The organism is Rhizobium sp. AG207R (assembly GCF_027109195.1).
Lineage (GTDB): Bacteria > Pseudomonadota > Alphaproteobacteria > Rhizobiales > Rhizobiaceae > Rhizobium > Rhizobium dioscoreae.
In genome coordinates, this window is sequence record NZ_JAEPVT010000008.1 from 1 (window position 1) to 49,811 (window position 49,811).

47 protein-coding genes and 9 pseudogenes are annotated in these 49,811 nt (G+C 57.7%); 26 read left to right on the forward strand and 30 right to left on the reverse strand.

Going from position 1 to position 49,811, the window contains the following annotated elements; translation table 11 throughout:
• Positions 1 to 213 precede the first annotated feature (213 nt).
• From JJQ51_RS19540 to JJQ51_RS19555, 4 genes are all read right to left on the reverse strand, one after another.
• The gene (locus tag JJQ51_RS19540; RefSeq protein ID WP_152096527.1) at positions 214 to 1,044 is read right to left on the reverse strand and encodes an oxidoreductase; all 831 of its coding nucleotides are present in this window, start codon (positions 1,042 to 1,044) and stop codon (positions 214 to 216) included.
• Positions 1,045 to 1,161: 117 nt separating this feature from the next.
• A complete protein-coding gene (locus JJQ51_RS19545; protein WP_269245137.1) occupies positions 1,162 to 1,767 on the reverse strand; it encodes a DedA family protein in 606 nt (201 codons plus the stop codon).
• Positions 1,768 to 1,920: 153 nt separating this feature from the next.
• Positions 1,921 to 2,394: a DUF2147 domain-containing protein gene (locus JJQ51_RS19550; protein ID WP_152096525.1), complete on the reverse strand. Its 474-nt coding sequence runs from the start codon at positions 2,392 to 2,394 to the stop codon at positions 1,921 to 1,923.
• A gap of 243 nt (positions 2,395 to 2,637) precedes the next feature.
• Positions 2,638 to 3,201: a class I SAM-dependent methyltransferase gene (locus JJQ51_RS19555; protein WP_152096524.1), complete on the reverse strand. Its 564-nt coding sequence runs from the start codon at positions 3,199 to 3,201 to the stop codon at positions 2,638 to 2,640.
• A 340-nt stretch (positions 3,202 to 3,541) separates the two neighbouring features.
• Between JJQ51_RS19555 and JJQ51_RS19560 the strand changes: the two genes are divergently transcribed.
• On the forward strand, positions 3,542 to 3,670 hold the full coding sequence (locus JJQ51_RS19560; RefSeq protein WP_267904025.1) for a hypothetical protein: 129 nt from the start codon (positions 3,542 to 3,544) through the stop codon (positions 3,668 to 3,670).
• Positions 3,671 to 3,871: 201 nt separating this feature from the next.
• Here JJQ51_RS19560 and JJQ51_RS19565 read toward each other — a convergent pair.
• Positions 3,872 to 4,120, reverse strand: a pseudogene (locus JJQ51_RS19565) (IS3 family transposase); the annotation flags it as partial.
• Positions 4,121 to 4,369: 249 nt separating this feature from the next.
• Between JJQ51_RS19565 and JJQ51_RS19570 the strand changes: the two are divergent.
• The 6 genes from JJQ51_RS19570 to JJQ51_RS19595 all read left to right on the forward strand — a co-directional run bounded on the left by JJQ51_RS19570 (position 4,370) and on the right by JJQ51_RS19595 (position 10,507).
• Entirely contained in the window at positions 4,370 to 5,872 is a 1,503-nt protein-coding gene (locus tag JJQ51_RS19570) for a sugar ABC transporter ATP-binding protein (protein WP_269245138.1), read from the forward strand.
• Between the two features lie 124 nt (positions 5,873 to 5,996).
• Complete coding sequence (locus tag JJQ51_RS19575; protein WP_269245139.1) at positions 5,997 to 7,028, forward strand: ABC transporter permease; 1,032 nt, start codon at positions 5,997 to 5,999, stop codon at positions 7,026 to 7,028.
• A gap of 81 nt (positions 7,029 to 7,109) precedes the next feature.
• Positions 7,110 to 8,075: a sugar ABC transporter substrate-binding protein gene (locus JJQ51_RS19580; protein ID WP_269245140.1), complete on the forward strand. Its 966-nt coding sequence runs from the start codon at positions 7,110 to 7,112 to the stop codon at positions 8,073 to 8,075.
• Between the two features lie 67 nt (positions 8,076 to 8,142).
• Entirely contained in the window at positions 8,143 to 9,183 is a 1,041-nt protein-coding gene (locus JJQ51_RS19585; RefSeq protein WP_269245304.1) for an NAD(P)-dependent alcohol dehydrogenase, read from the forward strand.
• A 70-nt stretch (positions 9,184 to 9,253) separates the two neighbouring features.
• A complete protein-coding gene (gene rpe, locus JJQ51_RS19590; protein ID WP_269245141.1) occupies positions 9,254 to 9,913 on the forward strand; it encodes a ribulose-phosphate 3-epimerase in 660 nt (219 codons plus the stop codon).
• 27 nt (positions 9,914 to 9,940) lie between these two features.
• The gene (locus JJQ51_RS19595; RefSeq protein WP_269245142.1) at positions 9,941 to 10,507 is read left to right on the forward strand and encodes an SIS domain-containing protein; all 567 of its coding nucleotides are present in this window, start codon (positions 9,941 to 9,943) and stop codon (positions 10,505 to 10,507) included.
• A 100-nt stretch (positions 10,508 to 10,607) separates the two neighbouring features.
• Here JJQ51_RS19595 and JJQ51_RS19600 read toward each other — a convergent pair whose 3' ends face one another.
• The 10 genes and pseudogenes from JJQ51_RS19600 to JJQ51_RS19645 form a co-directional block, all read right to left on the reverse strand.
• The gene (locus JJQ51_RS19600; protein WP_269245143.1) at positions 10,608 to 11,249 is read right to left on the reverse strand and encodes a hypothetical protein; all 642 of its coding nucleotides are present in this window, start codon (positions 11,247 to 11,249) and stop codon (positions 10,608 to 10,610) included.
• Complete coding sequence (locus JJQ51_RS19605) at positions 11,246 to 12,745, reverse strand: sugar ABC transporter ATP-binding protein (RefSeq protein WP_269245144.1); 1,500 nt, start codon at positions 12,743 to 12,745, stop codon at positions 11,246 to 11,248. Before JJQ51_RS19605 ends, JJQ51_RS19600 begins: the two co-directional genes overlap by 4 nt.
• A 60-nt stretch (positions 12,746 to 12,805) precedes the next feature.
• Positions 12,806 to 13,762: a substrate-binding domain-containing protein gene (locus JJQ51_RS19610; protein WP_269245145.1), complete on the reverse strand. Its 957-nt coding sequence runs from the start codon at positions 13,760 to 13,762 to the stop codon at positions 12,806 to 12,808.
• 64 nt (positions 13,763 to 13,826) lie between these two features.
• Positions 13,827 to 14,855, reverse strand: coding sequence for an ABC transporter permease (locus JJQ51_RS19615; RefSeq protein WP_269245146.1), 1,029 nt, complete (start codon positions 14,853 to 14,855; stop codon positions 13,827 to 13,829).
• Positions 14,852 to 16,315 (reverse strand): xylulokinase, encoded by a 1,464-nt coding sequence (locus JJQ51_RS19620; RefSeq protein WP_269245147.1) that lies wholly within the window; start codon positions 16,313 to 16,315, stop codon positions 14,852 to 14,854. Before JJQ51_RS19620 ends, JJQ51_RS19615 begins: the two co-directional genes overlap by 4 nt.
• A 3-nt stretch (positions 16,316 to 16,318) precedes the next feature.
• A complete protein-coding gene (locus JJQ51_RS19625; RefSeq protein ID WP_269245148.1) occupies positions 16,319 to 16,948 on the reverse strand; it encodes an SIS domain-containing protein in 630 nt (209 codons plus the stop codon).
• A gap of 78 nt (positions 16,949 to 17,026) precedes the next feature.
• On the reverse strand, positions 17,027 to 17,968 hold the full coding sequence (locus JJQ51_RS19630; protein WP_269245149.1) for a sugar-binding transcriptional regulator: 942 nt from the start codon (positions 17,966 to 17,968) through the stop codon (positions 17,027 to 17,029).
• Between the two features lie 472 nt (positions 17,969 to 18,440).
• A pseudogene (locus tag JJQ51_RS19635) lies at positions 18,441 to 21,566 on the reverse strand (efflux RND transporter permease subunit).
• Positions 21,563 to 22,606, reverse strand: coding sequence for an efflux RND transporter periplasmic adaptor subunit (locus tag JJQ51_RS19640; RefSeq protein ID WP_269245150.1), 1,044 nt, complete (start codon positions 22,604 to 22,606; stop codon positions 21,563 to 21,565). Before JJQ51_RS19640 ends, JJQ51_RS19635 begins: the two are co-directional and overlap by 4 nt.
• A gap of 89 nt (positions 22,607 to 22,695) precedes the next feature.
• Positions 22,696 to 24,159: an efflux transporter outer membrane subunit gene (locus JJQ51_RS19645; RefSeq protein ID WP_269245151.1), complete on the reverse strand. Its 1,464-nt coding sequence runs from the start codon at positions 24,157 to 24,159 to the stop codon at positions 22,696 to 22,698.
• Between the two features lie 294 nt (positions 24,160 to 24,453).
• Here JJQ51_RS19645 and JJQ51_RS19650 point away from each other — a divergent pair, with 294 nt between their 5' ends.
• The 5 genes and pseudogenes from JJQ51_RS19650 to JJQ51_RS19670 all read left to right on the forward strand — a co-directional run bounded on the left by JJQ51_RS19650 (position 24,454) and on the right by JJQ51_RS19670 (position 28,859).
• Positions 24,454 to 25,137, forward strand: coding sequence for a response regulator transcription factor (locus tag JJQ51_RS19650; RefSeq protein WP_269245152.1), 684 nt, complete (start codon positions 24,454 to 24,456; stop codon positions 25,135 to 25,137).
• Positions 25,137 to 26,402, forward strand: a complete 1,266-nt coding sequence (locus tag JJQ51_RS19655; RefSeq protein ID WP_269245305.1) for a HAMP domain-containing sensor histidine kinase — start codon at positions 25,137 to 25,139, stop codon at positions 26,400 to 26,402. Before JJQ51_RS19650 ends, JJQ51_RS19655 begins: the two co-directional genes overlap by 1 nt.
• 184 nt (positions 26,403 to 26,586) lie before the next feature.
• A pseudogene (locus tag JJQ51_RS19660) lies at positions 26,587 to 26,996 on the forward strand (tyrosine-type recombinase/integrase); the annotation flags it as partial.
• A gap of 76 nt (positions 26,997 to 27,072) precedes the next feature.
• Positions 27,073 to 28,239: an ATP-binding protein gene (locus JJQ51_RS19665; RefSeq protein ID WP_269245153.1), complete on the forward strand. Its 1,167-nt coding sequence runs from the start codon at positions 27,073 to 27,075 to the stop codon at positions 28,237 to 28,239.
• A 344-nt stretch (positions 28,240 to 28,583) separates the two neighbouring features.
• Positions 28,584 to 28,859: a hypothetical protein gene (locus JJQ51_RS19670; RefSeq protein WP_269245154.1), complete on the forward strand. Its 276-nt coding sequence runs from the start codon at positions 28,584 to 28,586 to the stop codon at positions 28,857 to 28,859.
• Between the two features lie 687 nt (positions 28,860 to 29,546).
• On the opposite strand, the pseudogene JJQ51_RS32845 reads toward JJQ51_RS19670, so the two are convergent.
• The 3 genes and pseudogenes from JJQ51_RS32845 to JJQ51_RS19685 form a co-directional block, all read right to left on the reverse strand.
• A pseudogene (locus tag JJQ51_RS32845) lies at positions 29,547 to 29,765 on the reverse strand (DNA polymerase Y family protein); the annotation flags it as partial.
• A gap of 6 nt (positions 29,766 to 29,771) precedes the next feature.
• Positions 29,772 to 30,204 (reverse strand): annotated as a pseudogene (locus JJQ51_RS19680) (ATP-binding cassette domain-containing protein); the annotation flags it as partial.
• Positions 30,205 to 30,444: 240 nt separating this feature from the next.
• Complete coding sequence (locus JJQ51_RS19685; protein ID WP_269245155.1) at positions 30,445 to 31,368, reverse strand: LysR family transcriptional regulator; 924 nt, start codon at positions 31,366 to 31,368, stop codon at positions 30,445 to 30,447.
• 143 nt (positions 31,369 to 31,511) lie between these two features.
• Here JJQ51_RS19685 and JJQ51_RS19690 point away from each other — a divergent pair, with 143 nt between their 5' ends.
• The 3 genes and pseudogenes from JJQ51_RS19690 to JJQ51_RS19700 form a co-directional block, all read left to right on the forward strand.
• Positions 31,512 to 32,651, forward strand: a complete 1,140-nt coding sequence (locus JJQ51_RS19690) for an epoxide hydrolase family protein (protein WP_269245156.1) — start codon at positions 31,512 to 31,514, stop codon at positions 32,649 to 32,651.
• Positions 32,648 to 33,556, forward strand: coding sequence for an alpha/beta fold hydrolase (locus JJQ51_RS19695; RefSeq protein ID WP_269245157.1), 909 nt, complete (start codon positions 32,648 to 32,650; stop codon positions 33,554 to 33,556). The genes JJQ51_RS19690 and JJQ51_RS19695 overlap by 4 nt, the downstream gene beginning before the upstream one ends.
• 18 nt (positions 33,557 to 33,574) lie before the next feature.
• Positions 33,575 to 33,850 (forward strand): annotated as a pseudogene (locus JJQ51_RS19700) (ester cyclase); the annotation flags it as partial.
• A 47-nt stretch (positions 33,851 to 33,897) separates the two neighbouring features.
• On the opposite strand, the pseudogene JJQ51_RS19705 reads toward JJQ51_RS19700, so the two are convergent.
• Positions 33,898 to 34,055: pseudogene (locus JJQ51_RS19705) on the reverse strand (LysR family transcriptional regulator); the annotation flags it as partial.
• Between the two features lie 298 nt (positions 34,056 to 34,353).
• Here JJQ51_RS19705 and JJQ51_RS19710 point away from each other — a divergent pair.
• The 3 genes from JJQ51_RS19710 (at position 34,354) to JJQ51_RS19720 (ending at position 35,969) form a co-directional block, all read left to right on the forward strand.
• A complete protein-coding gene (locus tag JJQ51_RS19710) occupies positions 34,354 to 34,992 on the forward strand; it encodes an outer membrane protein (protein ID WP_183813604.1) in 639 nt (212 codons plus the stop codon).
• Between the two features lie 106 nt (positions 34,993 to 35,098).
• On the forward strand, positions 35,099 to 35,314 hold the full coding sequence (locus JJQ51_RS19715) for a hypothetical protein (protein WP_269245158.1): 216 nt from the start codon (positions 35,099 to 35,101) through the stop codon (positions 35,312 to 35,314).
• A 175-nt stretch (positions 35,315 to 35,489) separates the two neighbouring features.
• On the forward strand, positions 35,490 to 35,969 hold the full coding sequence (locus JJQ51_RS19720; protein WP_113353613.1) for a Rid family hydrolase: 480 nt from the start codon (positions 35,490 to 35,492) through the stop codon (positions 35,967 to 35,969).
• 317 nt (positions 35,970 to 36,286) lie between these two features.
• Here the strand turns inward: JJQ51_RS19720 and JJQ51_RS19725 are convergent, their stop codons facing one another.
• Positions 36,287 to 37,732, reverse strand: coding sequence for an MFS transporter (locus JJQ51_RS19725; RefSeq protein ID WP_269245159.1), 1,446 nt, complete (start codon positions 37,730 to 37,732; stop codon positions 36,287 to 36,289).
• A gap of 99 nt (positions 37,733 to 37,831) precedes the next feature.
• On the opposite strand from JJQ51_RS19725, the gene JJQ51_RS19730 reads away from it, so the two are divergent.
• A complete protein-coding gene (locus JJQ51_RS19730) occupies positions 37,832 to 38,440 on the forward strand; it encodes a TetR/AcrR family transcriptional regulator (protein WP_113353612.1) in 609 nt (202 codons plus the stop codon).
• A 97-nt stretch (positions 38,441 to 38,537) separates the two neighbouring features.
• Here JJQ51_RS19730 and JJQ51_RS19735 read toward each other — a convergent pair whose 3' ends face one another.
• The 3 genes and pseudogenes from JJQ51_RS19735 to JJQ51_RS19740 form a co-directional block, all read right to left on the reverse strand.
• Positions 38,538 to 39,014, reverse strand: coding sequence for a zinc-binding dehydrogenase (locus JJQ51_RS19735; protein WP_331275829.1), 477 nt, complete (start codon positions 39,012 to 39,014; stop codon positions 38,538 to 38,540).
• A gap of 128 nt (positions 39,015 to 39,142) precedes the next feature.
• Positions 39,143 to 39,475, reverse strand: a pseudogene (locus tag JJQ51_RS32940) (alcohol dehydrogenase catalytic domain-containing protein); the annotation flags it as partial.
• Positions 39,476 to 39,495: 20 nt separating this feature from the next.
• Positions 39,496 to 40,416 (reverse strand): NmrA family NAD(P)-binding protein, encoded by a 921-nt coding sequence (locus JJQ51_RS19740; protein ID WP_269245160.1) that lies wholly within the window; start codon positions 40,414 to 40,416, stop codon positions 39,496 to 39,498.
• A gap of 96 nt (positions 40,417 to 40,512) precedes the next feature.
• On the opposite strand from JJQ51_RS19740, the gene JJQ51_RS19745 reads away from it, so the two are divergent.
• A complete protein-coding gene (locus tag JJQ51_RS19745; protein WP_162748847.1) occupies positions 40,513 to 41,400 on the forward strand; it encodes a LysR family transcriptional regulator in 888 nt (295 codons plus the stop codon).
• Positions 41,401 to 42,036: 636 nt separating this feature from the next.
• Here the strand turns inward: JJQ51_RS19745 and xth are convergent.
• The 5 genes from xth to JJQ51_RS19770 all read right to left on the reverse strand — a co-directional run bounded on the left by xth (position 42,037) and on the right by JJQ51_RS19770 (position 45,363).
• Positions 42,037 to 42,837, reverse strand: a complete 801-nt coding sequence (xth, locus tag JJQ51_RS19750; RefSeq protein WP_269245161.1) for an exodeoxyribonuclease III — start codon at positions 42,835 to 42,837, stop codon at positions 42,037 to 42,039.
• Between the two features lie 3 nt (positions 42,838 to 42,840).
• The gene (locus JJQ51_RS19755) at positions 42,841 to 43,017 is read right to left on the reverse strand and encodes a DUF3606 domain-containing protein (RefSeq protein WP_113353607.1); all 177 of its coding nucleotides are present in this window, start codon (positions 43,015 to 43,017) and stop codon (positions 42,841 to 42,843) included.
• Between the two features lie 194 nt (positions 43,018 to 43,211).
• Complete coding sequence (locus JJQ51_RS19760; RefSeq protein WP_269245162.1) at positions 43,212 to 43,616, reverse strand: GFA family protein; 405 nt, start codon at positions 43,614 to 43,616, stop codon at positions 43,212 to 43,214.
• A gap of 294 nt (positions 43,617 to 43,910) precedes the next feature.
• Positions 43,911 to 44,390 carry a GNAT family N-acetyltransferase gene (locus tag JJQ51_RS19765; protein WP_113420325.1) on the reverse strand — a complete coding sequence of 160 codons (480 nt, stop codon included), beginning with the start codon at positions 44,388 to 44,390 and terminating at the stop codon, positions 43,911 to 43,913.
• A gap of 28 nt (positions 44,391 to 44,418) precedes the next feature.
• A complete protein-coding gene (locus tag JJQ51_RS19770) occupies positions 44,419 to 45,363 on the reverse strand; it encodes a DMT family transporter (RefSeq protein WP_269245163.1) in 945 nt (314 codons plus the stop codon).
• Positions 45,364 to 45,451: 88 nt separating this feature from the next.
• Here JJQ51_RS19770 and JJQ51_RS19775 point away from each other — a divergent pair, with 88 nt between their 5' ends.
• The 4 genes from JJQ51_RS19775 to JJQ51_RS19785 all read left to right on the forward strand — a co-directional run bounded on the left by JJQ51_RS19775 (position 45,452) and on the right by JJQ51_RS19785 (position 47,507).
• On the forward strand, positions 45,452 to 46,072 hold the full coding sequence (locus tag JJQ51_RS19775) for a CGNR zinc finger domain-containing protein (protein WP_269245164.1): 621 nt from the start codon (positions 45,452 to 45,454) through the stop codon (positions 46,070 to 46,072).
• Between the two features lie 49 nt (positions 46,073 to 46,121).
• Positions 46,122 to 46,538 (forward strand): NAD(+)--rifampin ADP-ribosyltransferase, encoded by a 417-nt coding sequence (gene arr / locus JJQ51_RS19780; protein WP_113353603.1) that lies wholly within the window; start codon positions 46,122 to 46,124, stop codon positions 46,536 to 46,538.
• A gap of 78 nt (positions 46,539 to 46,616) precedes the next feature.
• On the forward strand, positions 46,617 to 46,937 hold the full coding sequence (locus JJQ51_RS32945) for a VOC family protein (protein WP_113353645.1): 321 nt from the start codon (positions 46,617 to 46,619) through the stop codon (positions 46,935 to 46,937).
• 102 nt (positions 46,938 to 47,039) lie between these two features.
• The gene (locus tag JJQ51_RS19785) at positions 47,040 to 47,507 is read left to right on the forward strand and encodes a hypothetical protein (RefSeq protein ID WP_269245165.1); all 468 of its coding nucleotides are present in this window, start codon (positions 47,040 to 47,042) and stop codon (positions 47,505 to 47,507) included.
• A gap of 29 nt (positions 47,508 to 47,536) precedes the next feature.
• Here JJQ51_RS19785 and JJQ51_RS19790 read toward each other — a convergent pair whose 3' ends face one another.
• Both JJQ51_RS19790 and JJQ51_RS19795 read right to left on the reverse strand, forming a co-directional pair.
• Positions 47,537 to 48,115: a response regulator gene (locus JJQ51_RS19790; RefSeq protein ID WP_145324678.1), complete on the reverse strand. Its 579-nt coding sequence runs from the start codon at positions 48,113 to 48,115 to the stop codon at positions 47,537 to 47,539.
• Between the two features lie 434 nt (positions 48,116 to 48,549).
• Positions 48,550 to 49,014, reverse strand: a complete 465-nt coding sequence (locus JJQ51_RS19795) for a hypothetical protein (protein WP_269245166.1) — start codon at positions 49,012 to 49,014, stop codon at positions 48,550 to 48,552.
• Positions 49,015 to 49,274: 260 nt separating this feature from the next.
• On the opposite strand from JJQ51_RS19795, the gene JJQ51_RS19800 reads away from it, so the two are divergent.
• Both JJQ51_RS19800 and JJQ51_RS19805 read left to right on the forward strand, forming a co-directional pair.
• Positions 49,275 to 49,490, forward strand: coding sequence for a hypothetical protein (locus JJQ51_RS19800; protein ID WP_113353600.1), 216 nt, complete (start codon positions 49,275 to 49,277; stop codon positions 49,488 to 49,490).
• A 111-nt stretch (positions 49,491 to 49,601) separates the two neighbouring features.
• Positions 49,602 to 49,811: pseudogene (locus JJQ51_RS19805) on the forward strand (3'-5' exonuclease); the annotation flags it as partial.

Sequence of the window (49,811 nt, forward strand, 5' to 3'; positions counted from 1 at the left end):
AGGTCGTCACCATGCCATTCTCGCCCAGATGCAAGGTGGCGGGCAAACGGGCCTGACGCAGAACCGCAGACGGTGGCAAGCCGATCCGCTCGACCGCACGCCAGAAGGCCTGCGGCACCTTGCATTTATCTGCTGGCATCACACTCATCTCAGTCGACCCTCTAAGCCCGATCTCGCAGAAGTACGCTCGTCTGTCATCCGCCTGCGGAAATGTTAGCGCATCTGGCTCATGATGATGCGATCAAACATCCGATCACCGAGCCATTTACGGATCGCAATCATCGGCTTGGCATATTTGCCTGCGATATAGCGCGTCCGCGGCCTTCTCGCATGGACGGCAGCCGAGACGACATCAGCGATCACCTTCGGATCCGTACCGCGCCCATGGCCATAGGTCGCCCTCGTGATCTTGGCGACGGCTTGCGAGACCTTGGCATAGGGACCTGCCCCGGAGCGTTTCACAAGACCGTCGGCGACCACGTCGCCAAATCCTGTCTCGATCAAGCCTGGTTCGATGACAACGACATCGATGCCGAACGGGGCCAGTTCCAGCCGCAAGCTATCCGACCAACCCTCGAGCGCATGCTTGGTGGCATGGTACCACGCGCCGAGCAACGTATAGATCTTGCCACCCATCGAGGTGATGTTGACGATGGTGCCTGAACCCCTCTGGCGCATCGCGGGCAAGAGAAGCTGAGTCAGGCGAGCCGGGCCGAAGACATTGACTTCGAACTGATATCTCGCCTCGTCCATGGCGATGTCTTCGACGGGTCCATACAGTCCGAAGCCTGCATTGTTGACAAGGACATCAACGCCGCCGCTTTCGGCGAGAATGATTCCCACGGCCGCCTTGATCTCGTCGTCGTCGGACACGTCCATCTGCAGGGCACGTGCTCCAAGGCGTTCAAGATCCAGCATCTTGTCGACGCTGCGCGCCGCTACATAGACCCTGAAGCCATCGCTGATGAGGCCTTTGGCGATTTCCTTGCCCATGCCGGAGGATGCGCCGGTCACGAGCGCTGTTTTCTTGCGTGTATTGCTCATATCTGCCTCTCTGTTCGCAAGATTACAGATAGAAGCTCGCTGGCGGCAGATCATTGGCGGAAGATGCCATCACTGTTGCGGATTACGCCAATTGATGTCGGCGACATTTCAGCAAGGCTATTTCCTGGGAGCACGGCGACGCGCATAGGTGATAATGAAAACCATCAGCAGCTCAAGACCCATCATCGATAGACCGACGGCAATACCTGCGGCGAGCGGATCCCAGCCGCTGTCGCGCAGCAGATAACCAATGGCAATGAGAGGTGTGTTCCAAGCCAGCGTCCCAATCAATGTTGCCAGCAGGAGCGACCCCATGGGCAATCCTAGGATACCCGCCGGCAGGGCCAGATATATGCGCACGGTCGGTATAGTCTGACCAATGACTGTTACCCAAAAATGGTTCCTCCGGTAGGCGGCGGCCAGCCGCCGATAGAGCTCAGGTCTCAGAAAGACAAATCTGCCGTAGCGGCCAATAATATCCTCACAGCGCGAGCCACCAAGAATATGGCCGATGGAATACCAGGCTGCGGCCCCTAAGGTGGAACCGAGACTGGCCACCAGAACCGTGCGAAACAGATCGAGCGCATTGTCGACCGTTGCCAGACCAATAGAGACAAACAGGATGTATGATGGCAACACGGGAAGGAATTTTTCGAGCAGGCTTATTGCTGCGACACCACTCAGCCCGAAATCAAGCAACCAGTTCAGGGGCAGGCTGTTCATGGCCAACGGTCTCCCTAATCGCTACGGGACAAATCGGGCGAGCACAGCCTCATGCCGCACCCGCCCGACGCCAAGCCACCTGACCAAGACCGACGCGGGGGTGTATCGGTTGGCGAAAGATGGTGGCTTGTCCAGGTAATCAATGATTGCGGGCTATGCGTCGACCCGATGGAAAGTCCTGGTCTGGCCGAGTGCGGAAATGCCGATATAGCCCCTCAGGTTCATTTTACCGCCCTGCATCGTGATCTGACAGTTATACGTGCGGCCCGAAGAGCCGTCGTAGAGTGAGCCACCCGTCCAACTCCCCGCATTCCATTTCAAACCAGTGATGAACACGACATTCTTCATCGACCGGGAGCGCAGGGCAGGATCGGGATTTTTCGTATCTTTCTTGAAGGTGACGTTGTCAGCCTCCACCAATTGATTGCCGTAAAGCAACCGTGCGCGGAATTCCGTTCCCGCCTTGAACATATCGAGCTTCACGCTGCCATCGTCCGCCTGCCACACGCCGACGATGGCGTCGGTTGGCGAGGTCTGTTGCGCATAAGCTGCCGGTACAGCAGCCAGTCCGACCGCTGCCAATGCCAGGAAAACGGCAGATCGCCTTGAAACTTTTGACATGTCCATAAAGTGAAACCTCCTGAATAAACCAATATTGACGCAATCCGCGAATGAAGGGCCACGGGCCGTAACGATCCGCGCTCTCACTCTCGCGCAACTGCGTTGCAGGCCAATTTGCATGAGCCTGGCGACAGGTCCGGTATGATTGCTATCCCCGAACGCAAGCAAGGCTATTGGCAGGGAGACAATTCTGCAGTGACAGAATACGCCAATCGCGCTGCACAATCCGCCAATGCAATTCTGTCCGCCTCAGCGAGCAGTAATCCGATAGACCGCGGCTGGCGGCAGATTGAGGAGGGTACGGCCCACCAACGTTGCCCTGAGGTTGAGTTTGTCGAGAATCCGCTGAGGCACTGGACATTTGCTCGTGTAAGTGAACTGGTAGAACGCGCTGCCCGACCGCATGTGGTAGAAAGCACCTTCGAGGATATCTACGACTTTGCGGGCCGGCATGGTCAGCAGCGGGATACCACTGACGACGGCACCTACCGACTTGTCTGATGGAAATTCGAGATGTTTTAGGCGGGCTGCATCCATCGAAAGCACGCGGGCAGTTGGGTAGCGCCGCTTGAGCCGCTCGGCAAATTCCTGACTGTATTCGACCAAGGTCATGTCTTCAGGCCTTACACCATGTTCGAGCATCTTGCTTGTGAATACGCCTGTGCCTGGCCCGAGCTCGATGACGTGCCCGGTTTGCGGCGTAATCTCCCGAGTGATGATCTCAGCGAGCGCGCGGCCGGAAGGTAGAATCGCGGCAATCTGGAATGGCCGGGCTACCCAAGCCCGAAAGAACACCAAGCTGTCGCTCTGCATCTCGTCTCCTGTGAATGCGGTGGAACCAGCGGCCAATTCAATAAGTGTCCACTTACCAAGCTGTCACCGCTTCCAGCCTTTCCTACAAAGTCTCGGTGGCGGTCGAGCAATCCAACGCCGATCGATAATCCTCCGATGTCGCGGAAAGGGTAATGTTTGGCTACAGGAGTTGCAGTGTCAGAAGACGCCAATCGAGTGGTATATTCTGCCAACTCACACTTCACGACGATCTTATCGAGAGCAAACGGGCAAAAAATTCTGAAGCCGCTTCCTGCGTGCCGACCTCGCTTCCTCGACTAAAGTCAACGAGCACTAACGCGGTAATGAATTCGGTGGTGCAATGAGCCGCAATATCGGCGCTGCAGTCATCGCTGCCGCAAGTCTAGCAAGTTCGAAGGTGACGCTGGCATTTTTGGCGGCGCGGCTGGAAACTCGCCGACAAGCGGCTTTTCTTATATTCAAGCGCTGATGGTTAGGAAGCTTGTGCAATGCTCTGGTCCAATGGCCCGATACACATCGTGTAGCCTGAAGCTCTTGATGGTAATCGAACCGCTATTCTCGTGTCGCATCCCACATTATCAATGACTTAGGCATCCGATCCGGCATAGTCGGATTTATGGAACCGGCGGTTCTGTACGCCACTAGTCTGAGCATTGGTCGGCCACTTTTTCCTGCCGGCTGGGATCTGGGACTCCGCGATCTCCGTGTGCCATTTCTCGTTCGGTGCTTTTGCATGGAAGTTGCGGTTGATCAGGTTCTTAGGCGAAGGATTGATTTCTCCCAAGTGCAGGCCAAAACGCCGTCGCCGTGGTCTAGCAACGATCAACGCTCCAGTTTCATCAATCGCTGCACAACCTTTTCCGAGATTGTAATGCTCTGCCTGGTCAGCGGCCTGCAGTCTGCGACAGCCGTGCCAGCGATGGTTGACACCTGCCATGTCGTCGGACCAATTTAGGGTGCTCAAATGAGCGTAATATTGGTCATAGGAAACGACATTCCGAAATCCAAAATCTATATTCTAGGTTCCTTGTTAATTTCAAATCGCTCAAATGAGCGTACATCTGCTCTCTTGACTGACAAGTAGACGAATGCTATCCATCCTGTCACGGCCAAAATGAATTTGGCTTTTTGTCGGGTGGAGGCCCGCAATTCTGGAGGAGTAACAGCGATGAACGACGCCCCGTTGCTGGAATTGCGCAGGATCGAGAAATCGTTTCCCGGCGTTCATGCCCTCAAGAATATGAGCTTCTCCGTCAGGCGCGGTTCAGTGCACGTCATCTGCGGCGAGAACGGCGCCGGCAAGTCCACGCTGATGAAGATCATCAACGGCATCTACCAGCCCGATTCCGGCTCGATCCTCTTCGAAGGCCAGGAAGTCGTCATCTCAAATCCCACCGTCGCGAAGACCTACAAGATCTACATGATCTCGCAGGAGCTGAACTACATTCCGGAAATGACAGTCGAAGAATCCCTGTTCCTGGGCCAGGAGCCACTCAACCGGTTCGGTGGCATCGACTGGAAGGAGATCCGCAAACGCACCATTACATTGCTGAAGCAGGAGAACCTGCCCTATCGCCCGGAGACGAAGCTCAAGGACCTGTCCGTCTCCGACATACAGATGCTGGAAATCATGAAGGCGGTTTCCCAGGACGCAAGTATCCTGATCATGGACGAGCCCACTTCAGCGATCACCACGAAGGAAGTCGACGTTCTCTTCCGCAAGATCGACCAGCTGAGGAGCAAGGGTGTCGGGATCGTCTACATCTCCCACCGCTTCGACGAGCTGTTCCGTATCGCCGACGACATCACTGTCATTCGCGACGGTGCCTGGGTTGATACCCGCCCCGCCAGCCAGCTCAACATCGAGACCATTATCCAGCTCATGGTCGGCCGAGTTCTGGACAACGTCTATCCGCCGCGACCGCAGAAGGCAGTCGGCGAAACGATCCTGTCAGTGGAAGGGCTGTCGGACGGCGACCGCTTCCACAACATCACCTTCAACCTCAAAGCTGGCGAAATCCTTGGTTTCTCGGGCCTCATGGGCGCCGGGCGGACGGAAGTGATGCGAGCGATCTTCGGCCTCGCCCCCTATCTCGCCGGAACGATCCGCATCCGCGGCAAGGAAGTGAAGATTTCGAGCGTGAAAGACGCGATCGCCCATAAGATAGCGATGCTTTCGGAAGATCGAAAGCGTTACGGCATCATCCAGTACCGGGACATCAAGGAGAACGCGGGACTTTCGAGCCTTGAGAAATTTATCAAAGGGGGCTTCAGGAATGCCAGGAAGGAGCGCGAGCTCATTTCTTCGGTCTGCGGCCGCATGCGAGTGAAAGCACCGACGCTGGAGACGTCCATCGACGCACTGAGTGGTGGCAACCAGCAGAAGGTGGTCTTTGCAAAGTGGATGCTGCGCGAGCCCGACATCCTGATCCTAGATGAACCCACGCGGGGCATCGACGTCGGTGCGAAATACGAAATCTACAAGATTATGATGGAGCTCGCGGCAGAAGGAAAGGCCGTGATCATGATCTCATCCGAACTACCTGAGATCATCGGCGTGTGCGATCGCGTCTACGTCATGGCGGACGGGCATATTACCGGCGAACTGCCCCATGAGCTGTTCACCCAAGAGCGCATCATGAAATACGCGACTATGGCCGAAATCGCATGAACGAGCGCTGACCCAACGGTCGGTTTCTCCGAAAACATCGAACAGCAAGAGGTCTGCGACCCGGAACCGCCTTCCGGGCGCATGGCCAACTATGGAGTGTGCAATGGCAAACCAGGTCAACACAATGAGGTCGTATTGGTCCACGGCGACCAACAGATACAGCATCTACATCATCTTGCTCGTGATGATCGTGATCAGCTCGTTCCTGAGTCCGGTTTTCTTCTCGGCCGCGAACTTCTCGAACATCTCTCGGCAGATTTCGATTACCACGATCCTGGCATTCGGCCAGACGCTGCTGATCATCTGCGGCCTCATTGACCTTTCCGCTGGTTCGGTCCTCGCGCTTTCTGGGCTTCTGGCCGTCATAGCGTTCAAGGCCGTTGGCAGTCCGATCATCGCGCTGTTCGTCGGCATAGCGGTCGGCGTCGCGTGCAACGCGGTCAACGGATATATCGTTACAAAATTCCGCACTCCGCCCTTCATTGCCACGCTTGCGATGATGACGTCAGCCCGCGGCGCAGCGCTCATGCTGACGGGCGGGCAGAATATCTACCAGCTGAGCGACTTCATTGTCTGGGGACAAGGCACCCTCCTCGGTGTTCCGACGCCTGTCATTTTCCTGCTCAGCGTGACGGCCTTCACCTGGTACCTGCTCAACCACTCTCGCCTCGGGCGCTATATCTTCGCGATCGGCGGCAACCAGGAGGCGGCTCGCGCCTCCGGCGTCGAAGTCAACAACATCAAGATCAAGGCATACTTGATCAACGGCGTCTTCGTCGGCATCGCCGGTGTCCTCTACATGTCGCGCGTCAATGCAGGCCTTCCGAACGCGGGGATCGGTTTCGAGTTCGACGCAATGACGGCAGCCATCATCGGCGGCACCAGCTTCTCCGGCGGTGTCGGCAGTGCCGTCGGCACGCTTGCAGGCGCCTTCATCATGGGCTTCCTCAGCAACATCATGAACCTGCTCGGCATCCAATCTTACATGCAGCAGGTCATCAAGGGCGGCATCATCGTCCTCGCTGTTGCCTACGACATCGCCTCCAAGAACCGCCGCACCCTGAAGATCCTCGGTTCTCTAGACGAGAAGAAGGAGGTTCCTTCGAATTCTTCCCCCCTTTCCACGGCCGAAGCGCCGGCGGACCAGAAGCTCTAGCGCACGGAGGTCGTCCACATATCGCACTTCTAATTCCTACGCAGGCAGTCAACCCAACTACTCAAACGGGAGGTTTTTGAAATGAAAGTTGGATTCAAGACGCTTATCGCCACCGCGGCAATCCTGACATCGGTCATCGCATTGCCGATGACCGGCGCGAACGCGGCGGACGCCAAATACCGCATCGCCTACATAGCCCGGGCCCAAAGCGACTCCTTTGCGGCATGGCTGGCAAACGAAATGCAGTCGGAAGCGAAGAAGTATCCGGACTTGTCGCTCACCGTCTTCGACGGCCAAAGCCAGAACGACCTGATGCAGACTCACATCGAAAATGCAGTGCAGAACAAGTTCGACCTGACGATTGTTCAGCCCTTCGACCCAGCGGTGCAGATTGATCCGGTGAAGCAGGCGATGGCGCAGGGCATGAAGGTGATCGCTACGAACCCGCGCTTCTCCGATGACTCCATTCCGTCGGTCGACGCCAACCCATACCAGCAGGGTGCTGAAAACGCCAAGCTTGCGCTGAAGCAGGTTCCGCAGAACGCCAGGGTCGTCATCCTTGACGGTCCGGCAGGCAATCCGCATTCGATGGGCCGCCGCGAAGCCTGGCAGAAGGAGTTCTTCGACAAGCGTCCTGATGTCAAGATCCTCGATGAGCAGATCGCCAACTGGAACAAGGACGAAGGCATGCGCCTTATGGAGGACTGGATCCAGTCCCACGGCCAGATCGACGCCATCATTTCTATGAATGACAACATGGCTGCCGGCGCGCTCGAAGCTGTCAAGGGTTCGGGAGCCACGAAGTACCCACTTGCCTACGGCGTCGATGGCACGGCCGAAGCGGTCCTGCTCATCAAGGATGGCAAGATGACGTCTACCACGCTTCAGAACGCCCATGCGCTGGCTGAAAAAACGATCAAACTCGCCCACGACATGGTTACCGGCGTCAAGGCCGATACTAACCAGAAAATCGAAGCCGAGCTGATCGACAAGGACGATGTCGATAAATACGTCGAGCTCCAGAAGAAGCTCGGCAACATCCAATAAACCAAGACCGGGCCCTACGCCCCAACGGGCGTAGGCCATCGAACCGACGAACGACAGGAGATTCCGGATTATGAGAGCGCTTGTACTTGAAGAGAAGGATCGGATTCAGATCCGGGACATCAAAGTAAACGAAACCGTCGGCCCCGACGACGTGAAGATCAAGATCGCCGCCGTCGGTATCTGCGGCAGCGACGTCCACTACTACAAGCACGGCAAGATCGGCGACTTCGTTGTCCGCGAGCCAATGATCCTCGGTCACGAAGCCAGCGGCATCATCTCCGAGGTCGGCAAGAACGTCACCCATCTCAAGGCTGGTGACCGGGTCTGCATGGAACCTGGCATCCCGAACTGGCTCAGCCGCGAATCCATGCTCGGCATGTACAACATCGACCCTTCAGTCAGGTTCTGGGCGACGCCGCCGGTCCATGGCTGCCTGTGTGACACGGTCGTGCATCCCGCAAACCTGACCTTCAAGATCCCGGACCACATGACCTATGACGAGGCGGTCATGGTTGAGCCGCTGACCCTTGGCGTGCATGTGGCGCGCAAGGTCGGGGTTGTCCCCGGCGACACCGCCATCGTCACCGGCGCAGGCCCGATCGGCGTCATCATCGCGCTTGCCGCGCTCGCATCGGGCTGCAGCCAGGTCATCATCACCGACGTTGTCCAGGCCAAGCTCGATCTTGTTGACAAAGCTTATGGCGACCGGATCACGACGTTCAACGTCGGCGACGGCGATCTCAAGACGTTCGTCCACGAGAAATATCCCTACGGCGCAGACATCCTCTTTGAAGCCAGCGGCTCTCCCAAGGCAATCTCGTCGGCGGCCGAATACATTGCGCCCGGCGGCAAGATGGTTCTGATTGGCATGCCCCAGGCTGCCGTCCCCATCGACATCGTCGCGCTGCAGGTCAAGGAGATTATCCTGTACTCGATCTTCCGCTACGCGAACGACTATCAGCGGGCGATCAACTTCATCGCGTCCGGTCAGATTGACGTGAAGCCGCTGATCCACGCCCACTACGATTTCGAACAGAGCGTCGAAGCCTTTGATTTCGCCGCCTCCGCCCCTCCTGGCGTCATCAAGACCATCATCAACATGATTTGAGTTGAGACGTCTCCTTGTTCCGGCAGGAATCTCCTTCTCCTGCCGGAACGGCAACAGGGATTTGGCGACCATGATCCAGCAGCCCACGACCATCATTGCACCGTCGCTCCTGGGAGCCGACCTCTCCGACACCAGGGCCGGGCTATCCGATATCGAGAAGTCGGGCGCCTCGTGGATCCATATCGACATCATGGACGGCCATTTCGTTCCAAGTCTGGGTTTCAGCCCGCAGGTGGTCAGAGACATCCGTCCCAAGACAAATCTGTTTCTCGACATTCACCTGATGACGCAAAACCCTCAGAACTATGTCGACGTCCTCTCCGAGGGCGGTGCTGACTGCATTACATTCCATATCGAAGCCTGCACCCACGCCCATCGGCTGGCCAAGCAGATCAGGAAGAGTGGTCGCGAGGTCGGGATCGCCCTTGTGCCATCGACACCTATCGCGGCGATCGAGGAAATGCTTCCGGAGGTGGACCAAGTACTGGTGATGAGCGTGAACCCGGGATTCGCTAATGAGGACTTCCTCGACAGCAGCCCCAAACGCATCGCCGCTCTCGCCCGCCGCAGGGCCGAGGGTGGACACCGCTTTCGCATAGCCATCGACGGCGGCATTGCTCGAACGAATGCACGCTCGGTTATCAAGGCCGGGGCCGACGTCGTCGTTGTCGGCCGCTCGTTTTTCGCCGCGCCGGACAAGATCGATGAAGTCGCGGGACTGCTCGCTTAAATAATGCTCTAACTATCGGAATAACCCATGATACAGGACTTGTTCGCCCGGACACGAACGGCAATTTTGCAGGAGATCGGCGCGACGCTCGATACGGTACTGTCTCGCGACGTGGAGGTTTTGATCGACGAGCTTGTGAAAGCTCGCCAGATTTTCTGCGTTGGCGCAGGACGATCCGGGATTCTCCTCAGCACATTCTGTATGCGGCTGAACCACCTCGGTCGCAGCGCCTACATGGCGGGGGGCTTGCCGTGTCCTCCTGCGGGTCGGGGCGACCTGATTGTGGCCGCCTCCGGGTCCGGCAAGTCCGGCAGTGTCAACTCGGTTCTGAAGACCGCGCGCGCGGCGGGAGCCCACGTCGTCATGTTCACCGCATCCAACGCGGATCCCAGCTCCCTGGAAGCGGATTGCATCATTCGCGTCTCTGCGCCTACAGGACTTGTGAACAAGGACGAGACACGCTCCCTGCAGCCGATGCGAAGCCTGTTCGAGCAGTCGGTTTTCATCGCATGCGAAGCGATCGTCTCCATCCTCAAGGACAAGATGGGGATGCAGGAGGAGACCATGGCCAACCGTCACGCAAATCTCGAATAGCGATGACGGCACTCTTCATGGAAGGGCGGCCAGAGCCCTTCCGATATAGATTTCCACCGGACGGCTATACACCGAGCGGTATCGACGGAAGAGCAGGCGCTTATCGAACCGAGGCGGCTCTTTCCAGAGATGCGAGGAGCTCCCTGGAACGCGGGGCTGTAGGGCCAGCAGAGAACATCGCTGCCCCGACGACCGCGAGACTGACGTCGAGGCTTTTGAGCCTGCCGAAGTGTTCCGGTCCGATTTTTCCATCGACGACCGTGTAAAGCGACCGCGGACGGGTTGCGAGCCGCTCGAACGCATTGACATCAAAGGATCCACCGCCCGCTGGCGCCGTCAGTAAGAGGCACCCGTCGATATGATCGAGCATCGAATCCAGGACCATTGTGGAAGTCGTGTGCCGCAATGCCGCGTAGACCTTCACGCCATGGCTTCTGACGATGTTGGCCGTCTGTGCGAACTCGACGTCGGACTCGACATGAATTGCAATCGAGCGGATCCTCATCTCTGCGAACATGACGGCAGAAGCGGCCGGATTGTCGACCATCAGGTGAACGTCCAGCGGCAACGATGTCAATTCCCGAAGCTCACGAACAAGACGCGTCGTCAAGCCATATTCGGGGGCAAACCGGCCATCCATGACGTCGAGATGGAAGGATTCGACGCTTCCGGTAACCGCATCGATCTCCTCCGCGAGGCGGAACGGATCGGCGGCATAGAGAGATGCGGAAAGAAGCGTCATACGGCAGCGGCCCATGCGGCTTCGCGCAACTTGGCAAGCGACCACTCGGCCACAGGCTTGCTCTCCGTTGTGCAGTAGCCGTGCTGGAAGATCGTGATCGTGTCGCAGACCTCCATCAGTTCCTCTTCCTCGCTCGAGACGACGATGATGCACCGCCCCTCGTCGGCCAGACGCTGGATGATATCGTAGATATCGGACTTTGCCCCAATATCGACGCCTTTGGTGGGCTCATCGAGAAGGATCAGATCGGCATTCTGCTCGATGATGCGTCCGAGAAGAACTTTCTGCTGGTTGCCGCCCGATAGCGATTTCGTGGGATTGTCGAGCCTGCCGCGAGTGCCAATCGACGACAGCGTCTTTTGTGCCGAAGCCTTTGCCGCAGCCAGATCGACGAAGCCGCCCTTGCGGTAGTTCCGAAGCGTCGACAGCACCACGTTCTGGTAAGACGACATGAGCGGAATAAATCCGTCCACCTTGCGCTCTTCCGTCAGAAACGCGATACCGCTTTCGATGGCCGTTTTGGCGTTGCTCGGGCGGTAGGAGCGGCCGCCAAGTTCGACGGTTCCGGAGGTTACTCCCTCCAGACCATAGAGCGTCCGCAAGAATCGCGTGCGGCCGGAGCCGACGAGCCCGTACAGTCCGAGGACTTCGCCCTTCCTGGCGATGATGTCCGCGCCTTTGAGGCGCTGTCCTGCCAGGCCGCTGACCTTGAGGAACACGTCGCCAGTGGTGCGAACTTCCCGGTGCGCTTCCGAGCGATGGCCATGCGCATCACCGACGATCGCATCGACAATGGCCTGCTTGCTGGCATCGGCGCCGGAAGAATGATGAACCACGCGACCGCTGGACAGAACCGTCGCTTCGTCGCAGACAGTCAGAACTTCATCGAGTTTGTGGGAAACGAGTACGACACCGATATTCCGCTCCAGCGCGATGCGGCGAACGTGCGCGAGCATGTCGGCGGACTGCTTTCCGTCGAGTGCTGTGGTCGGCTCGTCGAGGAAGAGATAACGCACCTTGCCTTCTAGGTTGGCAATGACTTCGATCAGCTGCTTTTCCGGGTGCGAGAGGCCGCCCACCTTTCGCGTCACGTCGATCGAGAGGCCATAGCTCTCCAGCAGCTTCTTCGTATAGTTGTCCATGGCCGCGATCTGCCTGACACCGTGCAGCCTGATTTCGCGGCCGAGGAACAGGTTTTCGGCAACCGTCAGGTTCGGGATGAGGCGCAGTTCCTGGTAGACACAGCCGATGCCCTTGCCGAGAGCCTCTCTCGGTGAGGTCAGCGAAATCGCTTCGCCATCGACCGACAGCTGGCCATTGTCTTGCGGCTGCGCGCCGGCGAGTATCTTCAGAAGGGTCGACTTGCCAGCACCATTATGGCCGAAAAGACCATGGATCGTGCCGGGGCGCACCTCGAAATCGATGCCGTGCAGCACCCCTACCCCGGCGAATGCCTTAGTTATGCCCGTGGCCTTGTAGCCCGCCTTGTCCTGCATGATGACAAACTCTCCACGTGGTAGGGACGCGCGGCTGAGCCGCCGCGCGTCGGCTTGATATCAGTATGCCTTGTCGGCCGTATCAGCAGCGTTGTCTTTATTGACGAGAAGCGGTGGATTGTCGATCACCGGCTCCAGCTTCCGTCCGCCGAAGAACTTCTTGATGTTCTCGACCTGGATCTGCGCAAGTTTCGCTGGCTCCTGGATCGCGCCGGCCTTGAGGATGGAGTTGTCTTCAATGTTCTTGACGCCGAGCTTGTCGACGAAGGCATAGAGCTTCACATCATTGCGGCCGAGTTGCTGGATCGCAGCCAGCGCGCCAAGGGCAGACGGCTCGGTGTCGGAATAAACGACCGTGATGTCCGGATGGCCCTGGAGCATTTCGGTTGTGACTTTCAGCGAGGTCGTTTCCTCGACCTTGCCGTTGACGAGAGCGACGAACTTGACGTTGGGGTTCGAGGCAACCGCTTCCTTGAAACCGTCGTCACGCGCATTTGCAGCAACCGATGTCGGTTCACCGACAATGCCGACAACGGCCTTGCCATCGGCACCAATATCCTTGAGCAACTGCTTGCCGATATAGACGCCTCCAGCCTTCTGGTCCGTCTGAACAGCTTGCTCGACCTTGAGATTTTCAGCCTTGAGGCCGGCAGGATCGGGCAGGAGGTTGATAGTGAACACCGGGATCTTCGCCTGGTTCAGTTCGGAAACAGACGCCACGCAGGGACCCGAGGAAACGCAATTGAGGGCCACGGCTGAGACGCCCTGCTGGATGAGCGACTGCACCTGCGAGAGCTGCTTTGCATCATCATTGTCGGCGATCAGCACGCGGATGTCGAAGCCCTGTGCGGCAGCGTTCTGCTCGAAACTCTTCTTCATCGCGACGTAATAAGGGTTTGTAAGGTTGGGCAGGGCGACGCCCAACACCTTCTTGTCCGCGGCGTGAGCAGTCGAGGCAAGGGCGGTAAGGCCGATGCCTGCGGCCAGTAATAGGGTATTCTTCCAGTTCTTTTTCATCGTGTCTCCTCCTTTTGGATGATGAAATACGGGAATGGCGCTGCGCCCGAAGGCGCAGGCAAAATTATGCTGTGCCCGCGAACTTCTTTTTCAGAAACTTGGCCCATGGCAGGGAGAGCCGGCTGGACGAGCGCATCGTGTCGAAAGTGACGCCGACGAGGATAATCACGCCGATAACCAGCGGCTGCCAGTAGGCATCGACATTGAGCACGTTCATCAGGTTCGAGATGGTTGCGATCAGCGTCGCGCCGATCATCGCACCGTAGATCGAGCCTATGCCGCCGAAGAGGCTGACGCCGCCGACAACGGCACCTGCGATCGAAAAGAACAATTCGTCGCCGCGTCCTGCCGTCGGATAGCCCGTCATCAGGCGCGAGCCGTAGATCAGGCCGCCGCATGCGCCGCAGAGGCCAGAAATCGCATAGACAAGGATCGTAATGCGAGACGTGTTGACGCCGGCAAGTCGTGCAGCTTCAGCATTGCCGCCGACGGCGAAAATATGAGTTCCCGTAACGGTGCGTTTGATGAAAATGGCTGCAACGATTATGGCAATTGCGAGCGCGATAACCGGAAACGGGATCCCGGAAATCTTGGCCTGCCCAATGAAACGATAGCCGAAATCCATCACGCGGATGGATTCCGCACCCGTAATGATCTGCGGGATTGAGGCGGCAACGCCCATCATCGCGAAAGTGACGATGAACGGCGGCACGCCGGTCTTGTCGATGATGACGCCATTAAGCGCGCCGGCAAGCGCCCCAACGGCTAGGACCAGCACGGCCGCGACCGGCCAGGGCAATCCGACATACTCCATGAAGACAGCGGCGAGCACGCAGGTCATCGCCACGATCGAGCCGCACGACAGATCGATGCCGCCGGTAAACAGAACGAAAGACTGGCCGAGGCACAGGAAGCCGATGACCGCCCCGTTTAGAAGCAGAACGAACAGGTTCGACAGCGTCAGGAAGTTCGGAGACGCAAGCGCACCGGCGATCAGGACGACGAGAAGCACGAAGGCTATTCCCGCCTCGGCTGGAACCTTGACGCTGTGTCCCTGGCGGGCCTGAGGTTGGATTTGTGACATATCGCTCATCTTCCTTCTCTCCGCGTTGCGTGACGCTGGGCCGCTCTATAGGCCTCGCGAACGTCCGCAGCCTGATCGAACGCCTTCAAGTTCGGCTCGGCGACGATCCTGTATTGCGGCTGCCACTCCTCTGCGACATCAGCTGTAGGGCGGCCCAACAGGGCCGCTGCAGCTTGCACAGCCGCACCAGCGGCAGCGGCTTCCGCAACATCGCATGTCCAGACGGGCTTGCCCGTGAGGTCTGCGAGGATTTGGCGATAGGCCTTGGACTTCGATGCCCCGCCGGTAACGATGAGGCGTCCTTTCCTCTCCAATCCGAGAGACTCCAGTAGATCACCGCCCTCTAACAGGCCGCAGAGAACGCCTTCGATGGCGGCACGCGCCATCTGTCCCGGTTCCACATCGCTGCGCAGACCACTGAGGGTCCCGGTGGCGTCGGGGAAGTTCGGGCAGCGCTCGCCATCCAGGTACGGGACCAGGACGAGACCGCGCGCCCCCGGGGCCGTAGCGAGCGCCAGTTCATCGAACTCACCGGTGCTAGCACGCAGGATGCGGCGAAACGCATCCGTGACCTTGGCCGAATTGAGCGTCGTGATCATTGGCAGGTACGCGTTGGCCGCGTCGGCATAGCCGTTTATGGAGCCTGTGTCGTCCTTGATGCCAACGGAGGTGCGACCATAATACGTACCGCTGGTACCAAGCGATATGACAACGTCGCCCTTGCGGATTCCCATGCCGAGCGCTGCCGTCATGTTGTCGCCAGAGCCCGCACCGACGGCGGCGCCTTCCAGCATTTCAAGTCCTTCGATGCGCTGGACAGGTCCGGAAACCTCGGCGGACCCGATGATATCGGGCAAAACACTCTGCCAGTCGATGCCGGGAACGGCGAGCTCGGCGAGGCTGTAGTCCCAGCTGTCTTTGAACGGATTGAAGTAGCCTGTACCCGAAGAGATACCGCGCTCGGTCGCCACCCGTCCCGACAGACGAAACAAGATATAATCCGACGGTAGCATGATGCGCTTTGCCTTTGCCACCATTCCCGGAAAGATCCGCTCGGTCCAGGCAAGCTTGCTCACGGTCAGGGCGGCGGCCGGGATCGACCCGGTCCTCGCCGCCCATTCCCTGGGAGGAAGACGCTCAAGAAGACGCATCGCGTCGGGTGCGGATTCGGTGTCGTTCCAGAGCTTCGCATCGCGAAGTGGAAGGCCATCCTCGCCCAGCATAACGAGACCATGCCCTTGGCTACCGCACGAGATCGCCGCGATGCGCGGCAGGAATTCGGAAAGTTCACCGAATGCGGCCCAAAGGGCATCCCACCAGGAATGTGGCGATTGTTCGCTGCGCGGCGGCGTCGTCGTGGGATGCGGCTTTCTAGCCTCGCCCACCACTGCGCCATCTTCCAGCCGCCGAAGAACCACGGTGCAGGATTGGGTGGATGAGTCTATCCCGGCTACGATATCGCGCACCATTGATCAACCCTCCGCCGTCTGCAGCCGTTCGAGACTCTTCTCCGCGTCGCGGCCAACCGCACCAGACGGATGCGTGAACAGGAGCTTATCCCATCCGTATCCTCGCCCCACGCGGCAGACTTCGACAAGTGCATCGGTGACGGCAGCCGCAGCAAGCGAGCTTCCGGTCGCAACGACAGCGCCCAGATCGCTGTCTGCGGGCAGCGTCAGGAGGATCACGTCATCCGAAAGCTGGGCGAGTGTGGACTTGGGATCTGCGGTGATTGACACCAAGCCCGAGCAGAGCGACTTCGCCCGCGCGCAAAAATCGTTGAGCTCGCCAGAGCTTCCGCCCTTGGACAGCGCAAGCACAAGATCGTCTTTCTGCAGGACGCCCAAGCCGCCATGAAGACCATCACCCGGCGGTAGGTAAAAGGCAGGCGTCCCACCGACGGAAAGTAGATGCGCGGCGCGACTTGCGATCGCGCCCGATGTACCACTTCCGGTGACGAGGATCTTGCCCTTGCACTCTATGAACTTTCTGGCGACGACAATGAACGTGTCGTTGAGGCCTTCGAGCGTTGCGAGAATTGCTGCCGCATTCGCACCGATAACCTGCTTGGCGCGGCCAAGCCAATCTTCTTCAAGCTGCATGTGAGCCTCCCTGATGAGGAGACTCATATGTCATGCTCAAGTTTTCGTCAAGTGAGTGTTTATGCGCTCATTTGAGCGCTATTTGGATTCGATCAGTTTTCTTGCTACGCCAGCGTCCGTGATGAGCGTGGTGATCCACTTACCCTTCAATACTGCCCGTATCGCGTCCGCCTTCTCAAGACCGCCTCCGATTCCGATCCGCTCGGGAATCTTGCGGAGCTGCTCGGTGCTGAGGCAGAGTCCAGTATGTTCAAGCGGACTTGGAACAGGCGCGCCATCTTCGGCAATCAGCGTGGCGCACACATCGGCGAACACATTCTTCTTAAGTGCATCGCGCCGCCAGTCGTCCGGGAAGCCGGAGCTGAGACACGACTCCTGCGGCCGCCACGATCCGATGCCGACCGCAAGGACATCAATCTTGTCGTATCGGGACATGGCATTGGCGATCGAGGTCTCATTGCGCAGGCGCGCGATTAGTTCCGAGTCATCAACCCACATCGGGCCAAAGAGAGGATACGCTGTCCCACCACTGGCGCGGGTGAAACGATGTACCAGCTCCGTCGGATTCTGCGAGAGATCCAGACCCGCCGGACTACCCCCGGCCTGGACAACATCGACCTTGGGAAGCTTTGTTAGAGCCTTTGCCGTCGCCGAGAGAGTCCGCCCCCACGATATACCCAAGAGCTGGCCATCGATCAGCGATTCCTCCAGGAAATCGGCAGCAAGTAGGCCCAGAGGTTCGAAAAGATCCCCCGCATGAACGTCGGGACCATCGAGCACCAGCGCGGCGTTCAGGCCAAATTTGTGCCGTACCTTCTCAGCAAGCTCGGTATCGAGGTCGCCCTGATCGCTGATCTCAATCCTGACGATGCCCTCGGCAAGAGCTGTATCCAGCAGACGCGCAACTTTGAAGCGGGAAATTCCCAATTCATCCGCGATTTGAGATTTGGTATGCTGTTGGATATAAAATCTTCTCGCGACAAGCGATGCTTGAAGCTTTTGAAGTGGTCGACGTGGCATAAGTGTGAAGCCTTGCTCATTTGTGCACTATCGTGGTTTTGGCAGAATCCTGGTTCGAGGGCAATTGGATCTTTGAGTTTTTGTCATTGATCTCACTCGCGATCGCGCACGGTGACGTCACGCTTGAGTAGGAGTTATCGACACGCCACAAGCGCAGACTTTGCTTTACGAACCCAAGGTGTCGAGTTTCACAACGTTCCGGCCCGTATTTTCATTTGACGTTGATCCATTCAGTCTTTGTTGATTTGCGGTGGGAACTGACCCGGGGGTTCAAATCTCAGTGATAATATCCACCAATCTGGAGTGACCCTTCCGGCTCTGATTGAGGCCCACAGAGCGTATCAGTTTTTCCGTTTCCCGTGGTCCAACCCGAAGGGTTCACTCCAATCCCGGGTCAGTTCTCGCCGCAAATCAACACATACACTGAGGCACCTTATCAACGTGCGTGCGGCAGCTATGTGAGTAGCCAAGATTAGCTTGGATTGCGCCGTTTCTTTACTGCTCTGTCGTGGACGTCTGACAGATGAGGCAGTTCTGCAGGTTGGGTGCGATTAGAAATGAAGGTCCGCTTCAAGAGACAAACGAAGTCATCTATGAAAGTGAAGATGGTCGGTATGACAAGCAAGCTCAGGAACGTCGAGGTGAGCAAACCGCCAATTACGACGATTGCCATCGGTTGTCGAAAACTGGAATCTCCGCCTGTCAGGCTCAAAGCAACCGGCAACATGCCTGCACCCATCGCAATTGTTGTCATGACGATTGGCCGGGCCCGCTTATGGCAAGCATCCACCAATGCGTCGAAGCGCGCCATTCCCTGTCGCCGCGACATAATCGCGTATTCGACTAGGAGAATGGAATTTTTAGACACCACCCCCATCAGCAATATCAGCCCGATAATGGCTGGCATCGAGAAGCTGGTGCCCGTGACGGCCAAGGGAAACAAGGCTCCCCCAAGCGCAAGCGGAAGCGCCATCAGGATCGTGACAGGCTGGAAGAAATCATGGAAGAGGAGCACGAGCACGGCATAGATGCAGAAGACGCCTATTCCCATTGCGGTGCCAAAGCTATCAAACAGCTCCGAACTGCGCTGAAGTTCCCCCTGCTCCACCTGGTAAACGCCTTGCGGCAAATGCTGAAGTGCGGGGAGAGCCTGCGCTTCCTTGTTCACATCCCCAAGAATACGCCCATTGAGCTCTACCGACAGCGTGATGTTTCGGGCACGATCGATCCGATCAATTTCCGAAGGGCTGCCTCCGATCGTGATCGCCGCTATGCTTCCCAAAGCCACCTTGCCGTTTGTGCCGGCAACCTGGATCTGCGATATCGCGTCGATATCCCTGCGAAATTGCGGATCGAAGCGGACTCGAATGGCAATCTGCCTCTGCGGCAGATTAAGCTTGGCCAAGTCGTTCGAGTAGTCTCCGTTGGTCGAAATGCGCACCGCCTCCGCGATCGATTCAGATGTCACACCCAGTGCGGCAGCCTTGGCGAAATCGGGCCTTATCTGGATTTCAGGCGATTGCAGGGAGGCGCTCGATGTCACGGCTCCAATACCCTTCAATCCTCGAAGCTGTTCTTCAAGCGCACTTGCCGCCTGTTCCAGGGCATTGGAATCATCGCTTGCAAGCGTTAGCTCTAACTTCGTGCCATTGCCTCCGGTGCCGACTTCGACGCGCACGCCAGACAGCACGGAAAGCGCGTGCCGAATATCGTCCTCTATTGCGGATTGCTTCCGCTCCCGCTGACCAATGTCCTTGAGGTTCACGACCAGAGTAGCCTTCGTCACATCCGTTGTCGTTGTCGAATCCAGTCCGCTGCCGCTTGTGGAGCTCCCTACGGCGCTGAAGACCCGCATGATATCGGGCAGTTTCGAAATAATCTCGCTCGCCCGTTTAGACACGGCGTCCGTTTCATCCAGCGTGCTGCCAGGCTGGAGCGTCAGACTGACTTGCGTCTGCGCGTCGTCGGAAGCGGGAAAGAAGCCTGTTCGCATGAACGGAATGGTCGACAGGGACAGGATCAGCAGTATCCCGGTAACGAGCAGCGTCAATCTGCGATGATTGAGGCAGATTTTCACCGTTGCGATGTAACCCCGCATGATCGGGCCGTCACCTTTCGCAACGTGGTGGGGTTTCATCAAATATGCCGCCATCATCGGCGTCAGGAAACGGGCGACGAGCAACGACGCCAATACCGCCACGGAAGCGGTCACGCCGAATTGCCGAAAGATCAGGCCCGGAATTCCGCCCATGAACGCCGTCGGTAGGAATACGGCGACCAGGGTAAAGGTCGTTGCGATGACTGCCAGTCCGATTTCGTCGGCCGCCTCAAGTGCCGCATTCATGGGCGACTTGCCCATCTGAAGATGACGGGCGATGTTTTCCACCTCGACAATCGCGTCGTCCACCAGAATGCCAACGACGAGTGACAGCGCGAGAAGCGTGACCGTATTGAGGCTGTAATCGGCCAGGTGCATGGCCAGGAATGTCGGTATGATGGAGAGCGGGAGAGCAATTGCCGAAAGGCACGTCGCACGAAAGTCACGCAAAAATATCCAGACGACGATAACCGCAAGAATGGCGCCTTCATAAAGCATGTGCATCGAGCCGTCATAGTTCTCGATGACGGGATTCACCGTTGTATAGGCCTGAACAATCTCAACTTCCGGATGCTTCGACGCAAATTCCTTCATCTTTGCCTGAATGTCATCGGCAACGGCCGTATCGGAAAAGCCGTTTGAACGCTTGATCTCGACAGCGACCACGCGATCCCCATCGAGATAGGCAAGGGAGGAGCGGTCCTCGAAGCTGTCGGTGACCTTGCCTATTTCATCCAGGCGTACGCTTTGGCCGTTTGATAACGGGATCGGCAATTTTGCCAGATCGTCGACGGAAGGAACGGCGCCGAGGGTTCGCACGGTTTGACGCGCAGAACCGATATCGCCACGACCGCCGGACTTGTCCGATTGAACGGATTTCACGCGTGACGAAATATCCGAGGCGGTGATGCCGAGGGATGTCATGAGACTGGGATTGAGGTCGATGTGAACCTCACGGTCCACGCCGCCCAGCCGGTCGACTTCTCCCACGCCGCCGACGGAGAGCAATGCCTTCGTCATGTCGTTGTCGACAAACCAGGAAAGCTCCGTCTCATTCAATTGCTTGGAGCGAACCGCGTAGGTGAGGAGAACGGAAGATTGCACCGTCACCTTGGAGACGGTTGGCGAGTCCATTTCAGACGGAAGATCGCTCTTGGCGCTATCGACGGCATTCCGCACCTCGTTCAACGCTTCTTCGCTGTTCTTCTCGAGCTTGAAGGAGACGCTGATCGATACAGATCCGTCGGTAATCGTCGTCGTGATGTGATCGAGAAGACTGAGGGAGGCGAGTTTGTCCTCGATTTTACGCGCGACTTCAGTCTCGAGCTAGGTTGGCGCAGCACCTTCAAGCGATGCCGAGATCTTGACGGTCGGCAGATCCATGTCCGGAAAATTCTGGACATGGAGCTTCGAAAAGGCGAGCAAGCCGCAAACCGTCAACAACACGAACAGCAATACGGCGGGCACGGGGTTGCGAATTGACCAGGCGGAAATGTTCATTCTGCCGCCCCTTCAACAGTGACAAGCGCACCTTCCGAGAGGAAGGCCCCGCCAGATCGAACAAGCGTCTCATCGCCCGAGAGACCGGCGGTGATCTCGACGTGGTTCTCTTCGCGGCGACCAACATCGACACGGGTGCGATGTACCCGGTTCGCTTGGTCGATTGTAAAGACATAATTGATACCGTCTCTGAAAACCAAAGTGGTTTCGGGCACGGTCAAAGCTCTTTTCGTACCGATATCTATGTTCCCGGAAACATAGAGACCGACGCGGGGCTGAGGCTCTTTCGGCAATTCCACATAGACGATCGAACGCCCTGTATCGCTGCTGACGGTCGGCGCGACAAGCCTGACCACCCCCTGAAACGTCTGTCCGTTCGGTCCCTTGATTTCCACGGTCTGACCCTGCTTCACTTGCAGGAGATATTGAGCCGACACCTCAGCCTGCCATTCGATACGTTGCTGACGAATAAGGCGAAAGAGTTCCGTGCCGGTCGAGACGACAGCACCCAGCGAGGCCGATCGCGAGGTGATGATGCCATCGTCGACCGCGAGAATGGAGGTCTGCTCAAGTTTTATTCGCTCGCTCTCAAGCGCAGCCTGTTCGGATTCAAGATCCGCCTTGGCGGTCTGCTCCGTGGTTAGGTATTCGACTTTCTTTTGGTCGGACAATGCGCCCGAGCCTCCGATTTGTCGGGCGCGATCCGCCTCGATTTTCGCCTTTGCCAGATCTGCCTCTTTTGTCGCAACGGCCGCCTCCTCCTTGCGCAGATCGGCCAGCACGGTGTCCTGGTTCAGCCGGACGAGAAGGTCGCCCTTCTTGACGACGGACCCGACATCGACAAGGACCTCGGTGATCCGCAAACCACTCGTTTCGGATTCAATTACGGCTTCGTTCCAAGGCTTCAACCATCCGCTCGCGGGGACAGCCTCAGGCCAATCCTGGGTCGAAGGCTTGACCGCGGCGACGGTTAGTGCCGCGGCTCCTTGGCTCTGCCCCTGTTCTTCCGCCGCAACGTGAGGTGCTCCAGTTATGCACATCGATATGATTGCGAATGAAGCTCCGTATGCAAGACGCTTTAGGCGCTCGCGGAGATATGCATGTCTCTGATAGGTCCTGAGAGAAATAGTCATGGGGTGGATTGCTTTACCTGAAAGTGCGGAGCTTCCTGCAAATCGCTGACAGCCGGATGGGAGATATCGATCGGACCAGTCCACCCGCCTCCGAGCGCTTTGTTGAGCGAGACATAATAGGTAGCGATATCGGCCTTGGCCTCGATGAGATTTGTCTGGGCGGAATACAAGGACCGGTCGGCATCCAAGACGTCGAACAAATCACCTTCGCCGGCAATCTGCAGCTGCTTGGAAAGCTTGGCGGCAGCACGATAGCCCTCGACGGACTTTGCCAAATCCGCCGAACGCGCTCTTGATCGATTAAGGGAAACGATTGCGTTCTGAACATCCTCCATGGCGGAGAGTACGGCCGACTGATAGGAGAAGAGATATTGATCCCGCTGCGCCTTGGCGACGTCGACAGCTGCCTTCAACTGGCCGCCTTGGAAGATTGGAATCGTAAGCGATGGTCCGAACGACCATCCGATGGTGGATTTCTTACCCAGATCGGAGATGCTCGCGGCGGAAGAATCGATGGAGCCGGTAAGCTTCACCGACGGATAACGATTGGCCTCTGCTTCGCCGATCTTTGCCGTAGCCTGCGCCAATTCGCGTTCTGCCTTGCGCACGTCGGGGCGGGTATTCAAAATGTCGGCAGGTATTCCGACGGATATTGTCGCCGGCGGAATCGGGAGCCTTTGCCTTTTGCCAAGTGCAGCCTCAAGCAACAACGGCGACTTGCCAAGCAAGACTCCAAGTCGATTGACTGACTTGGCATAGGAAATTTCATAGGAAGGAACGTCGGCGCGGGTGGAAGCCGCTTGCGCTTCGGCCTTGGTCACATCGACCAAGGAGGTACTCCCGGCCCCATATTGCGTACGCGTCAGCGCAGCCGTTTGGCTCTGCGATTTTGCCGAATCTTTAGCGAGTTCCCCTAGCTGCTGATATTCGCGCGCCTGAACGTAGTAGGTAGCGACATCCCCAATCAGGGTGACCAGTGTATCGCGCAGGTCCTCTTCCGCAGCATCGACGCCGTATTTTGCAGCCTCCGCCGTACGCTTGTTGCCGCCAAACAGGTCAAGCTCCCAGCTGGCATCGAAACCTGGTTGATAGTCGTTGTAGATGGTGGCGGGCGTGCTACCGGATGCGGCCGTGCGGTTGCGTGTCGCGGAAGCCGTGCCCTCGATCGTCGGAAGCAGTGTGCCAACCTGCTCGCGATAAGTCGCACGAGCCTCCCGTATCTTCGCCTTTGCTGTGGCGAGGTCGAGATTGGCGGCGACGGCTTGAGCAATGAAATCATCCAGGATGGGATCTTTCATTTGCTTCCACCATTCCACAAGCGCCGGCGGCTTGTCGGAATTGTCTCGCGCCTTAGCGTGCCAGCTCGCTGGCATGGAGAGGCTTGGCTTCTGGTAGTCTGGGCCGACGACACAACTGCTGAGTGCGCCAGCCAAAAGAAGCGGAGCGCTAAACTGGTACATCTTCCTTCCTATGGTTGAGCTTCGGCACCTGTCGCGTGTTGTAGCCGCAAGCTTGCTTCTGCGAGACTCGCCGTCGCGATCTGATGCCGCTCCCTCTTTGGGCATGGTATATGGAGACCGCGAAGGGGATTTAGTTGTTTCAGTCAATACGAGGCTCCAAAGCAAATTGCCGACGGACCTCTGATAGCGGCTGTGATGTTAAGAGACGTTAAGGAAGTGTAAAGTTGTGTAAAACTTCTTCCGATCGACGTTGTTGCGTGTATTCGTGCCAACGCAATGCACACGGAACCCGAGATGGCGAAAGTACTTTTGATCGATGACGACACCGAGCTAACGACCCTTCTCAGCGAATATCTTGTGGAGGAGGGTTTTCAGGTTGAGACGTCAGAAGATGCCCGTGTTGGCATAGCTGGTGCCGCCGACCAATCGGTGGATATCATCGTTCTCGACGTGATGATGCCGCGAATGAACGGCATAGACGCTCTGCAACGCATCCGTCGGCTAGGCAATGTGCCCGTCTTGATGCTGACAGCAAAGGGAGATGACATCGACCGGATTGCTGGACTCAACCTTGGCGCGGATGACTATGTGGCGAAGCCATGTTCTCCCGGTGAATTGGTTGCTCGCATTCGCGCCATTCTCAGGCGAGGAGGAAGCAGGCTCGGTGACGAGAGTATTCTTCACGCCGGCGACCTAGCCTTACATCCGACCAGTCGAACTGCCCAATGGCAAGGCAAGCCGCTGGAACTAACGGGTGCCGAGTTCAATATCCTCGAAGTGTTGGCGCGCAACGCCGGGCAATTGGTACCAAAACAAGAAATCTCTCGGCGCGCATTCGGCCGACCTCTCACGCCATTTGATCGTCGCATTGACGTACATATCAGCAGCGTCCGCCAAAAGCTCGGCACCCGGGATGACGGAACGTCTTGGATTCGTTCCGTCCGCGGTCAGGGATATCAATTGGTGCAGGAGCCTTGATGCGAAAGCTATTTTGGAGAATTTTCGCGATCGTATGGTTCACGACGGCAATATCGATCGTGGTGCTGTTTGCGATCAGCTATGTCTTCAGATTGTTGCCGCCCACCGAGGAACTGCGCGAAGAACGGACATCATTCGCGCTCGACACAGGGGCAAGGCTGCTGGCGACGGGCGGGATTGATGTGGCAGAACAATTCCTGTCCGTTGTTGCACAGACATCCCCACCTGTTCACCTGAAACTGAAGGCTATCGGCGCGCCCGTGGAATGCGCCATCAAGGCAACGGACAGATTTGAAAGACGGGTGGTCAATGCAGACCATTGCTATCAACTGAACGCCGAGGTACCGGAAATCGGCTTTCTGTCACGCAATTTGCCGAAGCTCATTCCCTGGGCTTCGGCGATGTTTGCTGCCGCATTCGCAGCCTATTGGCTGGCCCAATATCTAACACGGCCGGTGGAGCAGTTGAGGATCGGATTGCGTGCCCTGGCGCAGGGCCAGTTCGACAAAAGGATCGGCAACAAGATTGATCGAAAGAGGGACGAGATTGCGGCGCTTGCTCATGATTTTGATATCACCGCCGCGCGACTGCAAGAGTTTCAGGATGTCCAGCAGCGCCTCTTTCACGACATCTCACATGAACTCCGCTCCCCTCTTTCTCGACTGCAGGCCGCAATCGGCCTTCTAAGCAAAAATCCCAACCGGCTGCATGCGATGACCGAACGTCTCGAACGGGAAATCGCAAGAATGGATGATCTCGTTGGCGAGATCCTGACCCTCGCCAGGCTGACAGCAACGGAGAGCCAGCCACTCGAGCGGCAGATCCTGGATGTCGTCGACCTCATTCGCGAGATCGCCGATGATTGCGCGTTTGAAAGCGCTCCGCGCAACATATCCCTATTCTATGAGGGAGCCGAGTCCTGCGTGACATCCGTCAATGGCGAGCTTATCTATAGAGCGATAGAAAACGTCGTGCGAAACGCCGTCAAATATTCGCCATCAGATACACAGGTTCTCATCCGCACCAAGATAGAAGACCAAGTCTTCATAATCAGCGTAAGCGATCAAGGCTCCGGTGTTCCTCAAGATATTCTCGATGCAATTTTTCAACCGTTCCGGCGCGGAAGGGACCTATCCGCAGGTACCGTCGGATTTGGCCTCGGATTGGCGATAACGAAGCACGCCTTCACACGCCATGGCGGACACGTAGAAGCCGAACTTCCTGCGGAGGGAGGGCTGCTTATACGAATGATCCTACCTGTTTGACCCACCCATTGGAGCGCGCACTACACTACCGTCTATCTCTTTGCTCTTGATGGGAGTCGAACCGACGACCCTGTGGTTACAAAGTGTTTCACTCCTCAAATTTTCCAAAGGCATGTATCGACTTTGCCTCGATAGAATGTCCGACCCGCGGGCCTGCGGCCTCCACCGGCGAACTGCAACGACGTGCCGATCGCGGTTTCTCGGCCGCACCAAGACGACAACGGCGGACGACCGCACGCACGTCGTCGTTTTGATCGGCCGGCCGATCGAAGCGCTGAAGCGGTGGATCGAGGAAGCCAGAATCGATACCGGACCGGTGTTCCGCCGCATCGACCAATGGGGCAATATCGATCGGCCGGCGCTGACGCCGCAGTCGGTCAATCTGATCCTGAAGACGCGGTGCAGCCAGGCCGGTTTGGATCCGGAGCTCTTTGGCGCATGGACTGCGATCCGGATATCTGACCAGGGCGGCCAATCGCGGCATCCCTTTGAAGGAGGCATGCAGCAATCCCTGCACAAGCCGTGGCGCAGGCGGCGAGCTATTATAACAACGCGGAGCGAAAGAACGGACGGGCGGCGCGTTTGTTTTTGTAGCGCTACGTCCGGATTCTCGAGAGACGCGCGCTATTTTCTCCTTGCAATTCTGGAGTTTTATTCCATAAATGCAAGGATGATTAACCGTCGAATATCATCCGAACTGAACGAACTCCTCGATACGCGCCCAGCTGTCGCGCTCATCGGGCCGCGTCAGGTCGGAAAAACGACGTTGGCACTCTCCATAGCCGACCATCGGCCTTCGATCTATCTCGACCTGGAATCGGATGCTGATCGTGCCAAGCTCGCCGAACCGGAACTATATCTCAGCCAACATAGTGACAAGCTCGTCATATTGGACGAGGTTCACCGGCTTCCTAATCTTTTTCAGAATTTGCGCGGACTTATCGACCGCGGCCGTCGAAGTGGTAGAAAAGCGGCGCAGTTCCTGCTGCTTGGGTCAGCATCCATTGACTTATTGAAACAGTCGGGTGAGACGCTCGCTGGCCGTATAGCCTATCTTGAAATGGGCCCCGTTTACGGCATCGAAGTACCAGCTGACGAACTAAATACGCTATGGCTACGAGGGGGTTTCCCAGACAGTCTACTCGCTCAAACCGATCGCGCAAGCCAGCGATGGCGGCAGGACTTTATTCGTACGTATCTGGAGCGAGATATTCCTTTGCTCGGTCCTCGTATTCCTGCGGAGACATTGCGGCGCTTCTGGACCATGCTCGCGCATCATCAGTCCGGACTTCTGAACGCCGCAGAGTTTGCACGTGCGCTTGGCGTCGATGGCAAGACCGTTGCCTCCTATCTCGACCTGCTGGTTGATCTGCTGCTCGTACGACGTCTGGAGCCTTGGCATGCAAATGTTGGAAAGCGTCTCGTAAAATCGCCTCGGGTTTATGTTCGCGACAGTGGCATCACCCACACTCTCTTGGGGTTGACCACTCAGGAGGATCTGCTCGGCCATCCGGTCGCCGGTGCAAGTTGGGAAGGTTTCGTTATCGAGACGCTGATTGCTGCAGCACCGGCCGGAACACAGAGTAGTTTCTATCGGACATCCGCCGGCGCCGAAATCGATCTGCTCCTCACGCCACCGGGCAATCGTCCGTGGGCCATCGAAATCAAGCGTAGTCTGTCGCCTAGACTCGAAAAGGGCTTCTATCTTGCGTGCGAGGATTTGAATCCGCTGCGACGGATCGTCGTCTACCCCGGACAGGAGATCTTCCCCATGAAGCAAGACGTGGAAGCAATGCCGGTATCAGCGTTAGGGGCAGCCTTGGCCGAACTCGGCTAGCGCACTGAGCGCTTCTCGGCGCCAAAGCCTGTCCAAAATGACCAGGCGGAGCTCGCCCTCTTCAAAATGGCCCCTGAACATTCAAGGCGGCATAGATATACGGTAGGCGCAGGCTTATGCCACCGTAAGGCGGATTGCCCTATAGCCTCAACTCCTCCAATACCGGTCACCATCCACCCTGATCCTCATTATACTATTTTCTCGAACATAGTATAGCGCCGCTGTCGAGATGCCCGCTCTTGATGAGAATCGAACCAAAGATCCCGTTCCCGATTTCATAAATTTTTGTAATCAGTTAGAGACCGAGAGATAAGCGCCTCCTGAAACTCCTGTGAAAGAAGCCCATGTTCGTCATCAGGGAACTTCTTAATCGAAACGACTTGATTGAATGGGCGATCACCGAGGGCTTCCGGGAGATCGTACCGGCGACCGCTTTGCATGTTACCGTCGGAAAATTCCACGAGACGAACGTTTGGCGGCAGCTGGTACCCGCCGCGGACGATTTGACGATCCGCGCGAGCCAACGAAGAGCTATACTGAACTTTGGAGGCATCGTCGTACTGGCCTTGGTTCCGTCAAGCTTTCCCGCCGTCACGCTGAGTTTCGCCGGGCGGGGATGACGTGGTTTTACCGAGACCACACCCCACGTATCGTTCGCGCTCGACAGCCTGGATTTACGAGACATCCGGCCGTTTGACGGCCGCCTCCGTTTTGGACCGGAGATTTTCAAGCCTGATCCGATCCTGGATTCATTGCCAACCTGACGAAACGTTGTCTCTAGGCCACTCCCGACGTCGTTTCGGGTTGCGCGCTCAACAGGGAGCATTTGCCCTCTGCGAGTATGAGGACTGATTTCGCGCCGGCCAGGGATGAGATCGACGTGTTCACCGACCCGCGATCAACCAAACGATGTGCGAAACGTAATCACCTTGATAAGGAGCGCCCTCAAAGCATAGTTCTGAGCCTCATTGAGGCAGATGAGGGGCAACCGGGGCTGGGCTGGGTCGCGGGCCTTGCGCGGCTGGCTTCGCAGCGGCATTTCAGAGGAGGCGAGAAGTGGTTTTGATGACTTACGCGGGGACTTCGTCATGAAAAACACTGCAACAGAGAAAGCTTAAGGAGTCGAGTCTTTCCTCTTGGCGATCAATCTGGATTGCCTACTCCTCGCGCCACCGCCGCCAGTTCTATGAGTTGCGTGTCGTTATGCACGCCTTGTCGGTAGAGCTCGATAATGATAGCCGCCGCGTGTTGCGCTTCCTCGCTGTCCTTGCCAACCTTTAGCCTCGCTAAAATTCCGTCCAAGGCCCGGCGCCATCGGTGTCAATGACGATACCGTCCGCGCCATCGACGGCTACGATCGGGGAATATTGCGAGAGGGACCAGGGCGCGATCCGCTGGAGCGCTTCCGCACCGGCCGCTGGATCCGCATCGGCGAACCGCAGCCCATGCACCATGGCTTGCGCCTTGGCGGCCGGCATGCGGACGCGCACACCTGCTTGCCTGGCCTTGGCATCGGCCGCCGATATCCAGCGCCTGGAGCCGCTGCTAACGGTCGAAAGGCAGTGGGCGGTCGCGATCACCGTCTTTCCCTCCATCACAAGATTGGGCTTCTCCTGGATGGCTGCTTCGGATTCGCTGTCCAGGGCCGACGTCGCCTCGTCGAGCACTAAGATCGATGCATCCTTCAGGAGCACGCGAGCGATAGCCACCCGCCGGCGCTGACCGCCCGGCAATTTGATGCCGCGATCGCCGACGAAGGCGTCATAAACTTGCGGCCCTCGCTGTCGGCAAGGTCGGCAATGAAGCCATCGGCGCTCGCCATCTTGCCACCCTTTCGATCTCTTCCTGCGCCGCCTCCGGCCGGCCGCCGCGGATATTGCGCCGACGGAACGGTACAGCGGCGCGACATCCTGGCGCGATGACCCCTGTCGCGCAGCGAAGACTTGCCTGCGTGATGGCGCGGATACCCACGCGCCAAGCAGGCGCTGGACCGATTGCGTGTCCTGTTGAAACTCATTCTGGAAGCCCGAACGTAGGCAGTTTGAACGGATTAATCAGGCGCTTACTGTTGGCTTCAACGTGAACGCCTCGAGCAGCGCAAACCTTTTGCCATAAAGAACAAGATAGCCGTGCCCCAGAGAAATGTCCGCTACAGGTGGACAGCACACCCATTAGGTAGACTTAGACATGGGGCGGCTGTACCGCCTAATCCACACGTACTGGACGGCCAGTGCCAAGCAGGTGTGAATTTTCGACGAGGTAGTCAACAAAACACCTGATACGCACCGGCATGTGGGCTCCGCCGACGAATACCGCATGGATCTCTTCCACTTCGCCGGGATTGAACTCCTCGAGAAGCGGCACGAGTTGTCCAGACCGGATTGCGTCCTCGACGGTCTGCGTTCCCACGCGCGTAATTCCGACACCCTCTGCGGCGAGTTGCCCCAGCGTCTCGCCATTGTTTGCTTCTACACTGCCTTTGATAGTCAAACGATAATCGAGCCCGTCTTTCCGAAACGGCCAAGTTGGGGCGGCTCGCTTGAAGTTGAACCCTAGGCAGTCGTGATCATGAAGGTCCTCTGGAACCTGCGGCGTGCCTCGACGTGCGAGGTATTCCGGGGATGCGACGATCACCTTGCGCGTTTCGCCGAGCTTTCGCGCGGTCAACGCCTCGTCGGTCACGGGACCGAAGCGGATGCCAACGTCTGCTTGCCCTGCGGCGATGTTCACGATCGTGTCGGTGAGGTTGACGTCGAGCAAAATGCCGGGATACCGCCTGATAAACTTGCCCAGAAGCGGGACCAGCGACAGTCTCCCGTACTGGATGGACGTGGTCACCCGAAGACGACCGCGCGGGGAACTCCGGTCGGAGATCATCTGCTCGGTTTCGCGGAGATCCGCGAGAATTCTGCGCGCCGCCGATAGATAAGCGGTGCCCTCCGGCGTAATTGTCAGCAATCGAGTACTGCGCAGCAGCAACCGGACCCCAAGCCTTGCTTCGATGCGATCGACGATCCTGGCGACCGAAGATGGCGCAAGACCGAGCCGGCGGCCGGCCGCGGAGAAGCTTCCCGCTTCGGCGACTAACGTGAACATCTCAAGATCACCTGTCACTTCCATTCCACCCATTTATGCGTCCTGCGCAAAAGATTTTCGCGGAAAGATGGGATACACAGGACAAAAGAAAAGCCCATCTTTGCGTCTGATCGAATGATGCAACCTTCCGTTCGTGGAGCTAACTCGCGGTCGAATAAGTTGGAGGGCAAAACAGGATGATCTCGCCATTTAAGATCCACATATCCGATGAACGCCTCGCTGCGATCCGCAATAAGGTCGAGGCGTATGACTGGTCTCAGCTTGCCGACGTCGGCGGCTGGTCGGCAGGGGTCGGAGTGCGTGACCTCAAGCGCCTGGTAGCCTACTGGCTCGACAGCTACGACTGGCGTGAGGTCGAGCAGCGTCTCAATCGGCTTCCGAATTTCAAGACGGATGTGGAGGGCGAAGGGATTCACTTCCTCCATGCCAAAGGCGACGGCTCCAAGTCACCCGTCCTCCTTCTGCATGGTTGGCCGGGATCCTATCTCGAGTTTGAACGCCTAATCGACCCGCTCGTAGCGGACGGGCACGACGTGGTCGTCCCTTCCCTCCCCGGTTTCGCGTTTTCACAGCCGATCACGGGCGTCATCGGACCACGGCGGGCAGCCGAACTGATGCATCTGCTGATGACGAGGCTGTTTCCAGGTCGCCGTTACGTCGTGCAGGGAGGAGACTGGGGCGCAGGGATCGCAAGTTGGATGGCTTATAGCCAGCCAGACGCGTTGCTTGGGTTCCACCTTAACATGGTCGGTGTCCTGGCCAAGGATGTTGTCCCGACTACCCCGGAAGAGGAGGACCTGGTCAGAAGGCGAGCCGTGATCCTGGACTGGGAGACGGGCTATAATCACGAACAGGAGACTCGCCCGCAGACGCTGGGGGTGGCGCTTGCCGACAGCCCGGTCGGAGCGGCTGGATGGATATTGGAAAAATTTGGCAAATGGGCCGACCTGGGTACGATGGCAGACGGTAGTCCAGATCTCTGGAGCAAGTTCTCCGAAGATGAACTGCTGACCAACATCATGCTCTACCTGGCACCGTCATCGGTTGTCACTTCGACCTGGATCTATCACGGCAAGCGTCTGGAGGGATCGCAGACATTTCCGGAAGGCACCCGCATCGAGGTCCCAATGGGCGTAGCTGCGTTTCCCGATCCGGTATTCCTCCCTCCACCTAGATCGCTTGCCGAAAGGACCTACAACGTCGTTCATTGGAGTGAGTTGGCCAAGGGAGGCCACTTCGCGGCGCTCGAGCAACCGGAACTGATGCTCGCGGACCTGCGGACGTTCATCGCAAGGGTTGAGGGAGGCAAGCGTTGAGCGCGGCGAACGGAACAGCCACGAAGACCGTTGAGACGGGCACCCTTTCCATCGGTTACCTTGAACACGGGGCGCCCGACGGTTGGCCGGTCGTTCTCTCACACGGATTTCCATACGACGTGCACGCGTTCGATGAAGTCGGTCGGACTTTGGCGCGGGCCGGAGCGCGGGTCATTGTACCGTATACTCGTGGTTTCGGACCGACGCGCTTCCTGTCGGACGAAACGCCTCGCAGCGGACAGCAAGCTGCCCGCGGCCTTGATATCGTCGAACTGATCGACGCGCTTGGGATCAAGCGGCCCATTCTTGGCGGCTTCGACTGGGGCGGAAATGCCTCATGCGTGGCGGCAGCCCTATGGCCGGAACAGATCGGCGGCTTGGTATCCTATGCTGGCTACGACATCATTGACGTCAACGGGCAACGGCACCCTGTGGCTCCTGCATTGGAAAAAGTCTTCTGGTATCAGCACCTGTTCCAGACGGAGCGTGGACGCGAGTGCCTGTCGCAACACCGCCGGGATCTCTGCCGGATACTATGGAGCGAGTGGTCTCCAGCCTGGCGGTTTGATGATGCGACGTTTGCCAGGTCGGCCGAGGCGTTCGAAAATCCTGACTTTGCGGACGTCGTCATTAGCTGCTATCGCCATTCTTTCGGCCTTGAGGCCGGTGAGATGGCGATGCAGGAGTTCGAGGTCAGACTGGCCCAGAAGCCTGCAATCGCCGTGCCGGCTGTCACCATTGACGGGACCAGTGATCCCCTGAAGCCCGGTGGGACGTCGCACCATGCAAAAATGTTTGTCGGCTTCCATGAACACCGCGTCGTCAACGCCGGACACAACGTGCCGCAGGAGCAACCCGAGGAGTTCGCGAACGCTGTCATTAGGATCCACCAGCAGATCAGTTGAAGCCCCAGGAGGAACGAGATGACGGCCCCACTTTCGGAATTGTATCAAGAATATATCGACTGCCTCAATAACCGGGACTGGGGCAGCCTGGCGGACTACGTCAATACCGATGTCGCCTACAACGGAGAGATCGTCGGCCTTGATGCATATCGGCGGGCGCGGGAGAAAGAGGCTCATGAGATCCCCGACTTGTACTACACAGTCGACATCCTGGTCTCAGACAACAATACGCTGGCGAGCCGCCTCGAATTTGACATTAGTCCAACCGGGGAGTTTCTCGGCCTTCCGGTCAATGACCAGCGCGTGTCGTTCTGCGAGAACGTCTTTTACGAATATAAGGGCGGAACTCTCGCCAGCAGGGGATCGGCATCTCCGACAAAGCAGGGCAGTCGGGTCATGCCAATCCCTTGTTGCGCCGCAGCGATCTGCGCTTGGGGGTTCGGGCCGTGAACGGAACCCCTGTAGCGCGAACCTCTCCCTCGTTGACCCAGTCCGGAAGAGCGGTTTCTACAGTCTCCAAAAGACGGTGATACGTAGCTTGGACATAGCGGCTTTTCTCCCGGGCCAGGATGGATGTAATGGGAGGGCTTCTAATCTACTCTCCCCCTAGTGCACTGGATACTTCCCATGTATTAGTGAACAGTAATAAGATGTTTTTCTCAATGGATCCATTACTACTCCTTACCTCTATTAATTGTGTATTGTGGCAACTTCAACACAGCATTGTTTGTCTCTGGGTTGTATATGGGTGGCTCTGCGTTCGACCGTAGTAAGAACAATCTTGAGGAGAAAGAAGAATGAAATCCCTTTTCGCATCCGTCGTGATCGCTGTATCAACTCTCGCCTTTTCTGCCCATGCAGCCGATTTGACGACGCCCGGTGCCCCAGTTGCCGCGCCTGCTGAGGGCTTTTCCTGGACCGGCGGTTATGTCGGCGTGCACGGCGGCGGAAGCTGGCTTAAGGGCGATTTCAGCGTTCCCGGCGCAAGCGCTTCGGATAACTTCAACGGCGGTTTCGCTGGCGGCTTTGCCGGCTTCAACTATCAGCTGAACAACAATGTCGTGCTCGGCATCGACGGCGATATCGGCCGCAATTGGAACTCCAACAGCTATGACGTATTCGGCACGAAGGTAAAGGTCGGCACGGATATTACCGGCTCGGTGCGCGGGCGCCTCGGCTATGCGTTCGACCGCACGCTCATCTACGCGACCGGTGGCTGGACCGCAACGCGCGGCTTTATCAAGGTGCCCGGCGACAAGGAAACGAAGACCTTCAACGGCTGGACCATCGGCGCCGGCGTGGACTACGCCTTCACCAACAACATCTTCGCCCGCGCCGAATACCGCTTCAACAGCTACGGCGATAAGGACATTGTCGGCATCAAGGCCGACCTCGACCAGCACGTTGTCGGCGTCGGCGTCGGCGTGAAGTTCTAAGATTTAGGACCGGTTTGATTTGGAGAGCCCCGCTGGCGTTTGCTGGCGGGGTTTTTCGTAGGACGGTAATGTCACGTTTGTCGTGGGCTTAACCGTTGGAAGGTCATTGGTCTGGATGACCACGCCGTGGCTGCCGGCATTATTCGTCAACGGCGATTTCGATCTGATCTGCAGCAGCAACGCAAATCGTCAGGGCGACCCGATGCGTGCAGCCTGTCGAAACCTTACCCTGGCGAGCATGTCCTGCAGGCATTGGCTGCCATTGGAGAAGGACGAACTCGTCCAGGTCATCGGCTGCTGGCTCCAGAACAAAAAACTTTGATGGCGGCAACTGAAGAATGAGCCCGCAGGTGAAGAGTGCAACAATCCTCAGCAATTGCGCTGACGGCGTGCTGACCCATCGGAAATTCTTTAGTAATCACTCCATAATTCACTTGACCGACGCCGCAATCATTGACAGAAATTCTGCATCAAAGTGTATGAAAAAGGACGCTTCAATGGATCTCCAATCGGATATCCGCAGTGTTACAACCCGCACCGGCATGGTGGCAATTCCATCCGGACTGCAGGCCGATGTCGACCAGTTCCACTACGCGCCGGCGCGCCGGGCTGGGGACTTCGTCTTCCTGTCGGGCATCGTTGCCTGCAGCCGGCAACCGCATCCCTTGGACGCGGAGGGCTTTCGCGCGGAGCTGCGCCGCGTCTTTCGGCAGATCGAAGAGCTGTTGCACGCCTGCGACGCGCGGCTTGAGGACGTGGTGGAACTGCAAATGTTCCATGTGCTCGGCAGCGACCGGCTGGCGCTAGACAAGGCCGGACAACTGGCTGCGATCGCGGCCGTGCGAGACGAATTCTTCCCTGCCCCCTATCCAGCCGCGGTCGAGCTGGCTGTGGCAGAACTGAACCCGGATGGCGGGCTGGTCGAGATCAAAGCAACCGCCTTCGCGCCGGTAGTGCCGCAGCAGCGCGCACCGTAGCAGCTCAGCCGACCTTGCCCTGCTGCCTCAGCCAGGCGGCGGCGCGGACGCCGCCGCTATCGCCTTCAGAACCGGCGTGGCGCATTGCGGAGCGAACACGATTGGCGGCACCCGCTATATCTAAGTTCCTGCACGCCGTCGATGACCCCGGAAGGACAGGGCTATCTTGACCGCGTTCGGGAATGCGTTCCTTTGCCGAGGGCTCCTCTGTCCAGGCAGCAAAAGCCCTCGCCGGCACTCTTCGACCCTATGGTTCGGTGGCCATGACATGAAAACCACCGAACCAACCTTCCTCCGATCGCTCTGATCCCACTTTCCTAATCAGCGAGTGTCGTATGTTTGCGAAGCGAGAGAGCAATCAGGATCGACACGGCGATACCTGCCGCAACAAGACAGAACGCCGTTTGCATTCCATCCGTCATAGCGAGTTTGAGCGGCTCGCCGGATAGTCCTTGTGTGTGGCGATTGGCCACCGCGATCATGATCGCCAGACCGATGGCATTGCCCACATTGAGCGTTGTCGATGCCATGCCGGAAGCGATACCCTGTTCGTCATGATGAACGCCGGACGCGGCTGCGATCCACATGCCGGTCCACACAATGCCCTGGCCAACTCCGGAAATGATCACACCGGGGACGATGGCAAGATAACCGGCTTCCACCGTGGCTCCAGGGATCATAGCAATTGTGCCTAGTACTCCAACGACCATGCCGGCAACAAGGGTCAACCGGGTTGTGAACCATGTCGCAAGCCGCTCGCCGATCTGAGTTCCAGCGGCGATCGCAAGAGAAGGAACGAGAAAAGCCAGTCCGGTCTGCATCGCTGTCATGCCCTGAATATTCTGAAATAGGACTGTAAGAAAGTAAGGCAAAGTGCCGAACGTTGCCATGTAGAGGAAGGTGATGGCCATTCCAGCGACCAGACTGCCATTTCGAAAGAGCCGCAGTGGCATAAGCGGGTCCGAGCTTCTCGCCTCGATCGTCACGAAAATCAGCAGGAGAGTCAGAGAGGCCAGTGCGCTCCAAATAATGCTTGGCGCCGTCCATCCATATTCTGGTCCCTGCACGAGAGCAAAGACGAGCAGCGTCGCGCCCGCGGTGACGGTGATGGCGCCCGCCAGATCGAAGCTGCGATGTTCGTGCCGCTTTGGATCTTTCGGGATTACAAAGAAGGCCGCCATGATCGCGAGACCGGCGAGGAGGACATTCACGTAGAAGACCGATGGCCAGCCGAAGGTCGCGGTCAGAAAACCGCCGGCAATAGAACCGATCGTCAGGCCGCTGGCACCCGCGCCGCCCCAAACGGCCAGAGCGCGGTTGCGCTCGGGACCTTCTGCAAACAGGCGATTGACAAGTGAGAGGGTCGCTGGAAACAGAAACGCCCCCCCGATGCCCTGCACGGCACGGGCTAGGATAATGACCTCTGGACGCCAGGCCAGTCCGCCGACAAGCGACGACAAGGCGTAGACCCAAAGCGCAAAAATGAACATGCGACGCTGACCGATCAGGTCGGCAGCACGGCCACCAAATAGAAGAAAGCCTCCGGTGAAGACGGTATAGACGCTCACCACCCATTGAAGCGTCTGTTCGGAAAAGCCGAGACCAGCGCCGATCTCCGGCAGTGCCACGAACACGATGTTGAGATCCAGAGCGATGATGAGTTGGGCGAATGCGAGCAAGGTCAGGATGGCCGCTCGCCTTCCGGCTGAGCGGGTTCTCGGTGCAGTCGGTGCTATTGATTGTGCTTGATCTGACGCAGTCACGAAAAGCTCCTATGATTCTTGAGTGATCATTCAAGAATCCCTACTTGCCAATTTGAGTCAAGCAAATTATTTATCAACCACTCAAGAATGGAGTATCCGATGGCGAGGCCGCGGGAGTTCGATCGAGACAAAGCACTGGCGAAGGCGCGCGACGCCTTTTGGATCACGGGGTACGAGGGAACGTCGATTTCCGATCTCGTCGCCACTCTCGGCCTAGCGCCAGCTCGAATTTATGCTGCATTTGGCTCTAAGGAGGATCTCTTCAGGGAAGCCGTGGCGCTTTACGAAGCCAATGAAGGGGGGTTTGTCGGAAGAGCGCTCGCCGAGGAACCGACAGCCCGCGCAGCGATCATCCGCATGCTTGACGACGCTGTTCAAACGTACACAAGACAGGGGCAACCGCGTGGATGCCTAGTCGTTTCAGCCGCAACCAGCAGCGCAGTGGAAAACGAAGCCGTTCGCGAGTTCCTTGCCGAGCGGCGGCGCGCTCAGGAAGCATCCATAATAGAGCGCCTGAGACGCGCGGTCCGGGACGGAGAGCTCCCGGACGGAACAGATCCCGACGTGCTGGGTAGCGCGGTCGCGGCGCTTCTCATCGGAATTTCGATGCAGGCAAGAGACGGGGCATCCAGGAAACGCTTGAAGGCTATGTGTGCTTTTTCCGCTGCAGCACTTTTGGAGAAACCCAATCCGCTAAGAGGCCAATAGCTCCAGACGTTTCCCGTATATCCGGTTCTGCTCCGAATGACTCAACCAGAGACCTTTGATGAAGACTACCATATTGCAGATCGAATCCATATTCTCATTATGGGAGTGTCAGGACGATCTTGCCGCGTGAACGACCACTTTCACTGAGCGATATCGCTTGCGGTGCCTTTGAGAAAGAAAACGCGGTTTCAACAACGACACGAAGCTCCTGTCGATCGACAAGGTTCACGATCTCCTTGAGAAGGTCTCCATCAATCGGCCGTGGGCCGCGGCCGAAGATGGGCGTCGCGTTGCGATGGGCCGCCTTCTGCTTGTCGGGAGGGGCAACGATCGAGACAAAACGCCCTCCTTCGCGCAGAAGCGGCCATGCGGTATCCTGCGCTGTCGGACCGACCAGGTCGACAACGGTGTCGACCGGCGCAAGGGCGCTCGTGAATTCGCCCTTCTGATAGTCGATGACCTCATCGGCACCGAGGGAACGCACAAAATCGACATTCCGCGCCGAAGTTGTTCCAACGATCCTGGCGCCGGCGCGCTTGGCGAGCTGGGTTGCGAAGGTACCGATCCCCCCGATGCCCCAAGAATCAGGATCGTTTGTCCGCGGCGGACCGCCGCCGCTTCAAACAGCACCAACCATGCGGTGCCGGCTGCTACCGGAATACCGGCAGCATGCTCAAGCGGGATGGCATTCGGAGCATGAGCGACGTCAACCGCCTTCGCCACCACAAATTCGGCAAAGGCGCCTTCGGCGCGAACGATCACTCTGTCACCGGGCCGGAAGCCACGGACTTGCGGCCCCGCTAGCTCGACCGTCCCGGCGACATCAAGGCCGAGCGTCAGCGGAAAGGTTGCCGGCCGGATCGCGCTGAAATGCCCATTGCGGGTGCGCCAGTCCGCTGGGTTGATACCGGCTGCGTAGGTCCGGATCCGCACTTGGTCAGGCCCAATTTCCGGGACGAGCACGTCGTCGCAGATCAGAACGTCGGCCGCGCCATAGCCATGGATGCGCCATGCTTTCATCATTCCCACGGACATCGATCGTACTCCTTGGCCGCTTAGCGATTGCCGGCCTGCTTGATCAGGAAATCGACGAAAGATGTCGGTGTGATTTCAGGATAGCGGGCGTTGCTGAGATCGGTCAGCTTCGCCTTTCCCGACACCATCGCCCACTGGTATTGCGCAGCGATTGGGGCCCAGAAGTCGGCGTTGGTCGCCTTGGTGTCGGCAATCCAGCGTTCCAGATCCGCTACCGTGCCGACCTGGCGCACCTGGAACTGTCGAGCAAAAGCCTTTTCCGCCGCAGCGATGGCTTGCTTCATGGTGATCTGATCGCCGGCAATCGAGAGCTTGCCGCTCGGAAGGCCGATGTCGAGAGCTGCCGCTGCGGTATAGGATGCCGTATCGGCAACCGTAGTTACGTCAAAGACGGTGTCACCATCACCCCAATAAGTGATCGTGCCGGCGTCCAGATCGAAGACCTGAAAGAAGGGGGCGAGCACCACTTCGTGGAAGGCGCCGTTCAGTATATGAATATGCTCTAGCCCGCTCCGTTCGATCGCCTCGTCTGCCTCCCGCCGCCAGTCGAGCATGGGGTGGCTGCCAGGCTCCAACTTGAACAAGTCGATGGCGAAGTCAGAGGGAATGATGCGTCGGACGCCATTGCGCTTGGCGGCGTCGAGCAACGCGAGCTGGCCGCCGACGATGGTCTCGCGCATTCCTTGGACAGCCGAGATCACAACATCCACACCGCCGGTCGCCGCAACTAGGCTGGCAGGCTCGTGCGGATCACCTTCCACGATAGTTGCACCACGGCTTGTCAGGCGATTGAGCTCGGCCTTCTTCGTTCCCGCCTCGAGCGTCTGTTTGCGAACGAGTATCTGGAGCCTCGCCTCAGGCCGGTCGAGCAGCACGTTGGCGATCCCTGCGCCAAGCATGCCGGTAGCGCCCGCAAGAAGAATGGTCGTTTTATCTGTCATGTGAAGATCCTCTGCTATTCAATGACAAACCTATTTATGTTCTCTGGAATGGACAATGTATCCACTTTGGAACATCATGTTCCCATGAGAGAACATATGATTTCCGATCTCAATCAGGTGCGGCTCTTCGCCAAGATTGCCGAGATGAAGAGCGTGACCGGCGCCGCTCGTTCCCTTGGAAAGCCAAAATCCACAGTCAGCCGTGACCTTGCGCGCTTGGAGGCGAGCCTAGGCGTGACGCTTATGCAGCGCTCGAACCGGAAGCTGACGCTCACGGACAGCGGCAGACTGTTCCTGCAGCATGCCAAACGCATTCTGGGCGACCTCGCGGATGCGGAAGCCGCGGTCGGCCGGCTTAACGCCGTGCCGCGAGGCCTCCTGCGTGTGAGCGCTCCATTTACCTCTGGTCACGCGCTGCTCGCGCCTTTGCTGCCAGGTTTTCTCGAGCGTTACCCGCAGGTACAGGTCTTGCTCGAATTGGAGAACCGCCGCGTCGATATCATCGGTGAGGATTTCGATGTTGCCATTCGAGTCGGACGGCTAGAGGATTCGAGCCTTACGGCCCGCAAGCTCGGCCATGCCGTATTCGGCCTGTTCGCCAGCCCCGCCTATCTGGCACGGATGGGGCACCCCGAAAATCTCACCGACCTCGCGCGCCATGACATAGTCGACAAGGGCGGATTACCTGGACCTAAAAGCTGGAAGGTCGACGGACCGGGTGGCGCCGTCGAGGTCGACGTGGCGCCTCGGCTGTCGGTGAACGACCCCGCCGCGCTACGTATCGCACTTTTAGGCGGAGCGGGCATCGGTTGGTTACCGAGTTTCCTTGCGGCTCATGATGTCGACAATGGTCACCTCATTCGGCTCTTTCCCCATCACCACCGCGACAAGGCCGACATTCATGCCTTGTTTCGTGCGCGCAGAAGTCTCGCTCTCAACGTCAAGGTGTTTGTGGACTATCTGGTGGAGCATTTCCTAGTTTGAGTGCGATCTATGACATTCAAGCGGATGCCTTTTCCAAATCTGGCGCGATAACGAACGGGAAAGCCCAAAAGCGGCGACAGCGAGCGTCATGGGCGCGGCCTCGATTGGGATGATGCGGAACTCGCATTGTGTTGATCCGATTTCGTTCTTCCCAGCAATGTCCCTCCGGGGTCAATGGGAGACAGCTCCCCGCCCGCTCGAACAGTTGGCCTGCATAATGTCTTCCGGCCGATGGTCGCGCTGCGCGACATGACGGTCTGCGGTCAACTGACGTCCGATAGCACCAGCTCTTCAAGGGATCGGAACCGACGACCCGACTTTCTCTGTCGCATACATGATATCTACGCCTTTGATTTTCATCGGCTATCGCTGCGGACGACCACGGATCCGAATGATCTCGTTAAGCCAACTTTATGACAAGGCCATGCCTGTCCTGCTGCAGACGAAGGAATAAACTGACATCTGGATGCGAGCGTCATGGGGCGAAGCAAAGCAACTCACTCGACCACCTTCCGAACGATGCGCTGATCATTCTGGCGCGTAAGCCCTAAGGATCATCGATCGTTTCGAAGTCTGGCGAGCCGGGTGGAGCAAGACATTCCGCTGTGACCCGCCGGTCCTTAACTTGCGCTTCGCTCACTTCGCCTTCCGCTTCCTCAGCGCTTCATCCTTCATTTCGATCCAGACGGGGGCGTGGTCGCTCGTGTGCTCCCAGCCGCGGACATGCTTGTCGACCTCCGCCTTCGCCAATCTTGCCGCCGCCTCAGGACTCAGCAGGAAATGATCGATCCGTAGCCCGGCGTCGCGGGCATAGGCGTTACGAAAATAATCCCAGAAGGTGTAGATGTGTTCGCCCGGATGCAGGTGGCGCAGAGCATCCGTCCAACCTTGGTCGACAAGGTTCTTGTAGGCCTCCCGGACTTCCACGCGAAACAATGCGTCGTCCGTCCAGCGTTCCGGCTTGTAGACGTCGATCTCCGTCGGCATCACGTTATAGTCGCCGGCGAGCACGACCGGAACTTCCAGTTCGAGCAGCTCGGCCGCATAGTCCTCCAGTCTCTTGAACCAGCGGAGCTTGTAGTCGAATTTCGGCCCAGGATACGGATTGCCATTCGGGAGATAGAGCCCGCCGATGACGATCCCGTCAACGATGGCCTCGATGTAGCGGCTGTGCGCGTCTTCCGGATCGCCGGGCAGACCTTTTCTGGTGAGGTGAGGTTCCTGGCCCTTGGCAAGGATCGCGACGCCGTTCCATGACTTCTGTCCCTGCCAGACGGCACCATAGCCGGCGGCCTCGATGGCTTTGATCGGAAACTTCTCCTGCGGCGCCTTCAACTCCTGCAGACAGACGACGTCCGGCTCGGCCTCTTCAAGCCATCGGAGAAGAACCTCGAGCCGGCCGTTGACGCCGTTGACATTGTAGGTCGCGAGCTTCACGGCCTAGTCTCGGCCGATTTCCGCCTCGACCTTCTTGCGGGAATTCCCGGCGCTCTTCACGGCCTTCTTCACCGTGTCCTTTGACACGCCTTCCTTCTTCGCCTCGTAGCGGACTTCATGATCCTGCCCGGCTGCGACCTTGGCTCGATCCTGTGCTCTGCCTCGCGACGTGGTTGCCATTGTTCGTGCTCCTTATGGTTTCGGCCACCGGAAAACGGACGCCGATTCAAGAAGTTCCATACTCGTATGGTGCGGGAGATCCCTCAAATGAGCGCAGCATCAGGAAGCCGCTGGGCACCCGTTGACGCACCAACCTCGTTGCTTTTCTCTCTAAGACAAGGTGAGAAGCGCTCGGTTCATATTGACAGAGACGCTCAATCCCCCGCTCGACCTGGAAGTCCGGCCAGATCCTGAGCCCATCCCAACGCGGACGAGCACCAGAGCTGCGAGCGGGGCTTCAGCTCCTGGCGCTGGTTCACCGTTCCCAGTCTGATCCCAACTCGCTCGGCATCTTCATCCTCTCCGGTCGTATAGATGGGCGATCCACAATCAGCACAGAAGAATTGCTGCCGGCGGCGACCATTGTCGGCGGTCTTGACGTAAAGCCTGGGCGCGCCGGACGTAATCTGGAAGTGATCGCGTTGTGTGCTGACCGTCACTCGGTAAGCGGTTCCCGTCAATCTCTGGCAGTCGGTACAATGGCAGATCGACACGTCTTGCGGGTCGACCTCGGCTTCATAAGTGATTTTTTCGCATTGGCATGCGCCATCGATATGCATGTCAGCTCTCCCTCCATTTTCACTATTTCGGACATAGAGGCTGCCCCTCACAAGTCGACATCCACTTCTGCCACTCTTGTGCCCCAACAGCAGCGTCTCCATTCCTGAACCTGTGTCGAACCACTAATTTCGCACGGTCGGACGGCTAAGCATTTCGCTCAACTCACTGTTTGCCGCATCGGAAAGGTACGGTCAAAACATGCTGGTGACCTGTCTTAATCCCCAGTTCAGATGTTCTTGTATAAATGACTGGACTGATCGCTTCGGCGCTGATCAATCTTGCTGGCAATTACATCAAGCTTCGGAACTTGTTTCGCCGAATGTGAGACGCATTTCCGTTGCAGGCTTGAAACCAAGAGACGCATAAACCGGCTTGCCGGCTTCCGAAGCATGCAGCACGACAGCAGTACAGCCGGCCGACCTGAGATATTCAACGGCAAGCTGTGTCAGCAGGCGCGAAATACCCTGGCGGCGGTACGCAGGCTCTACGAAGACGCTCCATATATAGCCGCGCTTGTGCACATCTTGCCGAAGGACGTCCGGATAGGGGGAGAGATGAACTTGGCACGAGACGGACCCAGCAGCGGTCGCGCCGTCCAACGCGATGAATGTAGCAAGCTCGCGGCTCTGCCTACCCTCTTCGATGAAACGATGGACCTTCAACCGGGCATCGAAACAGATGTGATCCGGCGGAGTGCCGTAACTGTTCCAGATTGCGAGGTAATGCGTGATAAGGATATCATCATGCTCTGGCGTCGCCTTTAGGTATTCCATTGTTCGGCCTTTCTGTTGTGCCCCAACGTCAGCTTTCGACCGGCGCACGTCTGGCGGTCGGCGCCTCGACCATGGCGAGATAGGCGCCGGTCAGCATGACGATGATGCCAATGACGTCGGAAACGGTAACCTGTTCAGAAAAGAACAGCGCGCCGAGCACAACGGCAATCACGGGAGATACGAAGGCATAGCTGCCCGCACGGGAGGCGCCGATATCCCGCAACAGCCGCATGTACGTCGTATACCCGACCAGCGAACCAAAGATCACAAGGAAGAACCAAGCCGTCCAGGCGCTCGTGCCCCAGTTTCCTGAAACAGCGGCCACAGCACCCGGCTCGAATATCAGTGCAGCGACCATCAGCGCGATGCCACCGACCAGCGTCGTTATACCGGCAACGAAAACCGCTGGATAGGATCGCAGCAACGGTCGCGCCAGCACCGAGCCGTAGCCATAGGTAAACGCCGCCGACGAGACCGCCAGCCCGCCCCATAGGCTCGCACCATCGAATGCTTCCGATTTCGATCCGCTTCCGCCTGCCGCCGACGGCCAGAACAGAACCACCAATCCTGATACGCCGAGCGCGATTGCCAGGATCCGCCTGACGTCGAGCCTTTCCTCCCGTAACAACAAGGCGAAACACAAAAGAGCGATGGGTGTCAGCGACATCTCCAGAACCGCGGCCGTGCCCGTGTCGATATACTGCATGCCCCAGAACAGGGGTCCGTAGCACAGAGTGATCATCAATATGCTGACGGCGATGAAGCGTATCCCATCTTCAATCTTCAAGCCTGCAGCCTCGCCCTTAATCCAGCCATAAACAAGCAACAACAACCCCGCCGCGGTGAAGCGCATTGCCGCAAAAAGCAACGGTGGAACGGCTTCGATGCCGGCCTTGCTCGCGATCCACGTGCTGCCCCAGATGACGCATAGCGTCAGAAAGCGGAGCTGATTCCTGTTCAAACGATAGGCCATGGGGTTTCCAATTCATGTAACGGATAAATATGCCATAGACCGTTACAACTAGCTCTTGCCCAAATCGTTCCGCGATCCGATATTCCCTATGATGACGAGACAGAAAAACATTGGCGAGATCAGCCTGCTCGGCGGCCACCCCGCACTCGACTTCGTCAACACGGTCGATAGCCGTGGCGAGCGATGGGGTCCGGAGTTCTTGAACAGCTACAGCGACCTGGTTTCCTGGGCTGGGCGCCGCGAGGTCATTGATGACGAAGAGCAACGCACCCTGCTTTCGCTGGCGACAAAGTCGCCTTCTGAAGCGGAGAGGGAGTTATTCCGTGCCAGGGAGCTGCGAGAGATCCTCCATCGAATTTTTTTGACCGAAGTTGGCGACGAGCCGGTTCGCATGAAAGACCTTGAGCTGCTCGACCAGGTCGCAAGGCGCGCGCAGGCGCAGCGCAGATTGGTCAACGTCGGTGAGGCGATCGAATGGCGGCAATCGCCCGCGGACCATCTGGACGCAATTTCAACTCGCGTCGGCTGGCTGGCCGCGGATTTGCTGACATCGCGACGGAATCGCCGCCCGATCCGGGCATGCGAAGGTCCGAACTGCGGTTGGCTTTTCCTCGACCACTCACGTAATGGTCATCGGCGCTGGTGCTCTGACCGGACGTGTGGATCACATGCCAGGGTGCGGAAGTTCCGGGCCGTGCGAGCCGAGTAAATGACGCGGCCACGGACAGCAAGGTTCACGCGCAAAAGGAGATAGAGCCATGTCGGTAGCTGCAACCACCTTTTCACAATCGTTTTTTCACGGTACCCGCGCCGATCTGCGGCCCGGGGACATGATCGCCGCGGGATACCCGTCCAATTTCGCCGCCGACACGCAGTTATCATGGGTATACTTCACAGGCACAATGGATGCGGCGATTTGGGGTGCTGAATTGGCTGCGGGTGAAAAACCAGGACGCATCTATGTCGTCGAGCCGACCGGCGCCTGGTTCGATGATCCGAACGTGACCGACAAGAAATTTCCGGGAAACCCAACTCTCTCCTATCGATCGAGGGACCCGTTGCGGGTGATCGGAGAGGTCGTGAACTGGCAGGGTCATACGGCGGAACAGATCCGTCAGATGAAAGACGGGTTGGCGCGCTTAACGGCCGAAGGTGCTAACGTCATTATCGATTGACCGCTGTGGGATCGACGGTATTTCAGCGGCCGGTCGATCCCTTCCATTTCCATGCTTGCGGGGATGTCCGGCCTCGACATGATCATTGGAGCCGCGAACAGCACAGGTCTCAGGAGCGCCGAAAAAGAAGAACCAGAAGCAAGGCCCAGGGAAATATCCGCCCTCGATCATCTCGTCATCAACGTCACCAACGTAGAAGCGTCCGCCGCATGGTATGTGGAGGTCCTGGGGATGAAAAGGCTGGAGTACGGAACTGATCGAGATCGTCCTCGAACAGCTCTCTTGTTCGGCTCCGTGCTGATTGACACCTTGAACCCCGTTCCGAGTTCTTTGACTTCCATCTGGAATAAATCGACGACGCCGGGGACAACTTTGCCGTCAGCAAGCTCTTTCAGATAAGCATGTCCGGGCGGTTGGCGCTTTCCGAATCTTGCCCCGAACTCCGGCTTTTGCCGCGGCTTCGATCGCTGCTACCCCGGGACACCCCTTTGCCTACGCGCAATGCGCTATCAGACTATCACGCAAGGAACCTTCGCCTCTTCTGCAGGTTCCTCTTATGCAATCATAAAAAATGCGGTGGTACTGGGCATGGTCAAAATGGCAGGGCTCGAGACCGACCTGCTATCGTTATGCAGCACGTGCACAAGTTTGGGAATCGAACGCGCAGCGGGAACAATGATGGAACGGCTGAAGCGTCTTACGCAGGGAAAGTTGTCGCAAAGCGAACTCACAATGCTAAAAGGAATATACGAAATTGTAACGACACAAAGCTGGTTTGATGACACCGAATGTAGCCGGGAAGGTTTCGCCGTCGGTTTGGTCGGATTATTTCGATACGGAATCGTCAAGCCCAACCAATTACAGAAAATTGCAATGTTATGGGCATACACCGAATTCTCCAAGGATATGCCCAACGCCCAACGGCTCAAGTTGAAATCGCTCCATAGCGGATGTAGCGTCCCGGAGTAGCGCTCCGCGATCGAGCTTGGGACGCCAAACTAACTTTGCGCAAGACGCGACGCTATTACTTCCCAGTTGGCAGGCTTGGTGAAAATCGGCGTCGAACGGAAAAATGCTGGTACGGACCGATCATCGTAACCCGTAACAAACGCAAACGGTATGTGCTTCATTTTCAGAAAAGCCGCCACGGGGAAAATTGTCTGTCCACGCAGATTGATGTCAAGAAGCGCCGCATCGAGACTGGCCCCGGCGCCTTCGATGGCCTCGAATGCATCCTTAACGGTGCTAACCGGGCCGACAATTTCCGCCCCCATTCGAGCCAGGGTATCGGCGGCGTCCACCGCAATGATTTCCTCGTCTTCAACGATAAGGAAACGGCACCCGCCGACAGCCTTGTTCGAGAAGCGCTCCTTAGCCGCGGTCAGGCAAACTGCTTCCAGTTTGTCGGGAATGACCACACCTTTGCGGTACATCCGCACGACATATCGAGCGAATTCGTCGCGCTTCTCGGCGTGCGCGGTGAACCACGGTTCGGAGCTCACCCGCTCAAATACGTCCCGGACGATCTTGAGATCTTGCGAGCCTAAAATGTCACGTGACAAATCACGAAATACCACTCGCGCGTTTCCTTATATCTGAGGCATTCACGCCCAAGTACAGTTTCATGTCTCACTTCATGAATCAACGCTAAAATAAGAGTCATCTGAACTTTGGGTCGTCATACGACATTTTATCGTGCCCAATATAGCAAACCAATCTTGGCTGGCACATCTTGGCCTGGCATCGCGCCGGCGCGCACATGTCCTTAGTCTGGAAATCATCATCCAATTCTGCTCCCTCTCGTTGTCCATTCGACGCGTGGCGAAAAAAGATCGGTGGAATCAGGCAAATAGGGCCGGGCTTACGAAGCGTACAAGACGACGCCGTTTTCAATGTTCGCAGAGGCGCTCAAGCTTGAAAACAGATGCGCTCGTCGCCCATGAAGTGTCACAAAGACAAAGCCCGCGCGAGGCGGGCTGAGCATTGCTTTGGCTACGTACGAGCGTCGGGCTTATTCGTCCGCTTTGGTCTTGCCTGCCTTTGGACCGACCTTCGCCCGTGGGACCTTGGCGGGAGCGGACTTGACCGTCTTGGACTGCGCCTTTGCGGCGTTCAAAACCGCGGCGCGGCGGGCGCGATTTTCCTCAAGCGCTTTCTGGAAATCGAGATCATGCTCAGCATGCTGGGCGAGATCATCGAGAAACTCGGCGACTTGTCCTACGGTTTCGACGACAACGTAGCTCAACCCGTTGCCGGTGCTGAGCGCGTCGCGGCCAACGCTCACGCCAAAACCGCCTGGGACTCGCTGAAACCATGTGGACCGCCATTTCCTGAAGCCGGCAGGATCACGCTCATACTCTTCCAAATAGTTCTTCTGCTCGGCGACCCGGAGACGAAACGTCTCGACGACGTTCCGTGCACCTCCCTTGGGTTTGTCCGCCTTCCTGGCGGACCATTTCTCAATAAAATTCGTCACAACCATATGCTCCATGGTTTTGAGATGCAGTGTCGAAAGACCCTGCATCTCCCAACGGGGACCAGCCTAGTCCATCATCCATGGCAGTGACAGATCAATCATTCGCACCCGCATCCTTGATTTTTGCGGATTGGCTCGTCCGCAAAGTGATCACGACAGCATTCTTCTCCGAAATTCGACTTTCCCGGTTGCTGGCGGAGGCTTTTGCTATATCTCCTCCGAGAGGGTGAATGCGCCCGTCGCCACGAAGGAGGAGCTGCATGCCAGGAAAAGGATGGGTGATCGGCTTCGCGGATCAGTCGAAGCGGCAGTGTCGTGAGCAGCTCCGGCAAAACATCGCCAGAGCAGTCGATGAGCTCCTCGAAGACGGGTGGGAGCCCGAGTGCATAGCAGAATCCCTGCTGGAACTCGCGGATGATTATATGGACACCGTCATCGGCGGCGCGGTCCACACCGCAACACGGCGAACCCATTAGGGTCGTCGTGACGTCGATTAGCAGTGGGTATGCACGATCCGGCAGCGCTGGGCGCTTCTCTTGAGGCATTTGACGCTTTAGATTTGTGCGACCGTTTTCGTTAGATGGCCCATGACGTCTCAGCTGGACATGTTTTCGGAGAATGCGCAGGCCGTTCGCAAAGCGTCGGCACCCGGCCTGCGCGTTCGGCAGATCGGATCATCGCCCGATGAAGCCGAGATGGTGCGGATGCTGGAAGCAACCGGACGCTATCAGATCCTGAAAAAACTCGAGCCACGCGCGATCGCCCCTGCCCTAAGGCCGGGCTATCCGCTGAGGGGC

Bases quoted from the DNA above. Each gene is read 5' to 3' on its own strand.
- JJQ51_RS19540 (WP_152096527.1), bottom strand. From the start codon at position 1,044: ATGAGCAATACACGCAAGAAAACAGCGCTCGTGACCGGCGCATCCTCC.
- JJQ51_RS19545 (WP_269245137.1), bottom strand. From the start codon at position 1,767: ATGAACAGCCTGCCCCTGAACTGGTTGCTTGATTTCGGGCTGAGTGGT.
- JJQ51_RS19550 (WP_152096525.1), bottom strand. From the start codon at position 2,394: ATGGACATGTCAAAAGTTTCAAGGCGATCTGCCGTTTTCCTGGCATTG.
- JJQ51_RS19555 (WP_152096524.1), bottom strand. From the start codon at position 3,201: ATGCAGAGCGACAGCTTGGTGTTCTTTCGGGCTTGGGTAGCCCGGCCA.
- JJQ51_RS19560 (WP_267904025.1), top strand. From the start codon at position 3,542: ATGAGCCGCAATATCGGCGCTGCAGTCATCGCTGCCGCAAGTCTAGCA.
- JJQ51_RS19570 (WP_269245138.1), top strand. From the start codon at position 4,370: ATGAACGACGCCCCGTTGCTGGAATTGCGCAGGATCGAGAAATCGTTT.
- JJQ51_RS19575 (WP_269245139.1), top strand. From the start codon at position 5,997: ATGAGGTCGTATTGGTCCACGGCGACCAACAGATACAGCATCTACATC.
- JJQ51_RS19580 (WP_269245140.1), top strand. From the start codon at position 7,110: ATGAAAGTTGGATTCAAGACGCTTATCGCCACCGCGGCAATCCTGACA.
- rpe (WP_269245141.1), top strand. From the start codon at position 9,254: ATGATCCAGCAGCCCACGACCATCATTGCACCGTCGCTCCTGGGAGCC.
- JJQ51_RS19595 (WP_269245142.1), top strand. From the start codon at position 9,941: ATGATACAGGACTTGTTCGCCCGGACACGAACGGCAATTTTGCAGGAG.
- JJQ51_RS19600 (WP_269245143.1), bottom strand. From the start codon at position 11,249: ATGACGCTTCTTTCCGCATCTCTCTATGCCGCCGATCCGTTCCGCCTC.
- JJQ51_RS19605 (WP_269245144.1), bottom strand. From the start codon at position 12,745: ATGCAGGACAAGGCGGGCTACAAGGCCACGGGCATAACTAAGGCATTC.
- JJQ51_RS19610 (WP_269245145.1), bottom strand. From the start codon at position 13,762: ATGAAAAAGAACTGGAAGAATACCCTATTACTGGCCGCAGGCATCGGC.
- JJQ51_RS19615 (WP_269245146.1), bottom strand. From the start codon at position 14,855: ATGAGCGATATGTCACAAATCCAACCTCAGGCCCGCCAGGGACACAGC.
- JJQ51_RS19620 (WP_269245147.1), bottom strand. From the start codon at position 16,315: ATGGTGCGCGATATCGTAGCCGGGATAGACTCATCCACCCAATCCTGC.
- JJQ51_RS19625 (WP_269245148.1), bottom strand. From the start codon at position 16,948: ATGCAGCTTGAAGAAGATTGGCTTGGCCGCGCCAAGCAGGTTATCGGT.
- JJQ51_RS19630 (WP_269245149.1), bottom strand. From the start codon at position 17,968: ATGCCACGTCGACCACTTCAAAAGCTTCAAGCATCGCTTGTCGCGAGA.
- JJQ51_RS19640 (WP_269245150.1), bottom strand. From the start codon at position 22,606: ATGTGCATAACTGGAGCACCTCACGTTGCGGCGGAAGAACAGGGGCAG.
- JJQ51_RS19645 (WP_269245151.1), bottom strand. From the start codon at position 24,159: ATGTACCAGTTTAGCGCTCCGCTTCTTTTGGCTGGCGCACTCAGCAGT.
- JJQ51_RS19650 (WP_269245152.1), top strand. From the start codon at position 24,454: ATGGCGAAAGTACTTTTGATCGATGACGACACCGAGCTAACGACCCTT.
- JJQ51_RS19655 (WP_269245305.1), top strand. From the start codon at position 25,137: ATGCGAAAGCTATTTTGGAGAATTTTCGCGATCGTATGGTTCACGACG.
- JJQ51_RS19665 (WP_269245153.1), top strand. From the start codon at position 27,073: ATGATTAACCGTCGAATATCATCCGAACTGAACGAACTCCTCGATACG.
- JJQ51_RS19670 (WP_269245154.1), top strand. From the start codon at position 28,584: ATGTTCGTCATCAGGGAACTTCTTAATCGAAACGACTTGATTGAATGG.
- JJQ51_RS19685 (WP_269245155.1), bottom strand. From the start codon at position 31,368: ATGGGTGGAATGGAAGTGACAGGTGATCTTGAGATGTTCACGTTAGTC.
- JJQ51_RS19690 (WP_269245156.1), top strand. From the start codon at position 31,512: ATGATCTCGCCATTTAAGATCCACATATCCGATGAACGCCTCGCTGCG.
- JJQ51_RS19710 (WP_183813604.1), top strand. From the start codon at position 34,354: ATGAAATCCCTTTTCGCATCCGTCGTGATCGCTGTATCAACTCTCGCC.
- JJQ51_RS19720 (WP_113353613.1), top strand. From the start codon at position 35,490: ATGGATCTCCAATCGGATATCCGCAGTGTTACAACCCGCACCGGCATG.
- JJQ51_RS19730 (WP_113353612.1), top strand. From the start codon at position 37,832: ATGGCGAGGCCGCGGGAGTTCGATCGAGACAAAGCACTGGCGAAGGCG.
- JJQ51_RS19740 (WP_269245160.1), bottom strand. From the start codon at position 40,416: ATGACAGATAAAACGACCATTCTTCTTGCGGGCGCTACCGGCATGCTT.
- JJQ51_RS19745 (WP_162748847.1), top strand. From the start codon at position 40,513: ATGATTTCCGATCTCAATCAGGTGCGGCTCTTCGCCAAGATTGCCGAG.
- JJQ51_RS19755 (WP_113353607.1), bottom strand. From the start codon at position 43,017: ATGGCAACCACGTCGCGAGGCAGAGCACAGGATCGAGCCAAGGTCGCA.
- JJQ51_RS19760 (WP_269245162.1), bottom strand. From the start codon at position 43,616: ATGCATATCGATGGCGCATGCCAATGCGAAAAAATCACTTATGAAGCC.
- JJQ51_RS19765 (WP_113420325.1), bottom strand. From the start codon at position 44,390: ATGGAATACCTAAAGGCGACGCCAGAGCATGATGATATCCTTATCACG.
- JJQ51_RS19770 (WP_269245163.1), bottom strand. From the start codon at position 45,363: ATGGCCTATCGTTTGAACAGGAATCAGCTCCGCTTTCTGACGCTATGC.
- JJQ51_RS19775 (WP_269245164.1), top strand. From the start codon at position 45,452: ATGATGACGAGACAGAAAAACATTGGCGAGATCAGCCTGCTCGGCGGC.
- arr (WP_113353603.1), top strand. From the start codon at position 46,122: ATGTCGGTAGCTGCAACCACCTTTTCACAATCGTTTTTTCACGGTACC.
- JJQ51_RS32945 (WP_113353645.1), top strand. From the start codon at position 46,617: ATGATCATTGGAGCCGCGAACAGCACAGGTCTCAGGAGCGCCGAAAAA.
- JJQ51_RS19785 (WP_269245165.1), top strand. From the start codon at position 47,040: ATGCGCTATCAGACTATCACGCAAGGAACCTTCGCCTCTTCTGCAGGT.
- JJQ51_RS19800 (WP_113353600.1), top strand. From the start codon at position 49,275: ATGCCAGGAAAAGGATGGGTGATCGGCTTCGCGGATCAGTCGAAGCGG.